Annotated in this window: 43 protein-coding genes and 1 tRNA gene (2 of these 44 running past the window's edge); 20 read left to right on the top strand and 24 right to left on the bottom strand. The window is 67.9% G+C overall.

The genetic code is table 11. From position 1 onward, the window contains the following. Positions 1 to 758: the final stretch of a molybdopterin oxidoreductase family protein gene (locus AC4EEO_RS12800; RefSeq protein WP_491338980.1), read on the top strand. The gene continues 1,450 nt to the left of window position 1, outside the view; 758 of the gene's 2,208 nt are visible here — the last part of the coding sequence; its start codon lies off the left edge, out of view; its stop codon occupies positions 756 to 758. Next, positions 755 to 2,308, top strand: a complete 1,554-nt coding sequence (locus AC4EEO_RS12805; RefSeq protein ID WP_133832167.1) for an FAD-dependent oxidoreductase — start codon at positions 755 to 757, stop codon at positions 2,306 to 2,308. Before AC4EEO_RS12800 ends, AC4EEO_RS12805 begins: the two co-directional genes overlap by 4 nt. A 33-nt stretch (positions 2,309 to 2,341) precedes the next feature. On the opposite strand, the gene AC4EEO_RS12810 is transcribed toward AC4EEO_RS12805, so the two are convergent. Beyond that, the gene (locus tag AC4EEO_RS12810) at positions 2,342 to 3,757 is read right to left on the bottom strand and encodes an NAD(P)H-quinone dehydrogenase (RefSeq protein WP_026264929.1); all 1,416 of its coding nucleotides are present in this window, start codon (positions 3,755 to 3,757) and stop codon (positions 2,342 to 2,344) included. Between the two features lie 104 nt (positions 3,758 to 3,861). Here AC4EEO_RS12810 and AC4EEO_RS12815 point away from each other — a divergent pair, with 104 nt between their 5' ends. Next, entirely contained in the window at positions 3,862 to 4,680 is an 819-nt protein-coding gene (locus AC4EEO_RS12815; protein WP_491338981.1) for a purine-nucleoside phosphorylase, read from the top strand. A gap of 58 nt (positions 4,681 to 4,738) precedes the next feature. Beyond that, positions 4,739 to 6,481, top strand: coding sequence for a phospho-sugar mutase (locus AC4EEO_RS12820; RefSeq protein ID WP_491338982.1), 1,743 nt, complete (start codon positions 4,739 to 4,741; stop codon positions 6,479 to 6,481). Positions 6,482 to 6,530: 49 nt separating this feature from the next. On the opposite strand, the gene nirD is transcribed toward AC4EEO_RS12820, so the two are convergent. Beyond that, positions 6,531 to 6,911, bottom strand: a complete 381-nt coding sequence (nirD, locus tag AC4EEO_RS12825; RefSeq protein WP_133832166.1) for a nitrite reductase small subunit NirD — start codon at positions 6,909 to 6,911, stop codon at positions 6,531 to 6,533. Between the two features lie 258 nt (positions 6,912 to 7,169). Here nirD and nirB point away from each other — a divergent pair, with 258 nt between their 5' ends. From nirB to AC4EEO_RS12855, 6 genes are all read left to right on the top strand, one after another. Then, a complete protein-coding gene (gene nirB, locus AC4EEO_RS12830; RefSeq protein ID WP_491338983.1) occupies positions 7,170 to 9,812 on the top strand; it encodes a nitrite reductase large subunit NirB in 2,643 nt (880 codons plus the stop codon). 2 nt (positions 9,813 to 9,814) lie between these two features. Further along, entirely contained in the window at positions 9,815 to 10,846 is a 1,032-nt protein-coding gene (gene cobA, locus AC4EEO_RS12835; RefSeq protein ID WP_491329593.1) for a uroporphyrinogen-III C-methyltransferase, read from the top strand. Positions 10,847 to 10,860: 14 nt separating this feature from the next. Beyond that, entirely contained in the window at positions 10,861 to 12,009 is a 1,149-nt protein-coding gene (locus tag AC4EEO_RS12840; protein ID WP_018762973.1) for a uroporphyrinogen-III synthase, read from the top strand. A 201-nt stretch (positions 12,010 to 12,210) separates the two neighbouring features. Next, positions 12,211 to 13,104 carry an FAD-dependent oxidoreductase gene (locus AC4EEO_RS12845; RefSeq protein WP_491329592.1) on the top strand — a complete coding sequence of 298 codons (894 nt, stop codon included), beginning with the start codon at positions 12,211 to 12,213 and terminating at the stop codon, positions 13,102 to 13,104. A gap of 133 nt (positions 13,105 to 13,237) precedes the next feature. Beyond that, positions 13,238 to 13,957 (top strand): deoxyribose-phosphate aldolase, encoded by a 720-nt coding sequence (gene deoC / locus AC4EEO_RS12850; RefSeq protein WP_133832162.1) that lies wholly within the window; start codon positions 13,238 to 13,240, stop codon positions 13,955 to 13,957. A gap of 53 nt (positions 13,958 to 14,010) precedes the next feature. After that, entirely contained in the window at positions 14,011 to 14,274 is a 264-nt protein-coding gene (locus AC4EEO_RS12855) for a hypothetical protein (RefSeq protein WP_018762970.1), read from the top strand. Between the two features lie 78 nt (positions 14,275 to 14,352). On the opposite strand, the gene AC4EEO_RS12860 is transcribed toward AC4EEO_RS12855, so the two are convergent. Both AC4EEO_RS12860 and mfd read right to left on the bottom strand, forming a co-directional pair. Next, complete coding sequence (locus AC4EEO_RS12860) at positions 14,353 to 15,168, bottom strand: metal-dependent hydrolase (protein WP_491329591.1); 816 nt, start codon at positions 15,166 to 15,168, stop codon at positions 14,353 to 14,355. Between the two features lie 3 nt (positions 15,169 to 15,171). After that, complete coding sequence (gene mfd / locus AC4EEO_RS12865) at positions 15,172 to 18,867, bottom strand: transcription-repair coupling factor (RefSeq protein WP_243835492.1); 3,696 nt, start codon at positions 18,865 to 18,867, stop codon at positions 15,172 to 15,174. Between the two features lie 213 nt (positions 18,868 to 19,080). Between mfd and AC4EEO_RS12870 the strand changes: the two genes are divergently transcribed. From AC4EEO_RS12870 to AC4EEO_RS12880, 3 genes are read left to right on the top strand one after another with little or no spacing between them, the layout of a single operon-like run. Then, positions 19,081 to 20,586, top strand: coding sequence for an SDR family oxidoreductase (locus AC4EEO_RS12870; protein ID WP_133832160.1), 1,506 nt, complete (start codon positions 19,081 to 19,083; stop codon positions 20,584 to 20,586). Positions 20,587 to 20,630: 44 nt separating this feature from the next. After that, positions 20,631 to 21,128: a DUF2505 domain-containing protein gene (locus tag AC4EEO_RS12875; protein ID WP_018762966.1), complete on the top strand. Its 498-nt coding sequence runs from the start codon at positions 20,631 to 20,633 to the stop codon at positions 21,126 to 21,128. Between the two features lie 3 nt (positions 21,129 to 21,131). After that, positions 21,132 to 21,353: an SCO4848 family membrane protein gene (locus AC4EEO_RS12880; protein WP_018762965.1), complete on the top strand. Its 222-nt coding sequence runs from the start codon at positions 21,132 to 21,134 to the stop codon at positions 21,351 to 21,353. 89 nt (positions 21,354 to 21,442) lie between these two features. Here the strand turns inward: AC4EEO_RS12880 and sufU are convergent, their stop codons facing one another. The 9 genes from sufU to AC4EEO_RS12925 form a co-directional block, all read right to left on the bottom strand. Beyond that, a complete protein-coding gene (sufU, locus tag AC4EEO_RS12885; RefSeq protein ID WP_018762964.1) occupies positions 21,443 to 21,892 on the bottom strand; it encodes a Fe-S cluster assembly sulfur transfer protein SufU in 450 nt (149 codons plus the stop codon). Positions 21,893 to 21,915: 23 nt separating this feature from the next. Continuing rightward, positions 21,916 to 23,241 carry a SufS family cysteine desulfurase gene (locus AC4EEO_RS12890; protein WP_018762963.1) on the bottom strand — a complete coding sequence of 442 codons (1,326 nt, stop codon included), beginning with the start codon at positions 23,239 to 23,241 and terminating at the stop codon, positions 21,916 to 21,918. Between the two features lie 535 nt (positions 23,242 to 23,776). Continuing rightward, on the bottom strand, positions 23,777 to 26,368 hold the full coding sequence (locus tag AC4EEO_RS12895) for a LuxR C-terminal-related transcriptional regulator (RefSeq protein ID WP_491338984.1): 2,592 nt from the start codon (positions 26,366 to 26,368) through the stop codon (positions 23,777 to 23,779). A 52-nt stretch (positions 26,369 to 26,420) separates the two neighbouring features. Further along, positions 26,421 to 29,156: a helix-turn-helix transcriptional regulator gene (locus AC4EEO_RS12900; RefSeq protein WP_491338985.1), complete on the bottom strand. Its 2,736-nt coding sequence runs from the start codon at positions 29,154 to 29,156 to the stop codon at positions 26,421 to 26,423. 109 nt (positions 29,157 to 29,265) lie between these two features. Continuing rightward, positions 29,266 to 29,871 carry an aminoacyl-tRNA hydrolase gene (gene pth, locus AC4EEO_RS12905; protein WP_491338986.1) on the bottom strand — a complete coding sequence of 202 codons (606 nt, stop codon included), beginning with the start codon at positions 29,869 to 29,871 and terminating at the stop codon, positions 29,266 to 29,268. A gap of 103 nt (positions 29,872 to 29,974) precedes the next feature. Beyond that, positions 29,975 to 30,598, bottom strand: coding sequence for a 50S ribosomal protein L25/general stress protein Ctc (locus AC4EEO_RS12910; RefSeq protein WP_461841424.1), 624 nt, complete (start codon positions 30,596 to 30,598; stop codon positions 29,975 to 29,977). A 270-nt stretch (positions 30,599 to 30,868) separates the two neighbouring features. Next, positions 30,869 to 31,849, bottom strand: a complete 981-nt coding sequence (locus AC4EEO_RS12915; protein ID WP_018762958.1) for a ribose-phosphate diphosphokinase — start codon at positions 31,847 to 31,849, stop codon at positions 30,869 to 30,871. 2 nt (positions 31,850 to 31,851) lie between these two features. Further along, positions 31,852 to 33,330, bottom strand: a complete 1,479-nt coding sequence (gene glmU / locus AC4EEO_RS12920; protein WP_133832156.1) for a bifunctional UDP-N-acetylglucosamine diphosphorylase/glucosamine-1-phosphate N-acetyltransferase GlmU — start codon at positions 33,328 to 33,330, stop codon at positions 31,852 to 31,854. A 103-nt stretch (positions 33,331 to 33,433) separates the two neighbouring features. After that, positions 33,434 to 33,505, bottom strand: a tRNA-Gln gene (locus AC4EEO_RS12925). Between the two features lie 134 nt (positions 33,506 to 33,639). Here AC4EEO_RS12925 and AC4EEO_RS12930 point away from each other — a divergent pair. Next, positions 33,640 to 34,266 (top strand): TetR/AcrR family transcriptional regulator, encoded by a 627-nt coding sequence (locus AC4EEO_RS12930; protein ID WP_109863436.1) that lies wholly within the window; start codon positions 33,640 to 33,642, stop codon positions 34,264 to 34,266. Positions 34,267 to 34,437: 171 nt separating this feature from the next. Here the strand turns inward: AC4EEO_RS12930 and AC4EEO_RS12935 are convergent, their stop codons facing one another. The 5 genes from AC4EEO_RS12935 to AC4EEO_RS12955 form a co-directional block, all read right to left on the bottom strand. Continuing rightward, positions 34,438 to 36,270, bottom strand: a complete 1,833-nt coding sequence (locus tag AC4EEO_RS12935) for an ABC-F family ATP-binding cassette domain-containing protein (protein WP_491338987.1) — start codon at positions 36,268 to 36,270, stop codon at positions 34,438 to 34,440. Positions 36,271 to 36,305: 35 nt separating this feature from the next. Beyond that, complete coding sequence (locus tag AC4EEO_RS12940; protein WP_109863438.1) at positions 36,306 to 37,268, bottom strand: 4-(cytidine 5'-diphospho)-2-C-methyl-D-erythritol kinase; 963 nt, start codon at positions 37,266 to 37,268, stop codon at positions 36,306 to 36,308. Next, on the bottom strand, positions 37,265 to 38,137 hold the full coding sequence (gene rsmA, locus AC4EEO_RS12945; protein ID WP_491338988.1) for a 16S rRNA (adenine(1518)-N(6)/adenine(1519)-N(6))-dimethyltransferase RsmA: 873 nt from the start codon (positions 38,135 to 38,137) through the stop codon (positions 37,265 to 37,267). The genes AC4EEO_RS12940 and rsmA overlap by 4 nt, the downstream gene beginning before the upstream one ends. A gap of 109 nt (positions 38,138 to 38,246) precedes the next feature. Next, on the bottom strand, positions 38,247 to 39,413 hold the full coding sequence (locus tag AC4EEO_RS12950; protein ID WP_018762952.1) for a resuscitation-promoting factor: 1,167 nt from the start codon (positions 39,411 to 39,413) through the stop codon (positions 38,247 to 38,249). A 280-nt stretch (positions 39,414 to 39,693) separates the two neighbouring features. Then, positions 39,694 to 40,596, bottom strand: a complete 903-nt coding sequence (locus AC4EEO_RS12955; RefSeq protein ID WP_026264927.1) for a TatD family hydrolase — start codon at positions 40,594 to 40,596, stop codon at positions 39,694 to 39,696. 163 nt (positions 40,597 to 40,759) lie between these two features. Between AC4EEO_RS12955 and AC4EEO_RS12960 the strand changes: the two genes are divergently transcribed. Genes AC4EEO_RS12960 through AC4EEO_RS12970 form a run of 3 tightly spaced genes read left to right on the top strand, consistent with a single transcriptional unit; the run spans position 40,760 to position 45,873 of the window. Next, positions 40,760 to 41,860 carry an AAA family ATPase gene (locus AC4EEO_RS12960; RefSeq protein WP_461841432.1) on the top strand — a complete coding sequence of 367 codons (1,101 nt, stop codon included), beginning with the start codon at positions 40,760 to 40,762 and terminating at the stop codon, positions 41,858 to 41,860. 9 nt (positions 41,861 to 41,869) lie between these two features. After that, positions 41,870 to 43,333, top strand: coding sequence for a DUF58 domain-containing protein (locus tag AC4EEO_RS12965; RefSeq protein WP_491338989.1), 1,464 nt, complete (start codon positions 41,870 to 41,872; stop codon positions 43,331 to 43,333). Beyond that, positions 43,330 to 45,873: a transglutaminase TgpA family protein gene (locus tag AC4EEO_RS12970; RefSeq protein ID WP_491338990.1), complete on the top strand. Its 2,544-nt coding sequence runs from the start codon at positions 43,330 to 43,332 to the stop codon at positions 45,871 to 45,873. Before AC4EEO_RS12965 ends, AC4EEO_RS12970 begins: the two co-directional genes overlap by 4 nt. A gap of 61 nt (positions 45,874 to 45,934) precedes the next feature. On the opposite strand, the gene AC4EEO_RS12975 is transcribed toward AC4EEO_RS12970, so the two are convergent. Both AC4EEO_RS12975 and rsmI read right to left on the bottom strand, forming a co-directional pair. Next, complete coding sequence (locus tag AC4EEO_RS12975; RefSeq protein WP_109863442.1) at positions 45,935 to 47,434, bottom strand: NAD-dependent succinate-semialdehyde dehydrogenase; 1,500 nt, start codon at positions 47,432 to 47,434, stop codon at positions 45,935 to 45,937. Between the two features lie 183 nt (positions 47,435 to 47,617). Continuing rightward, positions 47,618 to 48,493 carry a 16S rRNA (cytidine(1402)-2'-O)-methyltransferase gene (rsmI, locus tag AC4EEO_RS12980; protein WP_018762946.1) on the bottom strand — a complete coding sequence of 292 codons (876 nt, stop codon included), beginning with the start codon at positions 48,491 to 48,493 and terminating at the stop codon, positions 47,618 to 47,620. A gap of 45 nt (positions 48,494 to 48,538) precedes the next feature. On the opposite strand from rsmI, the gene AC4EEO_RS12985 reads away from it, so the two are divergent. Beyond that, positions 48,539 to 50,263: a dolichyl-phosphate-mannose--protein mannosyltransferase gene (locus AC4EEO_RS12985; protein ID WP_491329585.1), complete on the top strand. Its 1,725-nt coding sequence runs from the start codon at positions 48,539 to 48,541 to the stop codon at positions 50,261 to 50,263. A 67-nt stretch (positions 50,264 to 50,330) separates the two neighbouring features. Then, positions 50,331 to 52,160, top strand: a complete 1,830-nt coding sequence (locus AC4EEO_RS12990) for an AMP-dependent synthetase/ligase (protein ID WP_491338991.1) — start codon at positions 50,331 to 50,333, stop codon at positions 52,158 to 52,160. Here the strand turns inward: AC4EEO_RS12990 and AC4EEO_RS12995 are convergent. Both AC4EEO_RS12995 and AC4EEO_RS13000 read right to left on the bottom strand, forming a co-directional pair. Further along, complete coding sequence (locus AC4EEO_RS12995) at positions 52,151 to 53,263, bottom strand: TIGR01906 family membrane protein (RefSeq protein WP_491338992.1); 1,113 nt, start codon at positions 53,261 to 53,263, stop codon at positions 52,151 to 52,153. The genes AC4EEO_RS12990 and AC4EEO_RS12995 overlap by 10 nt on opposite strands. Positions 53,264 to 53,387: 124 nt before the next feature. Then, positions 53,388 to 54,380, bottom strand: coding sequence for a stage II sporulation protein M (locus AC4EEO_RS13000; protein ID WP_491338993.1), 993 nt, complete (start codon positions 54,378 to 54,380; stop codon positions 53,388 to 53,390). An 87-nt stretch (positions 54,381 to 54,467) separates the two neighbouring features. Here AC4EEO_RS13000 and AC4EEO_RS13005 point away from each other — a divergent pair, with 87 nt between their 5' ends. Continuing rightward, positions 54,468 to 55,268 carry an RDD family protein gene (locus AC4EEO_RS13005; RefSeq protein WP_109863447.1) on the top strand — a complete coding sequence of 267 codons (801 nt, stop codon included), beginning with the start codon at positions 54,468 to 54,470 and terminating at the stop codon, positions 55,266 to 55,268. A 1-nt stretch (position 55,269) separates the two neighbouring features. On the opposite strand, the gene AC4EEO_RS13010 is transcribed toward AC4EEO_RS13005, so the two are convergent. Both AC4EEO_RS13010 and ahcY read right to left on the bottom strand, forming a co-directional pair. Continuing rightward, a complete protein-coding gene (locus AC4EEO_RS13010) occupies positions 55,270 to 56,508 on the bottom strand; it encodes a L,D-transpeptidase (protein ID WP_285320090.1) in 1,239 nt (412 codons plus the stop codon). A 64-nt stretch (positions 56,509 to 56,572) separates the two neighbouring features. Continuing rightward, positions 56,573 to 57,671, bottom strand: partial view of an adenosylhomocysteinase gene (gene ahcY, locus AC4EEO_RS13015; RefSeq protein ID WP_109863448.1) — the 3' portion only. The gene runs 368 nt beyond the window's last position; 1,099 of the gene's 1,467 nt are visible here — the last part of the coding sequence; its start codon lies off the right edge, out of view — the gene reads right to left on this strand; its stop codon occupies positions 56,573 to 56,575.

Raw genomic sequence — 57,671 nt, forward strand, 5'->3', positions numbered from 1 at the left:
TCCTGCGCCGGCGCCGCGCCATCTCCCCGCCTGCCGGTGCCCGCAGCGAACTGTGGATCATGGCCCGGCTGGCTGAGCGGTTGGACGCCCCCTCCACCTACAGCGAGGACCCTGAGACGGTCTTCGAGGAACTGCGGCTTGCCTCCGCGGGCGGGCTGGCCGACTACTCGGGCATCGACTACGCCATGCTGGACCGGGGCGAAGCCGCCTACTGGCCCTACCCTGCCGGCAGCACCGGCACGCCGCGGCTCTTCCGGGACGGCTTCGCGCACCCCGACGGCAAGGCGGTCATGGTCCCGGTGGTTCCACGCCGCCGTCGCCCCTCCACTGCGGACCCCGGCGCAAACGCGGCGGCCGGCGCCAAGGAAATGACCCTCATCACCGGGCGCCTCCTGGAGCACTACCAGTCCGGCGCGCAGACCCGGCGGGTCCACGAACTTCTCGCCACCCAGCCGGAAGCGAAGGCCCAGATCCACCCTGCGGCCGCCGAGGCACTCGGCATCACCGCCGGCTCGCTGGTCTCCGTGGCCAACGCACGCGGCGAGGTGGTGTGCCGGGCGGAACTCACCAGCGCCATCCGGCCCGAAACGGTCTTCCTCCCCTTCCACTTCCCGGGATCCGAAAGCGCCAACCGGCTGACCGAAGCAGCCACCGACCCCATCTCCGGGATGCCTGAATTCAAGTTCAACACCGTGTGGGTCCGGCCCGTGGCCGCCCCCGATTCCGCCCGCATGCTGCAAAAGACGGAGGCCTCATGAGCGAGCAGATTGTGATCGTGGGATTCGGCCCCGTGGCCGCCAGGCTGGTGGACGAGGTCCTGCCCGCCGTCCGCGGCGGGCACGCCCGGCTCACCGTAGTGGGTGAGGAGTCCGAGGCCGCCTACAACCGCGTCCTGGTGGCGGACCTCGGCGTCGGCCGCACCACCGCCGGCGCCCTGGCCCTCGCCGACGCCGCCGACCTGGCAGCCGAGGGAGTGGACGTCCGCCTGGGCGTGCGGGTCAAGCGGGTGGACCGGGCGCGGCAGCAGGTCCTGCTGTCCGACGGAACCGTCGTGCACTACGACAGGCTGGTGTTTGCCACCGGATCACGGCCCGTCATCCCCAACCTCACCGGAATCAACCCCGATCCCGCCTCCCCCGTGCTTCCCGCCGGGGTCACGGCCTTGCGCGATCTCCGCGACGCGGACGTGCTCCGCCAGGCGGTGGACGGCGGCAAGCGGGTGGTGGTCCTGGGCGGCGGCGTCCTCGGGCTGGAGACGGCACTCGCGGCCGCGGAAGAAGGGGCTACGGTCACCGTGGTCCACAACGGGCCGCACCCCCTGGGCCGCAGCATCGATCGCGGCGGCGGGGCCGTCCTGGCCGCCGGGCTGCGCCGGTGCGGCGTGAGGGTGGCAGGCAACGCCCGTTCCACGGGCGTTGAGCACAACGCGCCCGACGGCGGCTTCTCGGCGTTGCTGCTCGACGACGGGTCCGCGATCGACGGCGACCTCCTGGTCATCTCGTGCGGGGTCCGTCCCCGAACCGAACTGGCCGAAGGCTGCGGACTGTCCACCGGCACCGGGATCCTGGTGGACCACCGGCTGCGGGCGCACCACGAACCGCACATTTTTGCCATCGGCGACTGCGCGGAGGTTCGCTGCCCGGATCCGGGCTGCGCCGCATGCAGGAACGCCATGGGCCCGTCCGGGCTGGTAGGGCCCGGCTGGCGCCAGGCCGAATGGTTGGGCGGCTACCTCACCCTGCTGGCCGAAGGGGCAGCGGCGGAGGCGGACCTGCTGCCGGCCCTGCCGCCGGAACAACCGGCCGTCGTGGTGCTGAAGGCCCGTGGCCTGAACATGGCGGTGGCCGGGAACAACGGCGCCGACCCCTGGGACGAAGAAGCGCTCACCGCAGGTGCCGTCAACGGCAGGCCGCGCCTGCAAATCGCCCAGTGGGCCGATCCGGAGCACGGCCGCTACGTCAAGATGACCACCCGCGGCGGCGTCCTGGAGGGCCTGGTGTCAGTGGGAATGCCGCGGACCGCGGCCGAACTGGTGGGCCTTTTTGAACGCGGCGCCGAACTGCCCGCCGACCGTTCCCTGCTCCTGCGCCTGGACGGGCCGGACCTGGTCCCCGGCGCCGCCGACCCCGCAGGCACCGTCTGCCGGTGCGCCGGTGTCAGCGGAGCGGCGATCCAAGGCGCTGTGGAGGGCGGCTGCTCGACGGTGGCGGACGTGTCCAAGGCCACCCGGGCAGGCACCGGCTGCGGCGGCTGCCACGAGGACATCAAGGGGCTTATCGAGAAGCACTTCTCCCCGGCCCTCCCCTAACCCCGCAAGGCCACACGGGGCCCCGGCCTTGCCCTACATGTGGACGTGCAGGCGGCGGGCGGCCTCGGAGATGGAGCCGGTCAGCGACGGGTACACGGTGAAGGTGCTGGCGAGGTCGTCCACGTGCAGCTTCTGCTTGACCGCGATGGCGATCGGGAAGATCAGCTCGGACGCGTTGGGCCCCACCACCACGCCGCCGATGACGGTTCCGGAGCCCTTCCGGGCAAAGATCTTCACGAAGCCGTCCTTGGCGTTGCGCATTTTGGCGCGGGCGTTGCTGCGCAGCGAAAGCTTGATGATGTCCGCCTGGTATTTGCCGGACTCGATCTCCGCCTCGGACACTCCCACGTTGGCGATTTCCGGGGACGTGAAGATGTTCGACGCCACCTGGTGGAGCTTGAGCGGGGTCACGCCGTCGCCCATGAAGTGCGCCACAGCGATGCGGCCCTGCATGGCGGCCACGGAGGCCAGCGGCAGGACGCCGGTGCAGTCGCCGGCGGCGTAGATGTTCGGGGCCGTGGTGCGGGATACCCCGTCAACCTTGATGTGGCCGCTGTCGCTGACGGCCACGCCGGCTTCTTCAAGGCCCAGTCCGGCGGTGTTGGGGATGGAGCCCAGGCAGAGCAGGCAGTGGCTGCCGGTCACGGTGGAGCCATCGGCGAGGGTCACCACGACGCCGTCGTCCGTACGCTCCACGGACTGGGCGCGGGAGCGGGACAGGACCCGGACCCCACGGCGCTCGAAGACTTCTTCCAGTACCACCGCGGCGTCGACGTCGGAGCCCGGCAGCACGCGGTCGCGGCTGGAGACCAGGGTGACCTTTGATCCCAAGCCGTTGTAGGCGGAGGCGAATTCGGCACCCGTCACGCCGGAGCCGACGACGATCAGTTCCTCGGGAAGTTCGTCAAGGTCGTAGATCTGGGTCCAGTTGAGGATCCGCTCACCGTCCGGGCGGGCAGTTTCCAGTTCGCGGGGGTGCGCGCCAACAGCCAGCAGGATGGTGTCGGCTTCCACCGTCTCGGTGCCGTCAGCGGTCAGGACCTCGATGGTGTGGTTATCCACGAGGCGGCCGGACCCGGCAATGATCCGCACACCCACCTTCTCCAGGCCCTCGCGGATGTCATGGGACTGGGTGCGGGCCAGGGTGAGGAGGCGGTCATTGATGTGCTTAAGATCAGCGTGCATCACCGGCACGAAATCGCCGCCGTCGACGTCGAATTTCACGCCGAGCTCGCCCGCCTCGGCCACCCGGGCCATGAGGTCTGCCGTGGCGATGAGGGTCTTGGAGGGAACGACGTCGGTCAGCACCGCGGAGCCGCCGAGCCCGGCACGTTCGATGATGGTGACCGTTGCCCCCAGCGAGGCGGCGACCATGGCCGCCTCGTATCCGCCGGGACCGCCTCCCAGGATCGCGATTCGGGGGGAACTGAAATCTGGATGCGTAGTCACAGTCATCCATTCTCGCCCATCTCCGGCCTGACCACCAAGAAAACAGGGCGTTTTCCGGGCCGGCCGTGATGAGGGCAACAGTGGCGGCAGGATAACTTGTACTGGTGAGTACAACAGACTTCCTGAACACTGACCCGTTTGCCGCCGCCCGGGCCGCCGCTGACTACATCGCCGAGGAGACCGGGGTGGACCGCCACGACGTCGCCTTGGTCCTCGGTTCCGGCTGGGGCGAGGCCGCCGACCTGATCGGCGAGACCACCGCCACCCTCTCCGCGGAGGAGGTCCCCGGCTTCCATGCCCCCGCCGTGGAAGGCCATGTGGGAACCATCCGGTCCGTACTGACCAAGGACGGAAAACGCGCCCTGGTCCTGGGTGCGCGGACCCACTACTACGAAGGCAGGGGCGTCCGGGCAGTGGTGCACGGGATCCGGGCCGCTGCGGCCGCCGGGTGCAAGACCCTGGTCCTCACCAACGGCTGCGGCGGACTCAACGAGGCGTGGACGCCCGGCACCCCCGTGTTGATCAGCGACCACATCAACCTCACCGCTGCGTCCCCGCTGGAGGGCGCAACGTTCGTGGACCTGACGGACCTGTACTCACCGCGCATCCGTGGACTGGCCCGCGAGGTGGATCCCACCCTGGACGAGGGCATCTACGCCCAGTTCCCCGGCCCGCACTACGAAACCCCGGCTGAAGTGCAGTACGCCAAGCGGATCGGGGCGGACCTGATCGGCATGTCGACGGCACTGGAGGCCATTGCCGGCCGCCACGCCGGAATGGAAGTGTTCGGCATCTCCCTGGTCACCAACCTGGCAGCGGGCATCAGCCCCCAGCCGCTCAGCCACCAGGAAGTCATCGAATCCGGCCAGGCCGCGGGCCCGCGCATCTCCCGGTTGCTGGCTGACATCATCGCCCGGCTCTGAACGCCCCTGACCGCCGGGGTGCGGGCAACGGACCTGCAATGACGATAGCGTTAGGCCCATGACGTCTTCCGATGCCGAACTTCGCCTGCTTGCCGAGGCCCGGGAATGGGCCGCCCTGGATCCGGATCCCGCAACACAAGCATCGCTGCTTGGGCTTGTGGGGCTCGTTGAAGAGGGCGACCCCGCGGCACGGCAGGAGCTGGAAGACAGCTTCCGCGGCACGCTGCAGTTTGGCACGGCGGGCCTGCGCGCCGCCCTCGGACCCGGGCCGAACCGGATGAACCGGGTGGTGGTCCGCCGCGCCGCAGCCGGACTGGCGGCCTTCCTGGTGGACGCCGTAGCCGAAGCTGCGTCCGGCACCCGGCCGCGCGCCGTCGTCGGCTATGACGCCCGGCACAACTCGGATGTCTTCGCGGCCGAAACGGCCGCCATCTTCACCGCTGCCGGCATCGAGACCTTCCTGCTCCCGGCAGCCCTCCCCACTCCCCTGCTGGCCTACGCCGTCCGCGCCCTGGAATGCGACGGCGGCGTCATGGTCACCGCCAGCCACAACCCGCCGCAGGACAACGGGTACAAGGTCTACCTGGGCCGGCACGCAGTGTCCGCCGACGGCGACGGCGCCCAGATCGTGGCCCCCTACGACGCCCGCATCGCCGCGCGGATCAGCGCCGTGGGCCCCGTCGGCTCCATCGAACTGGCGGCCGGCGGGTGGACCGTGCTGGACGGCTCGCTGGCCGCCGACTACCAGCGCGCGATTGCTGCACTGGCCATGCCGGACCGCTTCCCCGCCCGCGACCTGCGGATCGTCCTGACCCCGCTGCACGGCGTGGGTGGCGGGACGGCACTGGAGGTCCTGAACGCGGCAGGTTTCACGGATGTCACCATGGTGGCCGAACAGGCCGAACCGGACCCCGAATTCCCCACCGTCAGCTTCCCCAACCCGGAAGAACCCGGGGCACTCGACCTCGCCCTCGAAGCGGCCGAACGGCTCGACGCCGACCTGGTCATCGCAAACGATCCCGACGCCGACAGGGCTGCCGTCGCCGCCAAGGACCCGGACACCGGCGCCTGGCGGATGCTCCGCGGAGACGAAGTCGGCGCCCTCCTGGGGGCCCACATCGCCGCCCGGCTCGCGGACGCCGGCACCGAAGCGGACCACCAGGGTGTCTTTGCCAACTCGATCGTGTCCTCCCGCCTGCTGGCGCGCGTCGCCGCTGCCGCGGGCTTCGCCCATGAAGTAACCCTGACCGGGTTCAAATGGATCTCCCGGGTTCCCGGCCTCACCTACGGCTACGAGGAAGCGCTGGGTTATTGCGTCGCGCCGGACCTGGTGAAGGACAAGGACGGCATTTCCGCGGCCGTGCTGATCGCCGAACTTGCTGCCGCCGCCAAGGCCGCCGGCAAGACCGTCTTCGACACCCTCGATGAGCTGTACCTCCAGCACGGCCTGCACGCCAGCGACCAGCTGAGCATCCGGGTCGCAGACCTGGGCCTCCTGGACGCCATGATGAACCGGTTGAGGGTTTCGCCGCCGGAATCGTTCGGGCAGTCCGCGGTGGAAGTCTTCACCGACCTGGCAGAGGGAAGCGGCCAGCTGCCGCCCACGGAGGGCCTGCTGTACATCACCAGGGACCTGACCCGCGTGATCATCCGGCCCAGCGGCACGGAGCCCAAGCTCAAGTGCTACCTCGAAGTGATCCACCACGTGGGATCCGCCGCCGAACTGCCGGAGGCGCGCCAGGCGGCGCGTGCCTCCCTGGACGAGGTCCTGCACGACGTCAGCGAGGCACTGGGACTTTAACCGCGGAAAGGGGCGCCGCCTGGCGCCCCTTTCCTGTGTGCGGGAAGTCCTAGAGTTCCACCTCGACGAACCCGTCGGTGATCCGGGTGTTGAAGGCGGCCAGGCGCAGGCCCGGAGTGGTGAAGCATTCACCGGTCTCGAGGTCGTAGACCTCTTTATGCAGCGGCGAGGCGATCGTGGGGCGCGTGCCCTTGGAACCCAGGATGCCGCGGGCCATGACGTGGGCTCCGGTGGCCGGATCCTCATGCGCCACGGCGAAGACTTCGCGTGGACCGGTGCGGAACAGCGCCACCTGGCGGCCGGCAAGCAGCGCTGCCTCGCCCCAGGCGGGCTCAAGGTCCTCCACCGCGCAGACGCGGTGCCAACCGGTCCCGGATCCGGCGGTGTCTGATTCGGCGGCGAGCGCCCCAAGTTCCAGTGTTGCCGTCATGTCCGGCTCCTCTCCTGTGCCTGTCATCCCTGCAAGCGGCTGCTTGTGATGCCGTGTCCAACGCTAGGTTCCGGGTGTTTCAAAGGGGTGCGGTGAATGTGTCCGGCGGGTAAAAGAGACCTCACGCGGCCGGAAATGCGCTCGTGATGCAGAAGTTAAGTTGACGAAACAAAAGGGAAACTGAGGCGAAACTGCCCCTCCCTAGGCTGGGAGCACAAGCTGCAGAGCACCGTCTGCGGCCCATGCGAAAGGCCCACAGTGACCGAACAGACTTCAAGCACCGAGACTCCGCGCCGCATCGTCGTCGCCGGCGGCGGCCCTGCGGCCCACCGTTTCGCGGACGCCATGCATGCCCGCGGCCTCGACGGCTGGGATGTCACGGTCCTCACCGAGGAAGCCCACCTCCCCTACGACCGCGTGGCCCTCTCGAAGGCCCTCACGGACACCGGTGTGGACCTGACGCTGGGAGCGACCTCCATGTGGGAGCACGGCTCCTTGACCCTGAAGACCGGCGAGCGCGTCGTGAAGGTCAACGCTGAGGCCAAGACCGTGGAGACGGCCGCCGGCAACACCTACGAATATGACGAACTGGTCGTGGCCACGGGTTCGGACGCCGTCCGCCTGCCCATCCCCGGCGCCGGGCACGCCCACGTCTACCGGACGCTGGAGGACGTGTGGGCCATCAACAAGGCCGTCGCCGACCTCACCGCGAAACTCGGCCGCAAGATCAACGCGGTCACCATTGGCGGCGGGCTCCTGGGACTGGAATCCGCAGCCGGCACGGAACAGCTCGGCGCCACCCCTGTGGTCATCAACGGCGCCCCCTGGCTCATGAACACCCAGCTGGACGAGGGCGCGGGCCAGGCCTTGGGCCGCCTGATCGAAGCCAAGGGCTTCGAGGTCCACGGCGGTGTCTTCCCGTCGGAGATTTTGGCGGACGACGACGGCCAGGTCACCGGAGTGCTGATGGCCGACAACAGGATCATCCCGGCCGACCTGGTCATCGTCGCGGTCGGCGTCAAGCCCCGTGACGAACTCTTCCGCGCCGCCGACGGCGAAGAGCAGCTTTTCAGCCTGGGCCCGCGCGGCGGCGTGGTCATCAACGACTACTGCGCCACCGAAGTCCCCGGCATCTGGGCCATTGGCGAGGTAGCCAACTTCGGGGGCATGTGCCTTGGCCTGGTGGCGCCCGCCAACACCATGGCCGAGATCGTCGCCGACCGGCTGCACGGCGGCGACGCCACGTTCCCCGGCTTCGACACCGCCACCAAGCTGAAACTCTCCGGCGTGGACGTGGCCAGCTTCGGTGACGCTTTTGCCCGCACCGAGCACGCCCTCGAAATCGTCTACGCGGACCCCGCCCGCGGCGTCTACCAGAAGATCGTCACCACGGACGACGCCAAGACCCTCCTGGGCGGCATCTTCGTCGGCGATGCCTCTCCCTACATGAGCCTGCGGCCTCTCCTGGGCCGTGAACTCCCCGCAGAGCCCGGCGCGTTCCTGACCGCGGCCGGCGGCGGCGAAGCTCCCGAAACCGAGCTCCCGGACGACGCCACCCTGTGCTCCTGCAACAACGTCACGGCAGGTACCATCCGCGACGCCATCAACGGCTGCGGCGCCTGCGACGGCAACGCCCCGGTCCAGGAACTGGGCGAACTGAAGGGCTGCACCCGTGCCGGCACCCAGTGCGGCTCCTGCGTGCCCATGCTGAAGAAGCTGCTGGAAACCGAACTCACCAAGTCCGGCGTCGAGGTCTCCAAGGCCCTGTGCGAGCACATCGAACTGTCCCGCCAGGAACTTTTCGACGCCATCCGCGTCCTGGGACTGACCTCCTTCGAGGAGATCATGGCCAAGTACGGCACCGGGGCCGGCTGCGACATCTGCAAGCCCACCATCGCCAACATCCTTGCCAGCCAGAACAGCGCCTACGTGCTGGACGCCGGCCGCGGTACCCTGCAGGACACCAACGACCGCGCCCTGGCCAACATGCAAAAGGATGGCACCTACTCGGTGGTCCCCCGCATCGCCGGCGGGGAGATCACCCCCAGGAAGCTCGGCGTGATCGCCGCCGTCGCCGAAAAGTACGGCCTGTACACCAAGATCACCGGCGGCCAGCGGATCGACATGTTCGGTGCCCGGCTGGAGCAGCTGCCGGAGATCTGGAAGGAACTGGTGGACGCCGGCTTCGAGTCCGGCCAGGCGTACGGCAAGAGCCTGCGCACGGTGAAGTCGTGCGTCGGGTCCACCTGGTGCCGGTTCGGTGTCCAGGACTCGGTGGCCATGGCCATCCAGCTGGAGCTGCGCTACCGCGGCCTGCGCAGCCCGCACAAGCTGAAGATGGGCGTCTCCGGCTGCGCCCGTGAGTGTGCCGAAGCACGCGGCAAGGACGTGGGCGTGATCGCCACCGCCGACGGCTGGAACCTGTACGTCGGCGGCAACGGCGGAGCCACCCCGGCCCACGCCCAGCTGCTGGCCAAGGACCTGGACGACGAAACCCTGATCAAGTACATCGACCGCTACTTCATGTACTACATCCGCACGGCGGACCGCCTGCAGCGCACGGCCCGCTGGCAGGAGGAGCTCGACGGCGGCATCAAGCACGTTGAGGACGTGGTGGTGAAGGACACCCTGGGTATCGCCGAGGACCTTGAGGCCGCCATGGCCAAGCACGTGGACACGTACGTGGATGAATGGGCAGACACCCTCAAGGACCCCGAACGCCTGCGCCGGTTCCGCTCCTTCGTCAATGCCCCCGACCAGAAGGACGACTCCATCACCTTCGTCCCGGACGAGCGCGGCCAGATGCGCCCCGCCACCCCGGAGGAAAAAGGCAAGGTCCTGATCGGGGCTTCCATCCCGGTCCGCGCCGCCACCACGGAAACCCCTGGAAACGAGGCATAGCCATGCAGCTCAGTATCGACCTCACCGGCCGGAACGTCCTGGTGGCCGGCGCCCCGGATGCCGCGCGGCAGGCGGTGCGGCGGTACGAAGCCGCGGGCGCCGTCGTCCACCGCGTTGGCAGCCCCGAAGAGGCGCGGCTCGTCCACGTGCCGGAGCGGCTGTTCCTGGTCGCCGCCGTCGAGGACGGACAGAACGGCTGGGGCGCTTTCCTTGACCGCTGCCGGAACGCCGGCATCCCGGTCGCTGCCGAGCCCGCCGCCGGCCCGGCCGGCCACGTCACCCTGGTGGGCGGCGGCCCCGGCACGGGCGACCTGCTCACCGTGGCTGCCGTCAAGGCGCTCCGGGACGCCGACGTCGTCTTCTACGACCGGCTGGCCCCGTACCAGGAGCTGCCGCGGCTGACCTCCGCGGAGCTGGTGGACGTCGGAAAGAAACCGGGCCACCACAAAGTCAGCCAGTCGGACATTGAAAAACTGATGGTCGAAAGCGCCCTGGCCGGCAACAACGTGGTGCGCCTCAAGGGCGGGGACCCCTACGTCTTCGGTCGGGGCGGGGAGGAAGTTGCCGCGTGCGTGGCCGCCGGTGTCAAAGTGCACGTCATCTCCGGCGTTACCAGCGCCATCTCGGTCCCGGCCGCGGCAGGCATCCCGGTCACCCACCGCGAGGTCAGCCACATGTTCACCGTGGTCTCCGGACACGCGCCGCTGACGGAGAAGGAGCACCACCACCTGGCCGGCCTGGGCGGGACCATTGTGGTGCTCATGGGCATTGGCACCCTGCACCAGCTGGCAGCGGGCTTGCGCCGCGCCGGGATGCGCCCGGACATGCCCATGGCCGTGGTGGAGCGGGGCTACCGGCCCGGCCAGCGCACCACCATCGCAAACCTGGGCACCATCACCTCCGCCGCTGCCGGCTGCAGCAATCCCGCAGTACTGGTGATCGGTGAGGTGGTCCGGGTGGCCGAAGCCAACCGGCAGCACGCCGGAGCCGCCGCCGACCTGGACATGCTGGCGGCCTCGCTGCTGGGATCATGAAAGGATTGACCCCCATGACTGCACTTGCACCGGCCGAACCCACGCAGGCTGAAGAAACAACAGATGCCGCGGAATCGCCGCTTGAGGGGTTCCGCATCGGCGTCACCTCGGACCGGCGGTCACGCGACCTGATCGAGGCCCTGGAGCGACGGGGTGCCGAAGTGCTGCATGCTCCGGCGCTGAAGATCGCCCCCGTCCAGGAGGACATGCGCCTGATCGAAGACACCAGGGCCATCATCGCCGCCAAACCGGACCTGTGCATCGCCACCACCGCCTACGGCATGCGCCGGTGGTGCGAGGCCGCTGACTCCTTCGGAATCGGCGACGAACTGCTGGAAACGCTGGGAAGCTGCCGGATGTTCGTCCGGGGACCCAAGGCCCGCGGGGCCGTGCGTGCGGCCGGCCTCGCCGACGTCGGGATCAGCAGCGACGAAACCACTGCCACGCTGGTGGACATGCTGCTCACCGAAGGCGTCCGGGGCAAGACCGTCGCCATGCAGCTGCACGGCTACACCGACGTCCGCCAGATCGAACGGCTCCGGATGTCCGGCGCCACGGTCCTGACCGTGACGCCCTACCGCTGGGTCAAGCCCGACGGCGAGGACAAGCTGCCGCGGCTGATCGAGGCTGCCTGCAACGGAAACCTGGATGTCCTCACGTTCACCAGCGCCCCCGCGGTGGACGCGATGTGGAGCACGGCCCACGAGATGGGCCTGTACAAGCAGCTGGTGGAGAGCCTGAAACTGAATGTCACTACCGCGGTGGTGGGTCCCGTCACGGCGCAGCCCCTGCTGGACGCCGGGGTGACCCCGCTGATCCCGGAACGGTTCCGGATGGGAGCCCTCATCCGCCTGGTGTGCGAGCACCTGGCATTGAACCACGTCCGGCGGCTCGACACCCGCTCCGGAAACATCGAGCTCCGGGGCCGCAGCCTTCGCATCGATGGCCGGCAGGTGGAACTGGCCCCCGCCCCGCTGCTGCTCCTGCGGGCGCTGCTCGGTGCCGGGGGCGCGGTCCTGTCCCGCGAGTCCCTTTCGGACCTGCTGGAGCTCCGTGGTTCCGTCCACGCGCTGGACATGACCGTGAGCCGGCTGCGGTCGTCGCTGCCGGACGGCAAGCTCATCGAAACCGTGGTGAAGCGGGGCTACCGGATCCGCGTTTGAAGTCCGGGGGCGGCCGAATGTGTCCGCCGGCTCCCGGATGAGAGGTGCGTCACGGGTTCTGTTACCGGCCGGTAAATACTGGCGAACAGCACCCTCCGAAACAGCAATGGACGGGTAACACAACCGAAAAAGCAGGCCCCTACGCTGGGGTGCATCACGAAGTTCCGGCCGGTTAACGGCCACCAGCGAAAGGGCCAGCACATGTCCGCTCCGGCACCCTCCCCGTCCACCTCCGAGGCAACCCGCATCGTCATCGCCGGGGCCGGACCGGCCGCCCAAGCCCTGGTTGCGCAGCTGGACCGCGCCCGTTTCACCGGAAGCATTACCGTACTGAGCAACCGGGACGACACTCCCGCCGAACTGCTGGAACTGGCCATGCTGCCCCAGGTTTCCGTGCGCTTCGGCCAGCCCGCAAGCCACATCGACGCCGCCAACCGCACCGTGGCCACCGCCGACGGCATGGAGTTCGCCTACGACCAGCTGGTCATCGCCACCGGCTCCGCCCCCGCTGCCAGCCCCGTGGACGGCGCCGCCCAGTGCCTGAGCTACTCCACCATCGACGACGCCCCGCGCATCGCCGAAGGCGTCCAGGAAGTCACCCGTGAACTGGGACGCAGGCCCGTCGGCATCCTCGTCGGCACGGGCGCGGCCGCCGGACAAGCCGAAGCCGTCCTCCGGGCCAAAGGCGTGCGGCCCATCCGCACAACGGCCCGGCCCGCCGCCGTCGTTCCTTCCGCTGTTCCGGGCGGATCCGCTTCCGGCCTGGCCTCCTCCGCCGTCGTCTTCGAGGACGGCAGCAGCATGACCGGAGACCTGGTGGTCCTGGCCGAGGAACGGGTCTCCCGTGACAGCCTCGCCGCCACGGCCGGGGTGCGGACGGCCGCCGGCGGCGGCATCGTGATCAGCCGCGACTTCCGCACGTCGGTCCCCGGCATTTGGGCCATCGGTGATGCTGCGGCGTTCGACGGCGTGCGGCTGGGCCTGCTGGTGGCGGCCGCGTCCGCGGCGGGGGCCTGCGCCACCCAGTTGCTGACCGCCGTTGCCACCGCAGTTCCGTCCGCCGCCGCCGTGCCGGCACTGCAGGTGGCCGCCTGACCGGCCCGGCCGGGGTTGTCCCGCGGCGTCCGCCACCGGGCTGCCGGTGCGGCCCCGGCGCGCTGTGACAAGATGGTTTCAGCAACGAGTCACCGACGCGCCGGGCCCACGAAGCCCCTCGAGAGGACCATCCATGAGCAATGAAGCCACCGTTCACGCAGGCACCGCCACACCGGCCGGTGACGGGAACATCGCCTCCTACATCGACCACACGCTGCTCAAGCCCGAAGCCTCGGAAGCCGAGGTGCTGAAAGTCTGCGCCGAGGCCGCCGAGTACGGGTTCAAGTCGGTCTGCGTCAACCCTGTCTGGGTCAAGACCGTCACCACCGCGCTGAAGGGCTCAGGGGTCCTCACCTGCTCCGTGGTCGGCTTCCCGCTGGGGGCGACCCCCACGGACGTGAAGTCCTTCGAGGCCCGCGGCGCGGTACTGGACGGCGCTGACGAGGTGGATATGGTGATCAACATCGCCGCTGCCCGGGCAGGCGACAAGGGCGCCCTGGCCGATGACATCGCCGCCGTGGCCGAGACCGTGCACGCCGGTGGCGCCATCCTGAAGGTCATCATCGAAACCGCGCTCCTGACCGACGAACAAAAGGTCCTGGCCTGCCAGGCGGCAGTGGAGGCCGGCGCGGACTTCGTCAAGACGTCCACAGGCTTCAACGGTGGCGGCGCCACCGTTGAAGACGTGGCGCTGATGCGCAAGGCCGTGGGCCCGAACGTGGGGGTCAAGGCCTCCGGCGGTGTACGGTCCCTGGCCGACGCTCAGGCTATGATTGCTGCAGGTGCAACACGAATCGGCGCCAGCTCCGGGATTGCCATCGTCAAGGGTGAACAGGGTTCAGCCGCTTACTGACCGGGACCGGACGGCCGCCACAGACCAAGCCCCGCGGGGCCGAGGAGGAACACATGTCCAGCAAGATCAACGCGTCCAGCCGGGACACGACGTCTAACCAGGACATGGTCCGCACCCCGCAGAACGAGAACAACACGGCCACCAGCGCTGTCCTTTTCGTGGTCAGCTTCGCCCTGTTCCTGGGCGCCATCTACTCCCTGTCCTTCCTCAGCCTGGACAACCCCTGGCCGATGGCGGTGTGCCTGGTCCTGTTCGCCCTGGCGTTCTGGATCCCGCAGACCATCCTCGGACGGTCTGACTCCGCAGGCGAGCACTGATCCCCACGCAGACAGCAAAGGACCCCGGACACGCCGTCCGGGGTCCTTTGCTGTCTGCTGCCCGAGGCCTTCCTGCTGCTAGAACCACTGCCTGATCCAAGCCCCCGCGGCGGCGGCCACCGGGCCCCAGTGGTCCCTGGCGATGGCCCAGCCGGCCATGGACATGCCCACCATGGCGTAGGCGCTGACCGGGATCAGCACCAGCCACTCCCGCTTGGATCCCGCCCGTCCCAGCAGGGGCACCGAGAGGGCGCCGTTGGGGCGCCAGACGTTCCGCAGCAGGGGCAGCCGGCGCAGCAGCCGGGGTGGCCTGATGACCAGCGGCCACAGCAGCGGCACTCCCCCGGTGGTGACCAGGTCGCCGACAATATGGACCACCACTCCGATCAGCATCGAGGTGGGCAGCCAGGTCCATTGGTCCGGCGCGAAGAACGTGACCAGGCCGGCCATCGCCAGGGCGAAAATCCAGTTCGAGATGAATCCACTCTTGGGAAAGAGTTTCAGCGCCTTGGCCGCGATGTTGATCAGGAACATGCACAGCAGCCCGGCGCCGACGGACAGGCGGCCCCAGGGGGTGTCCATATGGACCTGAGATGCCAGGCCGGCCAGGAACACGAACAGGGCGGCGCCCACGATGGAATGCGTGCCCTGCCGGTGGCCGCCGCTGGCGTTCTCGATGCCACGCGCGATCACATTGGACAGCGGCGGGAGCGAGTGCGCCACCGTGCTGGAGCGGTGGTCCCAGTCGCACACCAGGGCCGTGCCCGCCGTCGCCATCCCGCCGATGAGGATGCCGGTGGGATCCAGCGGATACCAGCCCAGTGTGTACGGTCCCGTGGACGCAACAGCAACCCACGCCGCGGCTCCCGACGCGGCGTGGTGTCCTCCCATCATCCCCTAACCGACGGTCAGGGGAGCATCGGAGAAGATGTTCCGGATCACGCCGTTGGCCCAGTCGAGGATCTCGGCGTCCTGCAGGTCCCGGCCGCCGATCCGTGCGGTTTTCGGTTTGGGGATGAGGACGGCGTCCAGGGCGGGCTTGGATTGGGCGCCCGGGTACATGCGGTTCAGTCGCATCACCTTGGATTCCGGCAGGGTGGCCGGGGAAAACTTGATGAAGTTGCCCTGCAGCGCGACGTCGGTCAGGCCGGCCTCGCGTGCACCCACCCGGAACCTGGCCACGGCCACGAGGTTCTGCGCCGGGAGCGGCAGTTCGCCGTAACGGTCCACGAGTTCCGCCATGACCTCGTCGATGGCCTCGTTGGTGACCGCGGAGGCGAGCTTCCGGTAGGCCTCCAGGCGCAGCCGCTCGCCGGGGACGTAGTCGTGCGGCAGGTGCGCGTTGACCGGCAGTTCGATCTTCATCTCCGCAGCCTTCTCTTCGGCTTCGCCGCGGAAGTCCGCCACGGCCTCGCCCACCAGGCGGATGTACAGGTCGAAGCCCACCCCCTGGATGTGCCCGGACTGTTCACCGCCCAGCAGGTTGCCGGCGCCACGGATCTCCAGGTCCTTCATGGCCAGCTGCATGCCGGCGCCCAGTTCGTTGTGCGCGGCCACAGCTTTGAGCCGCTCCAGGGCCACCTCGCCCAGCGGCTTTTCCGAGGGGTAGAGGAAGTAGGCGTAGGCGCGCTCCCGGCCACGGCCCACCCGGCCGCGGAGCTGATGCAGCTGGGACAGGCCGTACTTGTCCGCGCCATCGACGATCAGGGTGTTGGCGTTGGAGATGTCCAGCCCGGTCTCGATGATGGTGGTGCAGACCAGGACATCGAACCGCTTCTCCCAGAAGTCCACGATGATCTGCTCCAGCCGGCTCTCGGACATCTTGCCGTGCGCCACCTCCACGCGCGCCTCCGGCACCAGTTCGCGGATCTTCGCGGCGGTGCGTTCGATCGTGGACACCCGGTTGTGGACGAAGAACACCTGTCCTTCGCGCATCAGTTCGCGGCGGATCGCGGCGGAGGTCTGCTTGTCCGTGTACGGGCCCACATAGGTCAGCACCGGGTGCCGTTCCTCCGGCGGGGTGGCCAGGGTGGACGTTTCCCGGATGCCGGTCAGGGACATCTCCAGGGTGCGCGGAATCGGGGTGGCGCTCATGGCCAGGACGTCCACGTTGGTGCGCATCTTCTTCAGCGCTTCCTTGTGCTCGACGCCGAACCGCTGCTCCTCGTCCACGATCACCAGGCCAAGGTCCTTGAACTCGAAATCCTTGGAGAGCAGCCGGTGCGTGCCGATCACCACGTCCACCGTGCCGTTCTTCACGCCCTCGGCCGTCTCCTTGGCCTCCTTGGCAGCCTGGAAGCGGGACAGCGGCTTGACCCGCAGCGGGAAGCCGGAGAACCGTTCGGTGAACGTCTCATAGTGCTGCTGCGCGAGCAGGGTGGTGGGCACCAGCACGGCCACCTGCTTGCCGTCCTGGACAGCCTTGAACGCCGCCCGCACCGCAATCTCGGTCTTGCCGTAGCCGACGTCGCCGGAGACCAGGCGGTCCATGGGGATCTCCCGTTCCATGTCCGCCTTGACCTCGTTGATGGTGGTGAGCTGGTCGGGGGTCTCGACGTACGGGAAGGCCTCCTCCAGTTCCCGCTGCCAGGGCGTATCCGGGGCGAACGCGTGCCCGCGGGAGGCCATCCGGGCTGAGTAGAGCCGGATCAGTTCACCGGCGATTTCCTTGACGGCCTTCCGGGCCTTGGACTTGGTGCTGGCCCAGTCGGCGCCGCCCATCTTGCTCAGGACGGGAGCGTCACCGCCCACGTAGCGGGTCACCTGGTCGAGCTGGTCCGTGGGGACGAACAAGCGGTCGCCGGGCGCCCCGCGCTTGGCCGGCGCGTACTCCAGCACCAGGTACTCCCGCACGCCGTCACCGCCGCCGGCCACCTTCCGCTGGATCAGTTCCACGAACCGGCCGATGCCGTGCTGTTCGTGCACCACGTGGTCCCCGGCCACGAGCTGCAGCGGGTCGACGGCATTGCGCCGCTTGGAGGGCATCCGCCGCATGTCCTTGGTTGATCCGGCGGAGGTCCGGCCCAGGAGGTCGGCCTCCGTCAGCAGGCCCAGTTTGAGCCCGTCAAGGACAAACCCGCGGCCGACGGCGGCGGTGGTCACTTCGATGATGCCCGCCTGGGGTTCGTGGTCCAGGCTGTCCACCCGGGCGCACGGAATGTCGGCGTCATGGAAGAGCTCGGCCAGGCGCTGGGCCGGGCCGGGTCCTTCGGTAGCCACCACGATGCGCCACTGGTCGCGGACGTGCGAGCCGATGAACTCCATCATTTCCGCCACATCGCCCTGGTAGCCGCGGGGTTCGCGGGCATGCAGGTTCAGTACGTCGATCTCCGGAAGCAGCTCCGCGTCCTGCGCCAGGGAGGTAATGGACCACCAGGAGACCCCGTGCGCCAGGGCTGAGCCACGGGTTTCAGCCAGCGACCGGAAGCTCGCCGAATGCAGCGCCGCGCTGGCCTGGGAGCTGAGGTCCAGGGGCGCCGTCCCGCCGTCCGATGCCGTGGACCAGGCCGCCTCAAGGAACTCCTCGTTGGTGGCGGCGAGGTCGTGGGCGCGGGTGCGCACCTTCTCGGGTTCGATGACCACCGCGATGGAATCGGCGGGCAACTGGTCCACGAACGGCACCATCGCGTCCACCAGCACCGGGGCCAGGGATTCCATGCCTTCCACGGCGATGCCGCCGGCAATCTTTTCGAGCATGTCCGCCGCGGCCGGCAGCTGGGCCTTCAGCGTGGCGGCGCGGGACATCACGGACGGCGTGATGAGGATTTCCCGGCACGGCGGCGCATGCAGTTCCGCGGGGTGGTGGATGCCCGGGGCAGACAGCGATCGCTGGTCGGCAACGGCGAACCAGCGCATCTGGTCCACTTCGTCCCCGAAGAACTCCACCCGGATGGGGTGGTCCTCGGTGGGCGGAAAGACGTCGATAATGCCACCGCGGACCGCAAATTCGCCCCGGTGCGTCACCATGTCCACGCGGGCGTAGGCAGCGTCCGCGAGGCTCTTCACCACATCGGAAAACGGTACCTCCTGGCCCACTTTCAACGTGACCGGAACCAGGTCCCCCAGGCCGGCCACCACCGGCTGGACCACGGCGCGGACGGGCGCGACGACGACGCGCAGCCGGGCCGTCGTCGAACTTTCCGGATGGGCCAGGCGGCGAAGGACCGAGAGCCGGCGGCCCACGGTATCCGAGCGCGGCGAGAGCCGCTCGTGCGGAAGGGTCTCCCAGCTGGGGAACTCGGCCACGGTGTCCGCCGGCAGGTACGCGCGCAGGGCCGCGGCGAGGTCCTCGGCTTCCCTGCCCGTGGCGGTCACGGCAAGCACAACGCCCGGTTCACCGCTGTCCGCCGCTGCTGCCAGGCCGTCTGCCATCTCCGCCAGCAGCACGGGCCTCAAGCCCGCAGGGGCGCTGATCTGGTAATCCTGTCCACGGACCTCGAAGCCCCGTGCGGCCTCGGCCCGGACCCGGCCGAATGTCCGGTCCGGCTCCAAGGCACGGCGCAGGCCATCCAGCGTGGGGACCGCGCCGGACGTGCCGGCGCGGGTTTTGCCGGTGCTGGACGTGCCGGCGGCGGACTGGCCGGAAAGACTCATGGCAGTAGCTCCTGTGCTGTTCATCAAAATCGCAGGCAACGCGAAAACCCGAAATTCGCTGCGAATCCCGGGGAACTTCCAGCCTACCGCGCGGGACCGACATGGCAGTCCCGCGATTGCGGGCCTAGGCTGGCAGTGCCATCGCATTCGGCGTCGGAGCAGCCGTCCGGACAAGCCGCCGCTCCGAACCACAAGGGACGAACAGGAGCCAGTATGAGCGAAATGACTGCCCGGCCTACATCAAAGACCGTCCTTGTCACCGGTGCCACCGGGTACATCGGCGGCCGGCTCGTGCCACGGCTGCTGGAAGCGGGCCATACGGTCAAGGTCCTGGTCCGCTCCCCCGACAAGATCGCCGGTGTGCCCTGGCGCACCGAGGTGGACGTGGTGGAAAGCAGCCTTGACGACGGCGACGCCCTCCGCGCAGCCCTTGCCGGCGTCGACGTCTTCTACTACCTGGTGCACTCCATGGCGGCAGGGGCCGGTTTCGAGGCGAAGGAAAAAGCGATGGCCCGGACGGCGGCGGATGCTGCCACGGCGGCGGGCGTCCACCGGATTGTCTACCTGGGCGGCCTGCACCCGAAGGGGGTGGAGCTGTCCACCCACATGCGCTCACGCGAGGCCGTGGGCAAGGTCTTCCTGGACAGCCCGGTGGATTCGATCGTGTACCAGGCGGGCGTGGTGATCGGTTCCGGCTCCGCTTCCTTCGAAATGATCCGGCACCTGTCCGAGACCCTGCCCCTCATGCCCGCACCAAGCTGGGTGCGCAACCGGATCGAAGCCATCGCCGTCCGCGATGTGCTCTATTACCTGGTGGCTGCGGCATCGCTGGAGGGTCCCATCAACCGGACCTTCGACATCGGCTGCCGGCAGGTGCTGACCTACGCCAAGATGATGCAGGAGTACTCAGCCGTGGCCGGCCTGCCTTACCGGGTGGTGTTGGCGCTGCCTGTGCCGGCGCCCAAGCTGGCCGGCATGTGGGTGGCCCTGACAACCCCCATCCCATGGTCCATGGCGGTCCCCCTGGTCCAGTCGTTGCAACATGACGCCGTGTCCAACGAGCACGACATCGACCAGTTCATTCCGCAGCCCGACGGCGGCCTCACGCCCTACCGCACCGCGGTGGCCTTGGCGCTGGGCAAGGAACGGGACGGCCAGGTGGAGACCACGTGGGCGAACGCCGGCGCGGATTCAGACCCGCTGCCCAGCGACCCCGAGTGGGCCGGGCACAAGGTCTACATCGACGAACGGACGTTCCACGGAGACGTGGACCCGGCGCACGTCTGGACCATCATCGAGGGGATCGGCGGCCGCAACGGCTGGTACTCGCTGCCCTTGGCCTGGCAGGTGCGGGGCTGGCTGGATAAATTGACCGGCGGCGCCGGGCTGCTGCGGGGCCGCCGGCACCCGCACTCCTTGGCCGCCGGCGAGGTGGTGGACTGGTGGCGGGTGGAGCGGATCGACCGCGGCAGGCTGCTCCGGCTGCGGGCAGAAATGCGCGCGCCCGGCCGTGCCTGGCTGGAGCTCTCCGTGGAGCCGGACGGCGGAGGCAGCCGGTACCGGCAGCGGGCCATTTTCTTCCCGAAGGGTTTGAGCGGACGGCTCTACTGGCTGGCCGTACTTCCCTTCCACAGCCTGATCTTCCCGGCCATGGCCCGGAACATCACCGCGGCAGCCCAAAAACTGGCCGATGCGGAGCGCGCAGAGGTGACCCCGTAGGATGTTGGAGGCGTAAATCCTTTCCCGACGTCCCAGGAGGACCCATGGCGCTGAGCGCAACCACCACCCTTCCGCACTCCGTTGACAGCGTTGCCGCTGTGCTGGTGAACGAGGATTTCCAGCGCCACGTCAGCCGGCTGGTGGGCGGCGAACTGGAGTCCTTCAAGGTCGACGGCGACACCGCCGGGGCGTTCAGCGCCACGTCGGTGCGGACGTTGCCCACCACCCGGCTGCCCGAGATTGCCCGCAAGTTTGTCGGTGAGCACCTCAAAGTGACCCAGGTGGAAAACTGGGACGCCCCCGCCGCTGATGGCTCCCGCCAGAGCAACATCTCGCTGAAGATCGCCGGCGCCCCGGTGGATGTCACGGCCGTGCAGCGGCTGGTGGCCGACGCCGGTGGAACCCGGGTGGAGCTTGAGGGCGCCGTGAAGTCCTCCGTTCCGTTCCTGGGCGGCAAGATCGCCGATGCCGCCGAGCCCATGGTGGCCAAGGCGTTGAACCTGCAGGCCACGCAGGCGCAGGCCTGGCTGGAAAGCCACTAGTCCATGGAGCTGCCCGTTTTCGCTGCGCTGGTCCTGATTGTCGCCGGCGTCTGGTCGCTGGTGGTCTGGCCGCAGTTCCTGCGCCGGGTCATGAACGATCCCCGTGCCCGCGACACTGCCGGCAAGGCCACCAAATTCCTGACCGTGCACGTGGTGCTGGTCAGCATCTCCATGGTGCTGGGACTCGCCACCGCAGTCATCGGCGTCCTGGGACTGCTGGGCTGACCCTTCCGCGCGGCAGCACGGCTCCGGCATGACACAGCCCGGGCCTTCCTCCAGAACGAGGAAGGCCCGGGCTGTTCTGTTCCCTGCGGTTATGCCGCCTGGTTGAGCGCGTCCTCCGCCGCCACCCAGGAGATCATGGCGCACTTGACCCGGGCCGCGTAGCGGGCAACCCCCTCGAAGGCAGCGGCGTCCCCCAGCAGTTCGGGATCGGCCTGGACCTTGCCGCGTGAGCGGAGCACCTCGCGGAAGCTCTCGATCACCTGGTGCAGTTCGGCAACGGTCATGCCGTCGGCGAGTTCGGAGAGAACCGACGCCGAGGCCATGGAAATGGAGCAACCGGCTCCGTCCCACGCCACCTGGACCACCTTGCCGTCCTGCACCGCCAGCCGCAGGGTGACTTCGTCTCCGCATACCGGGTTGAGCTGGTGGGACTGGCCTGTTGCCGCGCCGGCCGGGGCATCGGTGGCGGCCAGCCCGCTGCCGTGGCGGGCCTTGGAATGGTCCAGGATGATCTGCTGGTACAACTGGTCGAGGCTCATGGTGTCACCCTTCGTGTTCTCCGCTAGGCGCGGAAGTAGGCCCTGACGCCGGCCACGGCTTCAAGGAAGCGGTCCACGTCGTCGGTGGTGTTGTACAGGTAGGCGCTGGCGCGGGTGGTGGCGGTCAGTCCCAGCCGCCGGTGCAGCGGCTGGGCGCAGTGGTGCCCGACGCGCACGGCGATCCCGCGGGAGTCCAGGAATTGCCCGACGTCGTGGGCGTGGACGCCTTCGACGTCGAACGCGGCAAGGCCGATCCGCTCCCTGCCTGCGGCCGGGCCAAGGACCCTGACACCGGGAATGGCCTCAAGGCCCACCACCATGCGCTGGCCGAGTTCGGACTCCCAGGCGTGGATCCGGTCCAGCCCGGTCTCGGTGAGGTAGTTGGCCGCGGCGGCCAATGCCACGGCCTGGGAGATGCGCTGGGTACCGGCTTCGAAGCGTTGTGGTGCCGGCAGGTACTCTGCCCGCTCCATGGTGACGGTGGTGATCATGGATCCGCCGGTCAGGAACGGCGGCAGGATGTCCAGCAGTTCCTGCCGTCCGTACAGCACGCCGATGCCCGTGGGGGCGAGCATTTTGTGGCCCGAGAGGACCGCGAAGTCCACGTCCAGTTTCTTGACGTTCAAGGGCAGGTGCGGGGCGGACTGGCAGGCGTCCAGGACCACGAGGGCGCCGGCGGCGCGGCCCAGGGCCGTCAATTCCTGCACCGGGTTGATGATGCCCAGCACGTTGGAGGCATGGGTGAAGGCCAGGACCTTTGTCCGGGGTCCGATGACTGAGGCCGCAGCGTCCATGCGCAGGCTGCCGTCGTCATCGATGGGAATATGCCGGAGCGTCGCCCCGGTACGGAAAGCCAGCTCCTGCCACGGAATAAGGTTGGCGTGGTGCTCCATCTCCGTCACCACGATCTCGTCGCCGGGCCCCAGCGCCAGTTCCCGCAGGCCGCGATCGCCGCGGCCTTGGGCAGCCCAAAGGGCGGCGTTGGACAGGGCGTAGCTGATGAGGTTCAGCCCCTCAGTGGCGTTCGAGGTCCAGATGGTCTCTTCATAGCCGGCCCCGATGAAGTCGGCGATGGTTTGCCGGGCATCCTCAAAGACTTCGGTGGCCTCCACCGCAAGATGGTGTGCGCCGCGGTGCACGGCAGCATTGCGCTGTTCGTAGAACTCCTGTTCGGCTTCGATGACGCTGACCGGGTTCTGCGAGGTGGCGCCGGAGTCAAGGTAGACCAGCGGCTGGCCGTTGACCAGCTGGTTCAGCACGGGGAAGTCGTTGCGGATGCGCAGCACTTCCGCGTTGTCCATGGCCGGCAGGGCACGTTCCAGCGTGGCTGGCGTTGATACTACGGCCAAAACGAACTCCTTGGGCTGCCAATGTTTGACACCCAATTGTCCCACAACACGGCTGTGGCGGCCGCCCGGAGGGGCTGCCGCCACCGCTGCCCCGGGCTTCGGCCGAGGGAGCAGAGGGCCGGCGACGGCTGGGGGGAGAGTCTCGGTCTCAGAAGACTCTGACGTCGCCGGCCCCGTCTGTGCCCGGTCCGTGGGGACCGGAAATATGAGGGGCCTCAATGTCCTGATCGGCTGCTCCGCGGCTTCCAGCCTGCCGCTTTGCTTTGCCTCCTTAAGTAAATCCGGTAGCGCCCTCCCGTACACGAGTAGGGTGTACTCGAATCCTCGGGGGTGCACTACCGGGCCGCGGCCAGGTAGCCATGCACAGGCGCATGCTGCGGCCGGGGTGTGGTTCCGCCGCGAGCGGAACGGCGGTCACAGGGCACCCGCGGCGCGGTGACGTACGGCGCGTGGAAACGGCGCCGCAGGGCACCAACGGCGAGGGGGCGGCCGACGGCGGCCGTCGCGGGCAGGTACCGGGGAAGGGCGGCCGGGACTACTTGGGCAGGGCCGTCTCCAGCTCATCGCGGCTGCGGACGCCAAGCTTGACGTAAGTACGGTACAGGTGCCCTTCCACCGTGCGCACCGACACCATCAGGCGCTGGGCGATCTCCCGGTCGGTCAGTCCCTGGACGGCAAGTTCGACGATGTCCTGCTCCCGGCGGGTGAGGTGGACCGCGGGTGCGGCGGCGATGAAGCGTCCCTCGCGGAAGCGCTCGCCGAGTTCGTGGTCGCACTTTTCCCGTTGGGCCACCGCCTGCCGGGACCGGCGGCGTTCGCCTGCCTGTTCCAGCACCGTGCTGGCACGGGCATAAGCCTCCCGGGCCAGGTTGACAAAGGCTGCTTCCTCCAGCGAGGCAGCCGTTGCCATCAGGGTGTCGCCGTCGGCGTTTTCCCACGCCGTGGCCAGGGTCAGCAGCGCCTCCGCCCAGCGGCCTTCCACGCCGCGGGCAACCGTCTGGACCATGGGGATCACCGAGGGGTCCCCGAGGTCCCAGCACATGGCCAGGACTTCGAGGAGGTTGCCGGCCCTTGCGGCTGCCTCCGGCGTCGTCATGAGCGTCTGCAACGCAGCCAGCCCCTTGCCGTCACGGGCGGTGTACTCTGCCCCCGCTGCCACGTACGCCTCGGCCAGGAGGTCATGTGCGGGGCCGCCGGCGAAGGCGTCCTTGTGATCCTGTTCCAGCCGTCTTGCCTGTTCAGCATCCCCGAGACGGGCCGCCACGTAATAGCCCAGCGCTGTACCGAACCGGTACAGCTGCAACGGATCGTTGAGCCTCAGGGCTTCCACGGCGGGCAGCAGGACCTGGTAGGCCCGCTCCATCCGGCCCTGGCGAAGCAGGGAGTAGCCGCGGAGTACGTTCAGGCTCCCGTCGAAAATGGCCGCACTGGCGCCGTGGCCTGCCGCGTAGCCGTTCAGTTCCCGCTCGGCCGATTCCCATTCGCCCATGGCCAGGTAGTTGGAGACCAGCCGTCCCAGCACGAACTCAGGGAAGAAGAACAGGCTGCCTTCGAGCGGAGGAAGCTCCGACGCCGCCATCATGGCAGCATCCAAGCCCTGGACGGGACGCCCTGCAGCGGCCAGGGCATGGGCCAGGAGCGCCTCAGCCAGGGCACGCAGCGGCTCTCCCCCGGAGCCCGCTGCGCCGCGTTTCCTGATCCTGTCGACTTCCTCGCCAAGTGCCTGGACGTTGACCTCGGCCCCAAGCTGCAGCACTTGCAGAAGCTCCGCCTGCCAGCTGCCATCCTGGCCGAATTGGGCGATGGCCCGCTCCACGTCCTCCGCTACATCTGCCAGCAGCCGGCCATTGGCCTGGTGTGCCGAAACCCGGAGCACCAGGGCTGCCGGCCCTTGCGGGTCCCCGGCCAGCGGGAGCCAGCACTCGTCCAGGAGGGCCGCTGCTTCCTGGTAGGAGCCCTCGTTATACAGGGCCCGGGCCTGGACCGCCTGGGCCAAGGGGATCAAGGCGGGGTTGCGGATCTTGGCCGCGATGGACCGCGCGCTGTGGTTGCGGTACGCGAGCAACGCCACTTTGGCGGCGGCCAGCAACTCGTCGTCGCCGACCCGGAGGCCACACTCCAGCGCCCATTCCACCGAACGGAGCCGGCCTTCCCCCTGCAGCAATCCGGGGTCCTGGTGTGCCTTGACCTTCTCCAAGAGCTGGAGGCTCCGGGAGACCGATACCGTGTTCCTGATGGCGCCGGCGAAGAGCGCGTTCCAGAGGTAAAGTTCCGCGGGAACGCCGGGGGTCTCCACGATCATCTGCTGGTCCAGCAGGGACCGGACCACCGCTGCCCCACTGATGTCTTCGATGACCTTGCGGCCCACCGGGCCGGCCAGGGCAATAAGCTTCAGGGCTTCCTGTTCCTCGGGTCCGCGGCGCAGGTGGTCTTTGGCAACCACCGCTGCCAGCCGGGGCCCGTCGGCAGGAAGGTCCCCGAGCAGGATCCAGATGCCGTTGCGTTTGGCCAGTACCCCGGCTTCCGCGGAGTCATGCAGCAAGGCGTCAAGGATCCGTGGATTTCCGCTCGAAGCGCTCCACATGGCGTCCACCGTGGCAGCCGGAACGGTCCCGTCCAGGACGTGGGCCAGGACTTCCTCTATCTGCTCGCGGTTCAGGGGCCGAAGATCGACGCGCTCGGCAAGGCCGTCGTACCAGAGCTGCTCCAGCGGCTGCGGAAGGCCGGGCCGGGGCCGCGCGGCCGCCAGCACGGTTGCCCAGCCCGCCGAAATCAGCTCAGCCAGTACCCCTGCCGAGGCCTTGTCCAGGTGATGTGCGTCGTCCACCGCGAGCAGGACTGCCGAGCCGTTACCGGCTTTCAGCTTTTCAAAGTAGGACCACATTGACCGCAACACGGCCACCGGCGAGACCGACTCCTCAGCCGTGAGTTCCCCGGTATAGGGGGTCAGGACCCCGAAGGGCACCCCGGAGAGCGCGGAACTGGCATGGATGCGCACCACGTTCAGGTGCCCGGCGAGCCGTTCGGTGACGGCGTCGGTCACCGCCGATTTTCCAATCCCCGGGCCTGCCATGACGAAGACCGCATGGCTGGTGCCATTGCGCACCAGGTTGCAGATCCGGTCCACGGGCTCCCGCCGTCCGGTCAGGAGCCGATGGGCAGATGTGGGTTTGTGGCCATTAGACGAGTCCAGTCAGATCACCCCTTGAAGTTACGCCCAGCTTGGTGAACACCTGGTACAGGTGGCCTTCGACGGTGCGGACTGAGACACCCATTTCCAGGGCGATGTCACGGTTTGAGGCACCCCTGCCGGCCATTCGTGCAATCTGCCGCTCACGGCTGGTCAACAGCGGGCTGCCGCTGCTGGGCACGATGGGGAGGTTGGCTACCGTGGCGGCCAGGATGTCCAGCCGTGCCTGCGCGGTCCGGGCCGACAGGGCATCCCCGTCCTGGCGCGCAAAGTCCACCGCCAGTGCCATGCAGCGGGCTTCGACGGCGTCGAGTTCCAGGGTGGCCGCGAGTTCGCCGCCGGCGAGCAGCGCCTTGGCGTCCTTTGTCCGGCTTCCCACGGCGATCAGCCGGGATACTTCGGCCAGCGGGCCTTGCCGGTGGCCCGCGATCTCCTCCAGGAAGCGGAAGTCGGCATCGCTGCCGTTCACCGTTGCCGCCAGCAGGTAGATCCCGGCCATGGCATACCGGCCCGCTTCTGCGTTCGCGCGGGCCCCCTGCTTGAGGCTGGTGACGGCGTCGGAGTCGCCCAGCCACCGTCCGGCCACGAGTGTGCAGAACTCGATGATGCTCTCCACGGCAAACCCTGACCTGCCGGGCATCCGCTGGACTTTCGTCAGGTACTTGCGTGACAGCGCGGCGTTTCCGGTCTGGGCGTAGGCCAGGGCCGTGGCCGCGTACGCGGTGCGCAGCGCACCCTGGACCGGTTGCAGCTCCAGCTGCGCTGCGGCAGAAATCAGGGGTTCCAGGGCAGCTTCGCCCCGGCCGGAAAACGCGAAAGCTATTCCGGCAGCGATTTCCGTGGCCGCGCTGCGGTAAGGAAGCCGGAAGGGCTGGCCGGCGCTGAACGGGGCCATGAGGTCAATGCAGCGCCGCCACTGGCCGGCCATCAAAAGAACGAAGTAGGCCTCCCGCGTGTACCGTTCCCGCAGGCCCACAATGTGCGAGGCATCGCTGAGTTGGCCACCGATCTGGCGCACGAGGCCCAGGGCATCCATCTCCCGGCCCGTCATGGCCAGGGCGCTCATCAGGATGATGGCGCACTGGAGCCGGTAGCCGGTGTCAGGGTTGGCGGCTGGGTCAACGGCCCGCTCAAGGTCGGGAATCATGGCGGCGTACCTTCCCGCGTGCGCCTGGTACTCGAATTCGCTCAGCGAAATGCGGTTGGCCGCCACCGCGGCAGGAGCAGGCCAGTCCTGGTGGTCTCCCGCAGTGGCCAGGCGTTCGCGGGCCGAGGCGAAGAGCTCCCCGACCGAGCCGGACCGTTCCGGAAGGCAGAGCATGACCCGCGCCTTGGCGGCCACCACCTGGGCGTACTCTTCGAGGTCGAGGGCCTCAAGTTCAGGTTGGGTAATGTCCTCAAGGGCGGCCAGGGCCTGGACCGCCATGTCCAGCTGCAGGTACGCGGCGGCCTTTTGCCGCTGCGCGGATGCCCACAAGGCATCCGTCCGCTGGATCATCTCCGCATAGGTCAACGCGAACCGGGGGTCGAAGAGCTGGACGGCGGCCTGGGCGGCCGCAAGCGCCAGTGCCGGGCTGAGTTCCGCCTCGCATTCATGGGTCCACGCGGCGAACGACATCAGTTCATCGACGGTCATGGCCGCGGGGTCGGGCTCCTCGCCGCCCAGCAGCACGGAGCGGAGCTCCCGCCGCCGGGAAATGCTCAGCCAGGTCCTGACGACGTCGCCAATGTACTTCTCCCGCAGCGACACCCAGCGGTACTCGGAGTCGTCGATCTCGAGCAGCCCGGCGTCCTCCATGTCCGCCACGACGTCGGCGCCATAGATGGCAGTCAGCCGGGACAGTTCTACCCGGCGGGCGCAGGACAACATTTCAATGACTTCGCGGGTCTCCGGTGTTTCCCTTGTCCAGCGCGACCTGACGATGTCATCCAGGCTCGCGGCGCCGTCGAGCACCACCTTGTCCCGGAGCGTCCAGACGGATTCGGACAGCACGAGGTTCCCGGAAAGCTGTTGCTCGGTAACCAGGGCTTTGAGCAGCAGGGGGTTGCCGCCCACCATCTGGTGGTAGGTGGTGACCAGGGACGATGCGACGCGGTGCCCCAGCAGGGACAGCAGGACCTGCCGGGTCTGCAATTCGTTGAGGTTGCTGAGCCTGACTTCGGTGAGCTTGCGGTCCGTCAGGAGCCAGTGGAAATCCGCCGGCAGGTCACTGGCTTTGGGAGCGACGGCGATGATCCTTGCCGTGCCGGTCAGCAACACGTTCAACAGCACGCCGGCACTCATGTCGTCGACAGTGCCGGAGGTGTCCAGCGTGATGATGCAGGGCCTGCCCGCCGCATCGCTGCGGATCAGGGAGGTGATCCCGCGCAGGATGGCAGTGGGTGAACCCATGTAGGCCTGCGGCAACCGGGCCAGGAGGAAGGAGAGGCAGCCATACGGGGTATTGGAGCCCGAGGGTGCGCTCCGGAGCTGCAGCGACCAGATGTCCGGGCCCAAGTCGGCGACTGCCGCCCTGGCCAGGGAGGACTTCCCCACCCCGCGGGCGCCTGTGATGACCGCTCCGAAGGAGTTTTCGCTTGTCAACGCTGTGCGGACGGCGTCAAGGTTGGCACTTCGTGCCGGCACGGACCATTGCCGGCCCTCCGGCGCTGCGGAGGATCCCGTGGCCAGCCCATCACCCTGAGGTGTTGACCCACGTCCCCAGCTGAGTGGCTCGATTGACATGAACTTGTCCCCTACATCCTGCAATAGCGGGATGTAGCCCCATTGCTCCCCCGCATAGGAAGAAGAGTACCCCTTGCCACTGACAAGGAAACAGGGCACAAGGGAACTTTTACGATTCTGCTTGGCGTGATCCGGACTTGGCGGGGTGGAATTTCTGCTGCGTGGCAGTGAGTCCTTCCCGGAGCAAGGACTCAACGGCGTCCGCTGCGTCGTCGAGCAGGAAGGGCAGTTCCTTCCGTTCCGCGGTGCCGAAGTCGCGCAGGACGTAGTCTGCCGTATCCATCCGCCCGGGCGGCCGGCCAACTCCCACCCGGACGCGCAGGTAGTCCTTGGTGTCGAGTGCTTTGGAGATGTCGCGCAGGCCGTTGTGGCCGCCTTCGCCGCCGCCGAGCTTGAGTTTCACCGTGTTGAAGGGGATGTCAATCTCATCGTGGACGGCCACCACGTGGTCGGCGGCGATCCCGTAGAAGTTGGCGAGGGCAAACACGGGCCCGCCGGAGACGTTCATGTACGTCATCGGTTTGGCCAGGACCACCCGCGGACCGCCGATTCCCAGGCGGCCCTCAACGACCTGGGCGCGGGCTTTGTGGGCCTTGAAACCCGCGCCCATCCGGGAGGCGAGTTCATCGAGGACCATCTGGCCAATGTTGTGCCTGTTGCCTTGGTACTGCGCCCCGGGGTTGCCGAGGCCGACGATCAGCCAGGTATCAGTCATGGATCAATCCTATGGGGGCGGTTGGGGCGGGAACGGCGCCGTGCGGACACGACAGTGGCCGGCCCCGTGCGGGGTCCGGCCACTGTCAGGGAGTGCGGAGTGCTTACTCTGCGGCTGCTTCTTCGGCTGCCTCGGAAGCTTCCTCGGCTGCGCCCTCGGACGCACCTTCGGTTTCCTCTTCCTCTGCGATTTCAACGGCCTCGGAGATGTTGACGACCAGCGCCTCGGCGTCGGTCAGCAGGACGGTGCCCTTGGGCAGGACCAGGTCGGAGCCGTGGATGTGCTCGCCGGCGCCACGGCCTTCGATGCTCACGACGACGGACTCGGGCAGGTGGGTGGCCTCGGCTTCGAGGGACACGACCGTCAGTTCCAGGTTGTGGACGGTGCCGGGAGCAGATTCGCCCTCAACGTGCACGGGAACGTCGACGGTCACCTTCTCGCCCTTGCGGACGGTCAGGAGGTCGATGTGCTCGATGATCTGCTTTACGGGATCACGCTGGATGTCCTTGACCAGGGCCAGGTGGCCTTCGCCGTTGATGTCCAGGGACAGCAGGGCGTTGGCGGTGCGGACAGCCAGGGTGGTGGCCTTGGCCGGGAGGGTGACGTGGATGGGCTCTGCGCCGTGGCCGTAGATGACGGCCGGGATCAGGTTGGCCATCCGTGCGCGGCGGGCGTAGCCCTTGCCGAATTCGGTGCGCAGTTCTGCTGCGAGCTTCTGCTCAGACATGGAAATCTCCTTGAAGACGAAACGGTGTTCAGCAAGGGCGGAGGTCTGGTGTGACCTTCAACGCCGGGCGGTCGGTAAGCGGCCCTTCAAGAAGGCAGTCCCTCTCATCAAGGGACAAGCAGACCCAGTCGATAACGGAGACTTTGCTCTCCCTCGCCAAGGTATCGGGGTCAAGCCTACCAGCGCCGGGCCCGAATATTGAAAACGATGAGGCGTCGTTGGTTGCCTGCCGAAACCGCTGTCCCGGGTTCCGGCAGGCTCAACCGGCTGCTAGGCCTTGCCGTCGAAGAGGCTGGTGACGGAACCGTCGTCGAATACTTCGCGGATGGCGCGGGCGATCAGGGGTGCGATGGACAGCACCGTCAGCTGCGGGAACCGCTGCGAGGCGGTCAGCGGCAGGGTGTTGGTGACCACCACTTCGCGGGCACCGGATTCGGAGAGGCGGCGGGCGGCCGGCTCGGAGAAGACGGCGTGCGTGGCCGCGATGATGACGTCCTTGGCCCCGGCGTTCTTCAGCACGGTCACGGCCCCGGAGATGGTTCCGCCGGTGTCGATCATGTCATCGATCAGCACGCAGGTGCGGCCCTCGATCTGGCCCACCACCGTCTTGGAGACAGCCTGGTTGGGGACTGTGAGGTCCCGGCTCTTGTGCACGAAGGCGAGGGGTGCCCCGCCCAGGCGTTCGGCCCACTGTTCGGCCACGCGGACGCGGCCGGTGTCCGGGGAGACAACGGTGATGTTTTCGGCGTCCACCCGGGTGCGGATGTAGTCGGCCAGCAGCGGGATGGCCATCAAGTGGTCCACCGGGCCGTCGAAGAAGCCCTGGATCTGGGAGGTGTGCAGGTCAACGCTCATGATGCGGTCCGCGCCGGCAGTCTTGTAGAGGTCTGCCACGAGTCGGGCGGAGATGGGCTCGCGGCCGCGGCCCTTCTTGTCCTGCCGCGCATAGGGGTAGAACGGTGAAACCACGGTGATGCGCTTGGCGGAAGCCCGCTTCAGCGAATCGATCATGATCAGCTGTTCCATCAGGTGGTTGTTCAGCGGTGCCGGGTGGGCCTGGATCACGAAGGCATCGGTGCCGCGGACGCTTTCACCGGCGCGGACGTAGATTTCGCCGTTGGCGAAGTCGTAGGCATCGACGGGCAGCAGGTCAGTGCCGAGTTCCTTGGCGATTTCCCGGGCCAGCTCCGGATGGGCCCGCCCGGTGGCGAGCACCAGCTTCTTTTCGCCGTGCGCCGTAATTTCGCTCATTCTTACTTGCCCTCTTCTGTAGATGCCGGGGTACTGGAGGAGTTCTGGGTGGCCGCCTGGGCCAGTTCGGCGGAGCGGGTTCCCGGACGGTTCGCGGGGACCCAGCCTTCGGCGTTGCGCTGGGCAGCGACGCTTAGTGCGAGCGCGCCTGCGGGTACGTCCTTGCGGATCACCGCGCCGGCGCCGCTGTAGGCACCGTCCCCCACGGTGACCGGGGCAACAAAGACCGTGTTGGAGCCGGTACGCACGCCCGAGCCGATCACCGTGCGGTGCTTCTTCTCGCCGTCGTAGTTTGCCGTGATGTTTCCACAGCCGATGTTGGTGTCTTCGCCGATTTCGGCGTCGCCTGCGTAGCCCAAGTGGGACAGCTTGGAGCCGCGGCCGATGGTGACGTTCTTGGTTTCGTAGAACGCACCGATCTTGCCCTTTTCACCAAGCACGGTGCCTGGCCGCAGGTAGGTGAAGGGGCCGACGGCGGCGCGCGGCCCGATCACCGAGCCGGAACCGTGGGTGCGGACCACCGTTGCGCCCTCGCCCACCGTGACGTCGGTCAGCGTGGTGTCGGGGCCGACGACGGCGTCCCGGGCCACGGTGGTGGCGCCGTGCAGTTGGGTGTTGGGCAGCAGCCGGACGTCCTCGTCCAGGGTGACCGATGCGTCGATCCACGTAGTGGCCGGGTCCACCACGGTGACGCCTGCGCGCATCCATCCCTCGACGGTGCGGCGGTTCAGTTCGGCGCCGAGGGCGGCCAGTTGGACGCGGTCGTTCGCGCCTTCCACCTGCCAGCGGTCGGCGGTGACGACGGCGGCAACCCGGCCGCCGGCGGCACGCGCCAGGGACAGGACGTCGGTGAGGTATTTCTCGCCCTGGGCGTTGTCGGTGGTGACCTTGCCAAGGGCGTCCCGGAGCACGGCTGCGTCGAAGGCGTAGATACCGGAGTTGACCTCGCGGATCAGCCGCTCGGCCTCGGATGAATCCTTGTGCTCGCGGATGCCCGTGACGGAACCGTCCTCCCCCCGGAGGATGCGGCCGTAACCGGTGGCGTCGTCGAGGACGGCGGTGAGGACGGTGACCGCGTTGCCGTCACGCTCGTGGGTGGCCACGAGTTCGCCCAGGAGTTCCCCGGAGAGCAGCGGAACATCGCCGTAGGTGACCACAACGGTACCGGCCAGGCCTTGTTCCGCGTGGAGTGCCTCGAGGGCGGCTTCCACGGCGCGGCCGGTGCCCGGCACGTCGTCCTGGTCCACGATGACGGCGTCGGGATCCAGTGCCGATACATGCCCGGCAACCAGGTCACGTTCGTGGCGCACCACGATGGCGAGCCGCTGCGGGTTGATGCTGCGGGCCGCCCGGAGGGCGTGGCCCACCAGGGAGAGGCCGCCGATTTCGTGGAGGATCTTGGGTGTACGCGACTTCATCCGGGTACCGGCGCCTGCTGCCAGAACGATGACAGCGGCCGGGCCGGCATTCTCGGGGATCACGTACGGGCTCTCCTTGCTAGGTTGTGCTGGCGCATTGGGGTGTCCGGCGTCCATGTCCGCCCGGCACCGGGTGCCATCCTACTGAACGCTCCTCGCACAGCAGTTCCGCCCATAGGATTCGAACCTATACTCCACGGCTCCAAAGGCCGGGGTGCTGCCGTTACACCAGAGCGGACCGTGCCGGAGGACTCAAGGCCCGGGCACAAGTCCCTATTTTGCCATGGGTTCGGGGCACCGCGCGACACCGGCCGGTTCTCCCCTGCCTGCCGGGCGGAATCGGGCCCGTGGCCGGTGGGGCATGATGGGATTGTGAGCAACAACCTGCCGCGGATGCGGATGACCGGCCTGCAGCGGCGTAGCCAGTTGATCGACGTCGGCCGGGCGCTTTTTGCCGTCCGGGGGCTCGACGGGACCACCATTGAGGAGATCGCCGCCAGCGCGGGCGTGTCCAAGCCGGTCATCTACGAGCACTTCGGATCCAAGGAAGGGTTGTACACGCAGGTGGTGGAGTGCGAGTTCCACATCCTGCTGGACGCCATCAATAGCGCCCTCACCGAGGAAGCCAAACCCCGGGTCCTCGTCGAACGCGCCGCCCTGGCCCTGCTGACCTACATCGAGGAGCGCACCGAGGGCTTCCGGATCCTCATGCGCGACGCTCCCCCGTCCCAGCCCGAGGGCGCCTTCTCCACCCTGCTCTCCCAGGTCACCGCCCGCGTGGAACACATCCTCTCCGACGAATTCTCGCGCCGCGGCTTCAGCGGCGAGGATGGCGCCATGTACGCCCAGATGCTGGTTGGCATGGTGGCCATGACCGGCCAGTGGTGGCAGGACAGCCGCCAGCCCGACAAGCAAACCGTCGCTGCGCACCTGGTCAACCTCGCCTGGAACGGCCTCACCGGCCTGAAGAAGGACCCGGAACTGCAGTCTGAGGCGTAAGCCCAGGCCGCCTTCGCCGTGGTCACTTACGCGGCGCAGGGGCCCTCCGCCGTCGCTTAGACACGCCGCATAGGTGACGTTCCGGTCGCTGGGCGACCTCCACGCCACGATGCGCCGCGATGCGCGACTACACGAAGGCCCCCAGCTCCGCTCTTGCCCGCGTCGCCTTTGTCAGTCCCCCAGGAGTTCTGAGGACTCCAGCCATTCCATTTCCAGGGCGTCCTTTTCGTCCGTGAGGTTCTTGAGCTGTTTGTTCTGGTCCGCGAGCTTGTCGAAATCGCCGGCCTCGGTGGTCTTCAGCATCAGGTCGTGAAGCTTCTTTTCCTCTTGATCGAGCTTCTTGATTTGCCGTTCGATCCGGTTGAGGGCCTTGCGGGCCTCCCGCTTCTCCGCCTCGGAGGGGCCTGTGCCGGTGGCTGGGGCCGCGGGGCCCTGGCCCGCGCTGGTGACGGGGTTGCCGCCGCCGGACACCGTGGAGCCGGCGAGGGCGGCCTCCCGCAGCTCAAGGTACTGGTCCACGCCGCCGGGCAGGCCGCGGAGCTTGCCGTCGCCCAGGAGGGCCATCTGGTGGTCGGTAACGCGCTCGAGCAGGTAGCGGTCGTGGCTCACCACCACCAGCGTGCCGGGCCAGCCGTCCAGGACGTCCTCCACGGCGGCGAGGGTGTCGGTATCAAGGTCGTTTGTGGGCTCGTCGAGCATCAGGACGTTGGGCTCCCCCACCAGCAGCCTCAGCAACTGCAGCCGCCGCCGTTCGCCGCCGGAGAGGTCCTTGACCGGGGTCCACTGCTTCTGGTTGGTGAACCCGAGCTGCTCCACCAGTTGCCCGGCGGTGAACTCCTTGCCCCCCACGTTGAAGGAACGCTTTTCCCGCTCGATCACCTCGATGACGCGCAAGTCCGCGACGTCGTCGAGCTCCTTGACCTCCTGCGTGAGAACCGCGGTGACCACGGTCTTCCCCCGCTTCAGCTTCCCGGCGTCGGGCGTGATCTCACCGTTGAGCAGCTTCAGAAGGGTGGTCTTGCCGGCGCCGTTGACACCCACCAGCCCCAGCCGCTCTCCCGGGGCCAGGCGCAGGGTGATGTTGTCGAACAGCTTGCGGCCGTCGTCGCCGCCGCGGAAGTTCAGGGAGATGTTTTCCAGGTCCAGGACGTCCTTGCCCTGGCGGGCAGTGGCCATTTTGTTCAACGCCATGGAGTCGCGGGGCTCGGGGACATCGGCGATCAGGGCGTTGGCGGCCTCGATCCGGAACTTCGGTTTCGAGGTCCGGGCCGGGGCGCCGCGGCGAAGCCAGGCCAGTTCCTTCTTGACCAGCTGCTGGCGCTTGCCTTCGACCACGGAGGCCATCCGGTCACGCTCGGCACGGGCCAGGACGTACGCCGCGTATCCACCTTCGAAGGGGTCCACGATGCCGTCGTGCACTTCCCAGGTCTTGTTGCAGACTTCATCGAGGAACCAGCGGTCGTGGGTGACCACCAGGAAGGCGCCCTGGTTGGCCCGCCAGCGGGTCTTCAGGTGCCGGGCAAGCCAGGCAACTCCTTCGACATCGAGGTGGTTGGTGGGTTCGTCGAGCATGATGACGTCGTGGTCCTCGATCAGGAGCTTTGCCAGGGCCACCCGCCGCTTCTGGCCGCCGGAGAGGGCGTGCACGTTGGCATGCCAGTCGACGTCGGACACCAGCCCGCCCATGATCTCGCGGATTTGCGGGTTGCGCGCCCATTCGTAATCCGCCTGGTCGCCCACGATCGCGGCGCCGACGGTCAGGTCGCCGTCGAGCACGTCGCTTTGGTCCAGGTACCCCACGTTGACGTCGCCGCGCTTGGTGACGCGGCCGGAGTCGGGCGTGGAACGCAGTGCCAGCAGGCGCATCAGGGTGGACTTGCCGTCGCCGTTCCGGCCCACCATGCCGATCCGGTCGCCTTCCTCAAGGCCCAGGGTGATGCCGTCCAGGACGGTGCGGGTCGCGTAGGAAACTGTGAGGTTCTCGCCGCCAAGAAGGTGTGCCAAAAGGAACTGCTTTCTGCTGCCGAAATATAAGGGGTCTAGAGATGTGTGTCGGAGATGATGCGCGCGCCGTGGACGGGGCCGTGCACGTGAAGGGCCGCCAGTCCCTGGTGCCGCAGGTCCTCGGCCAGTGCTTCGGCCGCCACGGGATCGTCGGCGAGCAAGGCCACGGTGGGGCCGGAACCTGAAACGATCCCAGCGATCGCGCCGTGGGATTCGCCGATACCCAGCGTATCGCGCAATGCAGGGGCCAAGGAGATGGCGGCACGCTGCAGGTCGTTGACCAGGACACGGCTCAGGGATTCGGCGTCGCCGCTGCGCAGGGCCGCCACAATGTGCGGGTCGACGCCGGTGGGCTCGTCCGCGGTGATGCCTTCGGCGTCCCGCAGCCTGTCCAGGGTGCGGTACACCTCCGGGGTGGACAGTCCGTAGTCTGCCGCCACCAGCACCCAGTGGGTTTGCGCCTTGGCCAGGGCCGGGGACAGCTTGTCGCCCAGGCCAAGGCCCACGGCCGTGCCGCCAAGCAGCGAGAAGGGGACGTCCGCGCCCAGTTCCGCGGCAAGGTGGGCCAATTCTTCGCGGGAGAGTCCGCTGTTCCACAGGGCGTCGCAGGCCAGGAGCGTGGCGGCGGCGTCGGCTGACCCGCCGCCCATGCCGCCGGCGACCGGGACGCGTTTGGTGATTTCCAGGTGTACGCCGGTGGCGTGCTCGGAGACGTCAGCCATGATAGCGGCTGCCTTGTAGGCCAGGTTGTTGCTGTCCAGGGGAATGTCGACGGCGTCGAGGTCCAGGGTGCTTTCGGGGCTGAGGCTGAGCGTGATTCCCGGCGTCGCGGTGCTGGTGGCGGCAACTTCCTCGTAGAGGGATACCGCGAGGTAGACGCTGGCAACGGAGTGGTAGCCGTCCCGGCGGAGCGGGCCCACCGCCAGGGATACGTTGACCTTGCCGGGTGCTTTGACCCGGACCGTCCTGGCCGCGAAGCGTCCTGCCGGGGCGTTCACAACCGTGATTCCTTGGCTTCGGCGATCCTGGCGAAGGCTTGGATATCGATGACCTCGCCACGGGCAGTGGGGTCCACGCCGGCAGCCACGAGGCAGCGCTCCGCTTCCGGCGCTCCGCCTGCCCAGCCGGCGAGGGCTGCCCGCAGCGTCTTGCGGCGCTGCGCGAACGCGGCGTCCACCACGGCAAACACTTGCTCACGGGTGGCAGTGGTGGCCGGCGGCTCGCGGCGGGTGAAGGCCACCAGGCCGGAGTGGATTTTGGGGGCGGGCCAAAAGACGTTCATGCCGATGACGCCTGCCTTGCGCATCCGGCTGTACCACGCCGCCTTGACCGACGGCACCCCGTAGGTCTTGGACCCCGGGCCCGCGGCCAGCCGGTCCGCTACTTCGTCCTGCACCATCACCAGCCCGTGCCGCAGGCTTGGGAAATGCTGCAGCAGGTGCAGTACCACCGGAACCGCCACGTTGTAGGGCAGGTTGGCCACCAGTGCGGTGGGTTGGACCGGCAGTTCGGTGACTTTCATGGCGTCGTCGTTGACCAGGTGGAACGCGTTGGCGGCGGCAGGGCGCCATGCCTTGACGGTTTCCGGAAGCTTCGCGGCCAGGACGGGGTCGATTTCGACGGCGACAACGGCCGCCGCCGCATCGAGCAGCCCCAAGGTCAGGGAGCCGAGGCCCGGGCCTACCTCGAGGACGGTTTCATCCGGCCCCACTCCGGCGGCGGAGACGATCCGCCGGATGGTGTTGCCGTCGATAACGAAGTTCTGGCCCAAGGTTTTAGTCGGCCTGATCCCGATTTCCTCTGCCAGCCGGCGGATGTCGGAGGCACCGAACAACGGTGCGGGCACGGCAGGGATGGGTTCAGTCACCTAGGTATCCTATCCCGCGCGGCAGCTCCGCCCTGTCGGCTTAACGACAGTGGCCGGGCCCGGATATCCGGGCCCGGCCACGCTGTGGGCGTCGTGTTCGTCCGCTGAATCAGCTGCTGGCTGCCCAGCCGCAACCCCACGGTGAGAGCCCGCGCTGGGCGTAGACGCGGTTGGCGATGTCGATTTGCTGCGCCTTGGTGGCGAGGCTGGCGTTCGGGGCGTACGCGCCGCCGCCTGCTCCGATCCAGGTGCGGATGTCAAACTGGAGGCCGCCGTAGTAGCCGTTGCCGCTGTTGATGCTCCAGTTTCCGCTGGATTCACACTGGGCGATCTTGTCCCACATGGCTTCGTTCATCATGGCCGGCGCCGCTGCCCCGGTGTTGGCGGCTGCTGCCGCGGGCGCCGCCTGGACGGCGGGCTTGGCCTTGGTGCCCACGGTGACCTTTTCGGTTACGGGCTGCACCGCCACGTTCTCGGACACGAGGGTGCGCGACGCTTCCCGGCCGTCAACGAGGACCAGCTTGAAGGTGCGCTCGATCTTTCCGGCCGCCCCGGCCTGGGTCACCTGCTTGTCACCCTTGAGCATGTCGGCGCTCTCGGCGGTGACCGTGTCGAAGGGCACGTCTTCGCTGGTAACGGCAGTCTTGCTGGTGTCCACCCGGGAGACCTTGATGACCATGTTGTTCACCACGTTGGCGTTGGCCGGCTGGGAGGAGCGGTCGCTGGCGCCGAGGGTGACACCGGAATCCTCAAGGACCTTGCCTACGGTTGCGGCAGTGGTGGTGGCGGTGTTCACCTTGCCATCGGCCACGATGCTGACGGTCTTGGGTGTGGAGATGGAGACGTAGGAGCCGGCCAGTGCGAGCGTGGCATCCTTGGGCGCCGAGACGGCCGATGCGCTGGCAACGCCGAGCTCGCTGACGAGGCCTTCCACGTCCTGGGCGGTGGTGTTGACGGTCTTTTCGGCCCCGTCAAGGCTGACCTTGACCTCTTTGGCCTGGTTGACGTTGATGACGGTGCCGTTTTGCACGGATGAATCCAAGGACGGCGATACGCGGTCGCCGGGCTTGAGGTCCAGGTTGGCACTCTTGACCACCTGCGCCACTGTTCCACCAAAGGACTGCACGGACGAGGCTTTGCCGTCCACGTTGAGCGTGATTGTTTTGTTATTGCCCACGAAAGCCACGAGGCCCGCGACGAGGCCGCAGAGCACCAGAAGTTGGGCGCCAACCTTGATATAGCTGAACTTGCCGTCCGTTGTGAAGAACTTGATCACGATTGCCCGTAACTCTAGGTCCATCCGGGCACGGGGAATCGCGCAAGGGAATGCCCGGAACAACCTCAAATAGACCGTCCGGGCATCGATGCACCGCCACACTCCGCGCAGCGGCATGGCCGGGAACTGACGTGCCCGGAGCGGCTGCGAATGGAGCGAAATTATCCGTTGGCCTTCCCCGACCCCGGCTAATAGTTGTCCACTGTAACCGTAGCGTTATAAAGCGACCAACATTTTTGCATACCAGGTATTGCCCAGGATCACGGGACGGGGTGGGATTTCAGGTCCAGGATCCGTATGCCCGCACGGTATTTTCACTGATGGTGTTGCACAGCCCGGCGAGGTCGGAGCCTGTCAATTCTGCCATGGCCCGGACCGTGTACGGGACCATGTAGCTGGCATTTGGCCGCCCCCGGTGCGGATGCGGGGTCAGGAACGGCGCATCTGTTTCCACCATGATGAGTTGGCGGTCGGCGACGGCGAGCGCGGCCCGAAGATTCGCGGCGTTCTTGAAGGTCAGGGTCCCGGCGAAGGACATCCACCAGCCCTGGTCGTTGCAGGTCCTGGCAAGCTCCTCGTCGCCGGAGAAGCAGTGGAACACCACCCTCCCCGGGGCGCCTTCCTCCCTCAGCACCCGCACCACGTCGCCGTGTGCGTCCCGGTCGTGGATCTGGAGGGTGAGGTCCAGGCGCTTGGCGATGTCGATGTGGCGCCGGAACGAGTGCTCCTGGTGGCGCAGTCCTTCGCCTTCCGTGCGGTAGAAGTCCAGCCCCGTCTCGCCGATCGCGCGGATCCGCGGATGCGCCGCGAGGCGTTCGATCTCTGCCAGGGCCGCCTCAAGTTCGCCCCTGGCGGCATAGTGCGGAGCATCGTTGGGATGGAGGGCCACGGCGCCCAGGAGACGGTGGTCCTGGTCCACGGCTTCCACCGTGAACCGCGACGACGCCAGGTCGCAGCCCACCTGGACCGCTCCCTGGACCCCCACGGCCGCTGCGGCATCAAGCGCGGCCTTGATTCCCACCGGCGCCGTTCCATCAGGAAAGTCCAGGTGGGTGTGGTTGTCCATCACGGGTACAGGCAACGGTTCAGGCGCGGGCGGATACTGCTTGCGGGGCGGAGCTTCCGGGTCCAAGGGGCCTGTGTCAGGTGCCCGATAGGCGGCGGGAGTCAGCGGATTGCACATCCACCCAGCCTATCCGCCGAAAGCGGTGGCATATTTGCCGGAACTCTCTGTCAGGCACGGCAGTTGTGTTAGTAGTCTGGAACGAACACACGCGCACGCCCACCGACGGGCGAAGGCAGGCTTGCTGTCCCGTCCAGGTGAAACCCGGGCTGAAAGGTTGCCGATGGAACCCCACCGACGCACTGCCAACAATGGGAGCGCACCGAATCTTAACCTGGCCGGCGTCGCGGATGCCGTCAGCCGGCTGAACGGGCACCGGGCCGCCGCCATGGACCCGGAGTCGTTCCATGAAGCGGCCCAACGCATCCTTACCACCGTCAACACGGTGATCGACGGCAAATCGGATGCCGCCAAGCTGGCGCTGACTGTCCTGCTCGCACAGGGCCACCTGCTGCTGGAGGACGTGCCCGGCGTCGGAAAAACCCTCCTCGCCAAGACGCTCGCCCGGACCATCGACTGCACCGTCAACCGCATCCAGTTCACCCCCGACCTGCTGCCCTCGGACGTCACCGGGGTGTCCATTTACAACCAGGCCTCCCGGCTCTTTGAATTCCGGCCCGGCGCCGTGTTCGCGAACATCGTGATCGGCGATGAAATCAACCGCGCCTCCGCCAAGACCCAGTCCGCCCTGCTGGAATGCATGGAGGAGCACCAGGTGACGGTGGACGGCAACACGTACAGGCTCGATGAACCCTTCATGGTGGTGGCCACCCAGAATCCCATCGAGATGGAAGGGACGTACCCCCTGCCCGAGGCCCAGCGGGACCGCTTCATGGCCAGGATCTCCATGGGCTATCCGGACAAGGAAGCCGAGATCGAAATGCTTGAGACCCACCAGGCGGTATCGCCGCTGGCCGCCGTCAGCCCGGTGGTGACGGCATCTGACGTGGCGGCGATGACCACCACCGTCCAGCAGGTCTTCGTGTCCGAAGCCGTGAAGGAATACACGGTGTCACTGGGCCGCGCCACCCGGGAAAGTCCGCTGCTCCGCTTGGGGGCGAGCCCCCGTTCCATGCTCCAGCTGCTGCGTGCGGCCAAAGCCACGGCTGCGTTGGACGGAAGGGATTTTGTCCTGCCGGACGATGTCGCAGGCGTCGCCGAGGCCGTGCTGGCGCACCGGATCATCGTCGAGCGCAAGGCTGCCGGCGCTGGCGAAAACCCGCACAGCGTCCTGCAGGGAATCCTCTCGCGCCTGCCCGTTCCGCAGGCGCCCCCGGGCCAGGCGACGCGGCCCGCGGCGGCGGCCGGCGGCAGGAACCGCTAGGGGCGGACCATGGCGTTCCTGGACAAGCTTCCCCGGCACCTGTTCACCAGGCGTGGCTGGGGCATGCTTGCCGCCGGGGCGTTCGCACTGGCCGCCGCGCAGGTCATGGGGCGCCGGGACCTGTTAACGCTGGCGCTGCTGCTGTTGGTGCTGCCGCTGGTGTCCCTGGCAGGAATCCGGCTGGTGAAACCGAAATTCCGGGTGTACCGCGAGTTCAATCCCTCACCCGTGGAAACATCCGCGCCAACCATCGTCCAATTGGCGGTGGGCAGGACGGGCCCGGGAACCGGCCAGGTGATCATGGAGGAGCGCCTGCCCTCGCACTTCGGCCAGGCGCCGGCTTTCCGGTTTCCTTCCCGTTCCGCAACTGGCGGCACCAGCCGCTACGAATACCACTTGACGTCCGGCTACCGCGGCTTGTTCCGGATCGGGCCGGTCACGGCGGAGTTCACCGACCCGTTCGGACTGTCGCTGCACCGCCAGGCCATCGACGACGGCGACATCCTCACCGTGACGCCGGCCGCCGTCGTGCTGCCTGCCACGGCGCTGGACGGAGCGCGGGGCAACGACGGCGTCACCGCCACGCGCACCCGCGCAAATCCGAGCGACGACGACGTCATGACTCGCGAATACCGGCACGGGGATCCCATGCGCAGGGTCCACTGGGCCGCCACGGCGAGGCACGGCGAGCTCATGGTCCGCCAGGAGGAATCCGTCACCACGCCGGAAGCCACCATCATCCTGGATCACCGCTCCGCTGCCTTCGGCGGCGCCTCCGGGATGACGATGCCAGGGCTGCCGGGGCGACACGGGCACGGACTGGCCACCAGCGAGACATTTGAATGGTCGGTCGTCGCCGCCATGTCCGTCAGCGCCCACTTGGCTGAACGCAACTACAGCCTCCGGATCCTCGATGCCGGCGGCAACCCGGCTTTCCTGCATTCACCGTCGTCCCCGGAACCTGGGGCCGACGAGTTCAGTGGCACCTCCGGGCTGCAGTCCATAGCCGAGAGCCTCGCCGCGGTCCATCTGTCCGGGCCATCCCACACTCGGCGGGACACTGCGGCCCGGGACGCCCCGGGCCGGAGCAGCCGGCGCCGGGCCGCCGGCGGAGGGCAGCCTCCGGGCGCGGACCAGGAGCCACCGGCCTTTGACGACCACCTGATGGACAAACTGGGCGCACACAGGATGCGCGGACCGTTGATCGCCGTGCTGGGAAGGATCAGTGCCGAGGAGGCGACGGCGTTAGCACCGGCCGCAGCCTACGGAACCAACGCATTCGCCCTCCTGGCCGTGGACAAGCCGGCTGACTTCCACGGCGTGTTGGACGTGCTGCGGCAGAACGGCTGGCGCGCTGCCGCCGTGACGCCGCGTACCGCTCTGGCGGCGGCCTGGGGACAGTTCGACGAAGACCCTGCCGTGCCCGTGGCCCCTGCGTCCGAGGTCCGCCGTGGAGCAGGAGTAGCCACATGACAATGGCACCAGCCCGGCCTTCAGGCATCGGGAATGAAGCCCGCAACCAGCCCGAACCGCCGGCCCGGCGTCCGCAGGCCGGCGCTTATCCGTGGGCCATGGCGTTGGCGATTTCGGTGGCTGTCTGCGGGGCGGCCTTGTCGCTGAACGGCGTCCTTCGGGGCTGGAACTGGTTCTGGCCCGTCCTGACCACCGTGCTGACGGTCAGCGTGGCCCTGGCGGCCCTGCGTTCGGTCCGAGCCCAGCCCCTCCTGGTCACGGCAGGCGGATTCATCTCACTGGCTGCCGTCCTCACGCTGACGTTCTTCCGCGGCTCAAGTTTCCTGTGGGTTATTCCGACCGGCGCCACGCTCCCCGACCTTGACCGGTTGATGCGGCGGGCCAGCGAAACCGTCCTGTCGGAGACAGCGCCGGTGGCTCCCAACGCCGGAATCGTGATGGTGGTCTGTGCGGTGCTGGGCCTCGCCGTCATCCTGGTCGACGCCCTGGCCGTGCCCCTCCGCATGCCCGCCGCCTCAGGGGTGGGCCTGCTGGCGCTGCTGGTGGTTCCCGCCATGATCAAGCCCCAGAGCGTGGGCGTGTGGAGCTTCGCTGCCACGGCGGCCGGGTACCTGCTGATCCTGGCCTGCAGCCAGCGGTTTGCCCCGGACGGACGGCTCCAGTCCGGCGCGCCCCGCAGCCCCGGCCTGGCAAGGCGGGCAGCCTTGACCGGAGCCGCGGCCATGGTGGCCACCCTGCTGCTGCCCCTGGCGATTCCCGGTTTCGACCAAGGCACGTTCCCGCAGGGGTCCAGGCTCAACCCGTGGGGCGGCGCCACCGGCCTGAACCCGATGATCACGCTGGGCAGCAGCCTGCGCGCACCGGACGGGAGCGGTCGGATCACCTATGCCACGAATTCCCCCACGCCGCTCTACCTGCGTTCTGTCACCGTGGACAATTTCGACGGCGACTCGTGGGGTCCGGATGACCGCACCGCGTCCCGGGCCCCGCTGGACGGGCGGATCGATCCCGGTTACGCAGTCCTCGCGGACGAGCAGGTGCGCCTGGTCACCGCCGTCGACACCGGTTCCTTCACCAGCCCCTACCTGCCGGTCCCGTATGCGCCCGAAACCATCCGGGGCCTCGGCGGCGAGTGGACCTGGGACCCCGCCACCCTGAGCGTCAAGGGCACCGACACCACCACCCGGCGCCAGGAGTACGTCGTGACGTCGACCGAGCCAAAGCTCTCGGCCGCGCTCCTCGCCCAAGCGTCCGGCCCCGTCCGGGGAATCCCTGACGATTTCAGCCGGATTCCGGGAAATGTCCCGGACATCGTCAAGTCCACCGCCAAGACGGTGGCCGGCACTGCGGGGACGCCGTACCAGAAAGCGATGGCCCTCCAGAGATACCTGCGCTCGTCCGAGTTCACCTATTCCCTCCAGTCCCCGGTCCAGGGCGGCTATGACGGGAACGGGCTCTCTGTCCTGGCGGATTTCCTGCAGCAAAAGAGCGGATACTGCATCCACTACGCCTCCGCCATGGCCGTGATGGCGCGGCTGGAAGGAATCCCCAGCAGGATTGCCGTGGGATATGCCCCGGGCCGGTTGACCGGGGCGACCATAACCGTGGCCGGGCAGGGTGCGCTCCCGGAATACGAAGCGGACGCCCGTGACGCCCACGCGTGGCCCGAGCTGTACTTCCAGGGCCTGGGCTGGGTGCCGTTCGAACCTACGCCGTCGCGGGGCGTGGTCCCGGACTACGCCACCGACGCGCCGGTGCCCGCCGTCCCGGATACCCTGGGCAACAATGACGGCCTCGTCCCTGACGCTGCCCCGGCGTCCTCCGCTACCCCGAGCGCCACGGCCTGGCCGCTCCCCGGCGGGACGGGCGGTGGCGAGGGCGGTTCGGCCGGCGTGTTGCCGTGGCTCCTCGGGACCGCAGGCGTGCTGGGCGCCTTGCTCCTGGCAGCCGCGCCGCACCTGGTCCGTTCCGGGACCAGGACGCGCCGGTTGAATCCGAGGTCCCCGGGCCAGGCCGTCCCGTTGGCGTGGAACGAGCTGACGGACCTTGGCATCGATTACGGCGTTCGAGCCGCACCCAGCGAGACTCCACGGGCGTATTCCGCCAGGTTCCGGCAAACACTGCTGGGTGAACCCGGCGGGTTGGACCATGAAGCGCACCAGGCCGTGGCGTTCCTGACATCCGCCTTCGAGCACCACCGGTATGGCCGGCCGGACAACAGCTCCCCGGCAACCAGCCTGCGGGGTCACCCTGCCGGCCAGGACATCCAGGCCGGGGTCACCGCGCTCGTGGACGCCCTCCGGCAGAACGCCACCCTGCCGCGCCGCCTGCGGGCGGAGTGGCTTCCGCCGTCCGTCATCCGCCGCTTGGGCCTGCTGCTGGGCTTGCCGTTCCGGGCAGCCGGCAGCGGCATCCGGAAAGCCGCCCGTGCGGCCGCCCATTCCCGAAAGAGCCGTGCCGCCGCAACGTCCGGGGCACCGGTGGCGGGGCGTCGGGAAGCAGCGGCGGACGACGGCGTTCGCGGGCGGGGCAGGGGCTGAACGCAAAAGTGCCGGCCGGGAAGGATCCCGGCCGGCACGTGCGTCATTGGAACCGCCGAAGCTATCCCGCGTAGGGGTCGGCGATGCCGATGTACTGGGTGTAGAGGTACTCCTCGATGCCTTCGAGTCCGCCTTCGCGTCCCAGGCCGGACTGCTTGACGCCGCCGAACGGTGCGGCAGCGTTGGAGATCACGCCGGCGTTCAAGCCGAGCATGCCCGTCTCGAGCCGCTCACCCATCCGGAGGCCGCGGTTCAGGTCCTTGGTGAAGACGTAGGCCACCAGGCCGTACTCGGTGTTGTTGGCCAGCCGCACGGCCTCGTCCTCGGTGGAGAAGGTGATGATCGGGGCGACGGGCCCGAAGATCTCCTCCGAGAGGATACGGGTGCCTTCGGAGACGCCGGACAGGATGGTGGGCTGGTAGAAGTAGCCCGGGCCCTCGACCGGTGCCCCGCCCAGCACCGCCTTGGCGCCGGAGGCGACGGCGTCGGAGACCAGTTCGTGGACCTTGTCCCGGCTCTTGGCATCGATCAGCGGGCCCACCTTGGACTCGGGTTCGGTGCCGCGGGCGGTGGTCATGTCCTTCATCTTCGCCGCGAACTTCTCGGCGAATTCGGCGGCCACGGATTCGTGCACGATGAACCGGTTGGCTGCGGTGCAGGCCTCACCCATGTTGCGCAGCTTTGCCAGCATCGCACCGGTAACGGCCGCGTCCAGGTCCGCGTCCTCGAAAACCAGGAACGGGGCGTTCCCACCCAGTTCCATGGAGGTGCGCAGCACAGTTCCGGAGGCGTCGGAGAGCAGCCGGCGGCCCACCTCGGTGGAACCGGTGAAGGAGAGCTTACGCAGCCGGGAGTCCTTGATCAGGGCCCCGGTGGTCTCTCCGGCCGTGGAGGTGGGGATGAGGTTCAGGACCCCGGCGGGCAGGCCGGCCTCCTGCATGACGGCGGCGAACAGCTGGGACGTCAGCGGCGTCAGGTTGGCGGACTTCAGCACCATGGTGCAGCCTGCGGCCACCGCCGGGGCGATCTTGCGGGTGGCCATGGCCAGCGGGAAGTTCCACGGAGTGATCAGCAGGCAGGGGCCTACCGGCTTCTTGGTCACCAGCAGCCGGGACTTGCCGTCAGGGGAGACCGAGTACCGGCCGAAGGCCCGGACGGCTTCTTCGGAGAACCAGCGCAGGAATTCGGCTCCGTAGGTGACTTCACCGCGGGCTTCTGCCAGCGGCTTGCCCATCTCCAGGGTCATCAGCAGCGCAAAGTCCTCGGCCCGTTCGGTGACCAGCTCGAAAGCGCGGCGGAGGATTTCACCGCGTTCACGCGGGGGCACCTTGGCCCAGGATTCCTGAGCCGCAGCGGCAGCGTCCAAGGCCGCAGCGGCATCGTCCGCGCCGGCGTCGGCAATGCTCAGCAGCACCTTGCCGGTGGCGGGATCCTCTACGTCGAACGTCTTGCCTGAGGCGGCGTCGCGCCACTCACCGTTGATAAGCAGCCCGGTGGGAACAGAGGCCAAAAGCCGGGTTTCGCGCTCGGCGGTAACGGCCGGCTGTGCAGTGACAGTCACGATGACTCCCTCGTCAGTAGGGTTTCTGGCAGCCCCGCGCCGCGGCCGGAGTGACCGGGATCATTGGGCTGATTAACAGCCAGACTACTGCGGGCCCCTCCCCCGGTCTACGCCGTTGCGCACTGCCACATCGGCCCCACGCTGTGCATCTGCACAGATTCGAAGGCATGCCGGGAGAGGCTGCTACCGGGCGGCGAGCACTGCCGAGTAGAGCTCGCGCTTGCTGACCCGGACGTCCTCGGCCACGGCGGCAACCGCTTCCTTCAACCTGATGCCTTGGGCCACCAGCTCGTTGACGGCGGCCACATGGTCCTCCGGCTTGCCCGCCGCCTGTTCCGGAGCCCCGCCGAGGACAACGGCGATCTCGCCGCGGACCTCGTTCTCTTCGGCCCACTGGAGCAGTTCGCCGGTGGTTCCCCGGATCACTTCCTCGTACGTCTTGGTCAGTTCCCGGCACACCGCGATGGGCCGGTCCGGACCGAACCGTTCGCGCAGCGCCCGGAGCATGGATTCGAGGCGGTGCGGAGCTTCGAAGAACACCATGGTGCGGCGTTCCGCGGCGAGGTCGGCCAGGCGCGACGCGCGTTCGCCGGCCTTACGTGGGAGGAAACCTTCAAAGCAGAACCTGTCCGTGGGCAGGCCGGACAGGGCCAGTGCCGTGAGGACCGCGGAGGGACCCGGGACGGCGGTGACTGGAAGCCCGGCCGCGATGGCGCCCTCCACCAGCCGGAAGCCGGGGTCCGAGACGGCCGGCATGCCTGCGTCGGTCACCATGACCAGCGTGCTGCCAGCCCGCACCTGGTCAAGGAGCTCTGCCGTCCTGGTCGCCTCATTGTGTTCGTGGTAGCTGATGACGCGGCCGGACACTTCCACGCCCAGGCTCTGGACCAGGCGGTGCAAGCGCCGGGTGTCCTCTGCCGCCACGATGTCGGCGGTACCCAGCAGTTCCACGAGCCGGGCAGAGGCATCACCGGTATTCCCGATCGGGGTGGCGGCAAGGACGATCCGTCCCGTCGTTGACGGGCCTGGATCAGGAAGGGGGCTGGGGTTCGGGTCCACCCGTCAAGCCTACTGCTGCCGGGTCTTCCAGCCGCAAAAGGTAGCATGGGGCTCGTGACGCAGACCTCGACGCGGCCGGCCGGCGCCGGTGAACCCACCCCGCCGCCCTCCCCGGCCGCAGCCGCGGTAACTGCTACGGAGCGCGGGGAACACGCCCTTCGGTGGGTCAGCCGGCCGGAGGAGGCGTTCACCGTCCAGGCCCTGACGGCACGGCTCCTGGGCGCACACGCATCCTGGCGGGACCACCCGGCGTCCCTGCGACTGTGGTTCATCCTGGTTCCGGTCCTGACGGCGCTCATCGGCGGGGTCCTCCGGTTCGTGCGGCTCGAGGTACCGCACAAGCTGGTCTTCGACGAGACCTACTACGTCAAGGACGCCTACTCCTACCTCATCAGCGGCTATGAGCGCAGCTGGCCGGACAAAGCCAACGACTCGTTCAATACCGGCAATCCGGACGTCCTGCTGAATACGCCCGAATACGTGGTGCACCCGCCGGTGGGCAAGTGGATGATCGCGGCAGGTATGTGGCTCTTCGGGCCGGAGAATCCGTTCGGCTGGCGCTTCGCCGCGGCGCTCACGGGAACCCTCACGGTGTTGCTCGTCTCGCTGATCGCCTTGAAACTGTTCCGTTCGCTTCCGCTGGCGGGCGCGGCCGGACTGCTCCTCGCCGTCGACGGCCACCACCTTGTCATGTCCCGCACATCGTTGCTGGACGTCTTCCTGGCGTTCTGGATCCTTGCAGCATTCGGCGCCCTGCTCATGGACCGGGACGACGGGCGCCGCCGGCTGGCGGCCCGGCTGGCGCGGATTGCTGCCGCGCACGGCGGACAGCCGCCGGGCGGGGCACTGCTGGCCGGGCCATGGCTTGGCGTCCGCTGGTGGCGGATCGCCGCCGGGATCTGCCTTGGCCTGGCAGTGGGCACCAAGTGGTCCGGCCTCTTCTTCCTCGCAGGGTTCGGCATCCTCACGGTGCTGTGGGACCTGAACGCACGCCGGGTCGCGGGCATCCGCGGCTGGATCAGTGGCGGTGTCATCCGGGACGGCATTCCGGCCTTCGGCGCGTTGGTACCCGTTGCCGGCATCGTCTACTCGGCCACGTGGACGGGCTGGTTCCTCTCGGACAACGCCTACTTCCGCCATTGGGCCGAGAGCAACCCTTCCACCGAATGGGGCTGGCTCCCGGACTCCGTCAGGTCCCTCATCCACTACCACCTCGAAGCGTACAAGTTCCATCAGGGCCTGAGCTCCGAGCACCCGTACCAGGCGAGTCCCTGGAGCTGGCTGGTGATGGGACGGCCGACGTCGTTCTTCTATGAATCCCCGCCACAGGGCACCCCGGGCTGCACTGTGGAAAAATGCACCTCGGCCATCCTGTCTGTGGGCAACCCCCTGATCTGGTGGGCGGCGGCCATCTCGCTGGTGGTCCTGCTGTTCTGGTGGGCGGGCCGCCGGGACTGGCGCGCGGGCGCAGTACTGGCGGGCGTGGCAGCCGGATACCTGCCGTGGTTCATGTACCCCGAGCGCACCATGTTCTACTTCTACGCGGTGTCCTTTGAGCCGTTCCTGATCCTTGCCCTGGTGTATTGCCTGGGCTTGGTGCTGGGCCGCGCCACGGACCCGCCCTGGCGGCGGCGCTCGGGCCTGTACCTGGTGGCGCTCTACCTGGCCGCCGCAATCCTGCTGTCGGCGTTCTTCTACCCGATCTGGACCGCCGAGGTCATCCCCTATGTCGACTGGAAAGTCCGAATGTGGATGCCGTCCTGGATCTAGGGCAGGATGGCACTAGAGACCTGTTGGAGCCGCCGCCGCGGCGTGGCAGCGGAAACGGAGACCTGCTGTGAGAGAAGCGAGCACGGAACTGCTGGTTGAGCTTGATGCCAACAGCAACGTGACTGACCTGCTGCTGGAGCAGCATGCCGCAAACCCCGCCCACGCGCTGTACCGGCGCAAGGGCCCAAACGGTTGGGTGGACGTTTCGGCGCAGAAGTTCCTCCAGGACGTCAGCGCGCTGGCCAAGGGGCTCATCGCCGGCGGCCTTGAACCCGGCGACACGGTGGCAGTGATGGCCCGCACCTCCTACGAGTGGACCCTGGTGGATTTCGCCATCTGGTTCGCCGGCGGCGTTACGGTGCCGATCTACGAAACGTCATCCGCCAGCCAGGTGGAGTGGATCATCCAGGACGCAGGGGTCCGCCGCGTGTTCGCCGGCGACCGTGCGACGGTGCAGCTCGTGGCCGGAGTCCTGGCAGGTTCCGACGTCCTCAGGGACCGCCTGGTCAACGTGGTGCGGATGGATTACGACGGCGAGGCCCCGGACCTTGCCAGCCTTGCCGCGGCCGGTACCGGCGTCAGCGACACCGAGCTGGAAAGGCAGCGCAGCCATGCCGGCCTGGCCGATCTCGCGTCCCTGGTGTACACGTCGGGCACCACCGGCAAGCCCAAAGGATGTGAGATCACGCATGGGAACTTCGCGCTGGTGGCCAAGAACATCGTCGCTTTCCTGCCGGAAATCCTGCAGCAAGGCCAGCCTCGCACACTGATGTTCCTTCCGTTGGCCCATGTGCTGGCCCGGGCCGTGCAGGTGGTGTGCCTCACCGCAGGGGCAACCCTGGGGCACACCCCGGGCGCGGCGCAGCTGCTGGAGGACTTGGGTTCGTTCCGGCCGACGTTCCTTTTGGTGGTGCCGCGGATCTTCGAGAAGGTCCGGGCAACGGCGGCCCATAAGGCCGCGGTTGCGGGCAAGGGCCGGCTGTTCGACGCGGCCTCGGCGGCAGCAATCGAATACTCAAAGGAGCAAGACCGGCAGAACCGGGGCGAGGGACCGGGCCCTGGCCTGCTCAACCGCGTGCGGCACGGACTGTTTGACCGGCTGGTCTATCCCCGGCTGCGGCAGGCGCTGGGCGGCGAGGTGGGATACACGGTGTCGGGGGCCAGTCCCCTGGCTTTGGAGGACGCACACTTCTTCCGGGGCGTGGGCATTCCCGTCCTGGAAGGCTACGGGCTGACCGAAACCACGGCACCGTGCACGGCCAACACGCCGACCCGCACCAAGGTGGGAACGGTGGGGATCCCCGTTCCCGGTACCACCATCCGGGTGGCCGAAGACGGAGAGATCCTGGTCAAGGGAATTGGCGTCTTCCGTGGCTATCACGCAAACCCGGCCGCGAACGCGGAGGCGTTCGTGGATGGTTTCTTCCGGACCGGGGACCTTGGTGTGCTGGATAAGGACGGTTTCCTCACCGTCACCGGCCGGAAAAAGGACCTGCTGGTCACCGCGGGCGGCAAGAATGTGGCGCCTGGCCCGCTGGAAGAGAAGATCCGGACCCATCAGCTGGTGGGGCATGCGGTGCTGGTGGGAGACGGGAAGCCGTTCGTGTCCGCTTTGCTTACCCTTGACCCGGAAGGCGTGGCCAACTGGCGGGAGGAGCGTGGCCTCCCGCCGCTCCCCCTCAGCGAGGCAACCAGCGATCCCCAGGTCCTCGCCGCCGTCCAGGAAGCGGTGGACCTGGCCAACCAGCTGGTGTCCAAAGCCGAGTCAGTGCGCACCTTTACGCTTCTCAACACCGAGTTCACGGTGGAGTCAGGACACCTGACGCCATCACTGAAACTCAAGCGGGCCGCCGTGGTCCAGCAGTATGAGGCGGAGATCGCCAGGATTTACGGCTGATCCGCCGGCACCGGCTTTTCGGCGTCCGTGTCCTCCCGGACAATACCGCGCCGGCGACGCGTGGGCCAGGTGAGCACCAGCGTGATGATGGATGCCAGGAGCACCATGCCGCCGATGCCGATGCCGGCGTCGATCCAGAACTGGCTCGGGAACAGCCGGATCAGGGTGTCATCCAGGGTGAAGGTCCAGGACCCGTCGGCAAAGAAGATCCGGTGGAATTCGGTGAAGAACTGCTGCCAGCCCAAGGCTGCCAGCGTGCCCAGGCCCAGGATCAGGACGAGGGTAATGATCGAACCGGCGAAGAGGGCGCGCCGGATTCCGCCGGTGCTGCGCCTGCGCAGGTACACGAGGGCGATCAGGGCGAGGATGAGCAGCGCGGTGCCGGCGCCGAAGGTGGAGAGGATGACCGTCTTGACGTCAGCCATGTGGCTGACCTCGCCGTCCTTGAAGAGCTTTTCGCCGCCGCGCTGCACCAGGTCTCCCAGGTACCGCGGGCCGGCCCAGTTACTTAGGTAGTCAACGGCGTAGGAGCCGTAGGTCATCCTGTCGTCAGTGCTGAAGCCGTATCCGTCGCCGGGGAAACCGGGACGGTTGTATTCCACCCAGAGGAAGAGCGGGCTGGTCACTGCCCGGACGGCCAGGATGAGGAGGATGAAGGGGTAGATGACGGCCAGCAGGACCTGCATGACGCGGGGGGCAACCGGCTTGGCGTTCGCGGCGCTTTCGCGCTGGGCGTTGCGGCGCTCCACTTCTTCCTCGGGCGGCCGGACGTGCAGGGCGGAGGTGGGAAGCGATTCCTTGAAGACCGGGCCGGCTGAGCCGCGCGGCTCCTTAACGGATGTCCCGGCCGCCGCCTGCGAGGACCCGTCGGCCGAAGATCCCGTGCCGGAGGAGCCGACGGCGGATTCCGCCGCCCGGCGGCCCGCCCTGCTGTCCGCCTGCGGTGCTTTGGTTTCCTGTACAGCGTCTTCCCGGCCGGAAGTCTTACCACCGGCAGGTGTCAGCCAGGAAAACGCGGGCTCGTCGGAATCCCCGGAGGTGTCCAGGATCGGTTCCGGCTGCGGCGCTTCGCTTTTGGCGCGGGCCGGTGTTTCGTCGTTCACAGCAGCGTCACTTCCGTCAGGTTCCGCACCGGTCCAAGTCTGCCGGCGCGATTCATTCTGCCCTCGAGCCTACCGTCCGGAACTTCGGCTGGGCGAGGAACCACCCCGTCTGGATTACAACGATTCAGGCAGCGATTTCCGTATAGCCCGCGTCTTCGCTGCGAAGGTCGCCGCGTTCCCCTGCCAGGTAGGCCCGACGGCCCCACATCAGGACATAGAGCCAGTACGCAGCAAGAACCGCCGCGCCGATGCCAATCCTGGCCCAAGCCGGCAGCGGGCTGGGCGTCACGAAACCTTCCACGAGGCCCGAGACGAACAGCACCAGGACCAACCCCAGGGCCACCGTAACCAGCGACCTGCCCTCTTCCGCCACTGCGCGGCTCCTGGTCCGCGGACCCGGTGAGACCATTGCCCAAAAGATGCGCAGGCCGGCAGCGGAGGCCACAAAGACGGCGGTGAGCTCCATCAGGCCGTGCGGCAGGATGTAGCTGAAGAAAACATCGGATTTGCCGGCAGATGCGAAGATCCCGGCCGCAATTCCCACGCCCTGCGCGTTGTTGAACAGGATCATCGGCACCCAGACGCCGGTAATTCCGAGGGCCACCGCCTGGGCGCAGATCCAGGCGTTGTTGGTCCACACGGCGCCGGCGAAGGATGCTGCCGGATTTTCCGAGTAATAGTTGATGAAGTCCTGGTCGACATACTGCGCGGCGGCGGATTCGGATGCCACCGCACGGAGGGCATCCGGGGACGTTCCGATCCACGCCGCGTAGGCGGCAGCGACGAGGACGAAGACTGCCCCGCAGGCCATCGTGAGCCACCTCAGCCGGTACAGCGCAGCCGGCAGGGCCGCCACGAAGAACCTCGCAAGGTCTGCCATCGCGTTGGACCGGGCACCGGTGAAGCGGGTCCTGGCCGAGGCGAGCGTGGCGGAGAGCGAGGCCGACAATGCACTCTCGGGTGCAATGGAACGAACCAGTGACAGGTGCCCGGACACGGATTGGTACAGGGCCAGCAGTTCATCGGCCTCGGCACCCGTGAGCCTGCGTTTGGCAGAGAGCTCCTTCAGCCGCGACCACTTGTCCGCGTTCACGGCGGAGAAGGCGTCCATATCCACGGCTACAGCCTAGCGCCCGGCATTAGACTTTGACCGTCCGCACCCATGCGGTCGTCCGCATCACCAGCTGCGAAGGGCAGGGACGCAGTGAGTCCAATCATCACCGGCGAAGCAGTCGTCCTCGAACTTCGGCCGGCCACCTTCGCCGCCCGCGCTCTGGGCCTGGTCATCGACGTCGTCTTCCACGTGGTCCTGCTGGTGGGATTCATGTTTGGCCTGGCCGCCGCCGGCAGGGACCTGGATGAGGCCGCCGCGCGTGCGCTGGCCCTGACCGCCGCGGTGTTCTGCCTCGTCGTCGTCCCGGTGGGGGTCGAGACCCTGAGCCGGGGCAGGTCGCTGGGCAAGTTAGCCACCGGCCTCCGGGTTGTCCGCGAGGACGGCGGCAGTATCAGGTTCCGGCACGCGCTGATCCGGGGACTGACGGGATTCCTCGAAATCTACCTGACGTTCGGCGGCCTGGCATGCGCGGTGGCGCTCTTCAACGACAAATCCCGCCGCCTGGGCGATATGTTGGCCGGCACCTACGCGGTCCGCAGCCGGGTGCCTGCCGACGAAGCAATCCGCGTGTTCGTGCCGCCGCACCTGCAGCCCTGGGCAGCGGCCGCGGACATCGGCCGGATTCCGGACGCCACGGCCCGCAGGGCGGCGCAGTTCATTCGCCAGGCCGGCCGGATGGCGCCGCAGTCCAGGGCGCAGATGGCCGCGGCGATCGCCTCCGAACTGTCGTCGCACGTATCCCCCGCACCGCCCCCGGGGACCGGCCCTGACCACTTCCTGGCCGCCGTCGTCGCCGAGCGCCGGAACCGGGAGTTCACCAGGCTTTCTGAATCGCGCCGCCGAAATTCCTCGGTGGGTCAACGGCTCCAGCGGCTGCCGTTCAACGGCTGACTCAGTTGGCGTACTCGTTCCACGGGATGTTCCAGTCGCCGTAGCCGTCAGTGTTGGCCGCGTAGTCGCCCTCGGTGTTGATGATCTGGACCACGTCTCCGGTTCCCATGTTGTCGAACACCCAGGCTGCGCCATCGGGCAGGAATCCGATGCAGCCGTGGGAGACGTTGGTGTTCCCGATGTAGGGGTAGGCGGATTCGAGCGCCTGGTGGATGTAGGCGCCGCTCAGGGTGAGGCGGATGGTGTATTCGACGTCGGCTTCACCGTAGTAGGCGGGGTCACCGGGTTTCAGCCCGATGGTCGAGGCCCGGAAATGGTCAAACCTGTTCTTCTCCATCAGCACCGCGTATCCCTTGGCCGAAGGGAACCGTTTGTCCCCCATGCTGACCGGCAGCGTCTTGACCGGCTGGTCGTTGACGCTGAGCGTGAACGTGTGCGCGGTGGCATCCGCGACCGCCACCTTCTTGTCTCCGATCGAGACGTTGACCTTCTTGTTGAAGTTCGCGATCTGGCCGTTGCCCAGGTCGACACCAAAGAGCTGCATGTCCATGGTGATGGTGGAATTGGCTGCCCAGAAGTTTTCCGGCCGGTACCGGACCATGGTGTCGCTGTACCAGTGGAACGCACCACTCTGGCCTGCAGTGGTGGTGACCTTGATGGCCTTTTCGACGGCGTCGCGGTTGACTACCGGCTCGCTGAAGATGATCTGCAAGGGCTGCCCGACGCCCACCTTCATGCCGTTGAGCGGGTAGATGGCGGCATCTGCCTCATGCGAGCTGGACACTGTGTTGAAGGCCTGGGTGGTGCTGGTTTCGCGTCCGGCCGAGTCCTTGACCACGTACGTGTAGCTGTAGTCCGTGTTGAACTCCAGGGGGCCGGAGGCGGACCATGCCGTCCCGTTGGGGTCGATGCTGCCTTCGACGATTTTCCCGGCAGTACTGGTAAGGGTGACGCGCTGGATGGTCCCGTTGGCCACTTTCAGGGAAACCGGCGCCGCGGGGTTGACCTGCTTGGCGCCGTTGGCCGGCGATGCATCCAGGGTCACCGGGGGCACGATGGGGGAAGCGATTCCGGGCGACGTCCGCAGTGCTGAGGAGGCTTCAGATTCGAGCGGACTCCCAGCAAGGCCCGGTGCGACGGCGGCGAAAACCCCGCCCACGGCAGCCAGGACACAGACGGCTGCTACGGCGAGAATCTTCTTTACGCTCCCCCGGCGGCGGGGCTTTTCCTCAGGCTCCATAGTGTCGATCCTACGTGCAGAAAATAACGGCCCGGGCGCGTTGCTGCGCCCGGGCCCTCACGTGTCAGTAACGATAGTGCTCAGGCTTGTAGGGGCCGGCCGCGTCGATGTCCAGGTATTCAGCCTGGTCCTTGGTCAGCTCGGTGAGCTCCACGCCCAGAGCGTCCAGGTGCAGGCGGGCGACCTTTTCGTCCAGGACCTTGGGCAGGACGTACACCTTGTTTCCGTACTCGTCCTGGTCCTTCTTGGTCCACAGCTCGATCTGCGCGATGGTCTGGTTCGCGAACGAGTTGCTCATCACGAAGGACGGGTGGCCCGTGGCGTTGCCCAGGTTGAGGAGCCGGCCCTCGGACAGCACGATGATGGAGCGCTCGGCGTCGCTGCCGGCGTCGAAGACCCACTCATGGACCTGCGGCTTGATCTCAACCTTCTTCACGCCGGGAACGCGGGCAAGGCCGGCAATGTCGATTTCGTTGTCGAAGTGGCCGATGTTGCCCACGATGGCCTTGTTCTTCATGCCCGCCATGTGCTCGGCCATGATGACATCCTTGTTGCCCGTGGTGGTGATGAAGATGTCGCCCTGTGCCAGGACTGATTCCAGCTTGGCCACCTGGTAGCCGTCCATGGCTGCCTGAAGCGCGCAGATGGGATCGATCTCGGTGACGATCACCCGTGAGCCTTGGCCGCGGAGGGCCTCTGCGGCACCCTTGCCGACGTCGCCGTACCCGCAGACGACGGCGACCTTGCCGCCCATGAGCACGTCGGTGGCACGGTTGATGCCGTCGGGCAGGGAGTGTCGGATGCCGTACTTGTTATCGAACTTGCTCTTGGTGACGGAGTCATTGACGTTGATGGCCGGGAACAGCAGCTTGCCCTGGTCCGCGAGCTGGTACAGGCGGTGGACACCGGTGGTGGTCTCTTCGCTGACACCCTTGATGGTGGCCGCCGTGCGGGTCCACTTCTGCGGGTCCGCGGCGAGGGAGCGGCGGAGCACCTCGAGGAAGATACCGTACTCCTCGGAATCTTCGGGGTCGGCGGAGGGGACGTTGCCCGCGGCCTCGAACTCGACACCCTTGTGGACCAGCATGGTGGCGTCGCCGCCGTCATCCAGGATCATGTTGGGACCCAGTTCGGGGTTGGACTCGGCACCGGGCCAGGTGAGG

The organism is Pseudarthrobacter sp. MOO13 (assembly GCF_058267655.1).

What these genes read in the sequence shown, in the direction of transcription:
- AC4EEO_RS12805 (WP_133832167.1), top strand. Translation starts at nt 755, where the DNA reads ATGAGCGAGCAGATTGTGATCGTGGGATTCGGCCCCGTGGCCGCCAGG.
- AC4EEO_RS12820 (WP_491338982.1), top strand. Translation starts at nt 4,739, where the DNA reads ATGACGTCTTCCGATGCCGAACTTCGCCTGCTTGCCGAGGCCCGGGAA.
- nirD (WP_133832166.1), bottom strand. Translation starts at nt 6,911, where the DNA reads ATGACGGCAACACTGGAACTTGGGGCGCTCGCCGCCGAATCAGACACC.
- cobA (WP_491329593.1), top strand. Translation starts at nt 9,815, where the DNA reads ATGCAGCTCAGTATCGACCTCACCGGCCGGAACGTCCTGGTGGCCGGC.
- AC4EEO_RS12840 (WP_018762973.1), top strand. Translation starts at nt 10,861, where the DNA reads ATGACTGCACTTGCACCGGCCGAACCCACGCAGGCTGAAGAAACAACA.
- AC4EEO_RS12845 (WP_491329592.1), top strand. Translation starts at nt 12,211, where the DNA reads ATGTCCGCTCCGGCACCCTCCCCGTCCACCTCCGAGGCAACCCGCATC.
- deoC (WP_133832162.1), top strand. Translation starts at nt 13,238, where the DNA reads ATGAGCAATGAAGCCACCGTTCACGCAGGCACCGCCACACCGGCCGGT.
- AC4EEO_RS12855 (WP_018762970.1), top strand. Translation starts at nt 14,011, where the DNA reads ATGTCCAGCAAGATCAACGCGTCCAGCCGGGACACGACGTCTAACCAG.
- AC4EEO_RS12860 (WP_491329591.1), bottom strand. Translation starts at nt 15,168, where the DNA reads ATGATGGGAGGACACCACGCCGCGTCGGGAGCCGCGGCGTGGGTTGCT.
- mfd (WP_243835492.1), bottom strand. Translation starts at nt 18,867, where the DNA reads ATGAGTCTTTCCGGCCAGTCCGCCGCCGGCACGTCCAGCACCGGCAAA.
- AC4EEO_RS12870 (WP_133832160.1), top strand. Translation starts at nt 19,081, where the DNA reads ATGAGCGAAATGACTGCCCGGCCTACATCAAAGACCGTCCTTGTCACC.
- AC4EEO_RS12875 (WP_018762966.1), top strand. Translation starts at nt 20,631, where the DNA reads ATGGCGCTGAGCGCAACCACCACCCTTCCGCACTCCGTTGACAGCGTT.
- AC4EEO_RS12880 (WP_018762965.1), top strand. Translation starts at nt 21,132, where the DNA reads ATGGAGCTGCCCGTTTTCGCTGCGCTGGTCCTGATTGTCGCCGGCGTC.
- sufU (WP_018762964.1), bottom strand. Translation starts at nt 21,892, where the DNA reads ATGAGCCTCGACCAGTTGTACCAGCAGATCATCCTGGACCATTCCAAG.
- AC4EEO_RS12900 (WP_491338985.1), bottom strand. Translation starts at nt 29,156, where the DNA reads ATGTCAATCGAGCCACTCAGCTGGGGACGTGGGTCAACACCTCAGGGT.
- pth (WP_491338986.1), bottom strand. Translation starts at nt 29,871, where the DNA reads ATGACTGATACCTGGCTGATCGTCGGCCTCGGCAACCCCGGGGCGCAG.
- AC4EEO_RS12910 (WP_461841424.1), bottom strand. Translation starts at nt 30,598, where the DNA reads ATGTCTGAGCAGAAGCTCGCAGCAGAACTGCGCACCGAATTCGGCAAG.
- AC4EEO_RS12915 (WP_018762958.1), bottom strand. Translation starts at nt 31,849, where the DNA reads ATGAGCGAAATTACGGCGCACGGCGAAAAGAAGCTGGTGCTCGCCACC.
- AC4EEO_RS12955 (WP_026264927.1), bottom strand. Translation starts at nt 40,596, where the DNA reads ATGTGCAATCCGCTGACTCCCGCCGCCTATCGGGCACCTGACACAGGC.
- AC4EEO_RS12960 (WP_461841432.1), top strand. Translation starts at nt 40,760, where the DNA reads ATGGAACCCCACCGACGCACTGCCAACAATGGGAGCGCACCGAATCTT.
- AC4EEO_RS12965 (WP_491338989.1), top strand. Translation starts at nt 41,870, where the DNA reads ATGGCGTTCCTGGACAAGCTTCCCCGGCACCTGTTCACCAGGCGTGGC.
- AC4EEO_RS12970 (WP_491338990.1), top strand. Translation starts at nt 43,330, where the DNA reads ATGACAATGGCACCAGCCCGGCCTTCAGGCATCGGGAATGAAGCCCGC.
- AC4EEO_RS12985 (WP_491329585.1), top strand. Translation starts at nt 48,539, where the DNA reads ATGGGGCTCGTGACGCAGACCTCGACGCGGCCGGCCGGCGCCGGTGAA.
- AC4EEO_RS13010 (WP_285320090.1), bottom strand. Translation starts at nt 56,508, where the DNA reads ATGGAGCCTGAGGAAAAGCCCCGCCGCCGGGGGAGCGTAAAGAAGATT.